This window comes from Salmonella bongori NCTC 12419 (assembly GCF_000252995.1).
Lineage (GTDB): Bacteria > Pseudomonadota > Gammaproteobacteria > Enterobacterales > Enterobacteriaceae > Salmonella > Salmonella bongori.
Window position 1 is genome coordinate 3,744,294 of record NC_015761.1, and the last position, 57,671, is coordinate 3,801,964.

49 protein-coding genes, 3 tRNA genes and 3 rRNA genes (2 of these 55 cut by a window edge) are annotated in these 57,671 nt (G+C 51.6%); 24 read left to right on the plus strand and 31 right to left on the minus strand.

The features are described from left to right. The 23 genes from pstB to asnC all read right to left on the minus strand — a co-directional run. Positions 1-76: the start of a phosphate ABC transporter ATP-binding protein PstB gene (gene pstB, locus SBG_RS17705; RefSeq protein WP_000063118.1), read on the minus strand. Its footprint begins 698 nt before the window's first position; the window shows 76 of its 774 coding nt (coding positions 1-76); the start codon lies at positions 74-76; its stop codon lies beyond the left edge, outside the window. 85 nt (positions 77-161) lie between these two features. After that, a complete protein-coding gene (gene pstA, locus SBG_RS17710) occupies positions 162-1,052 on the minus strand; it encodes a phosphate ABC transporter permease PstA (protein WP_000212194.1) in 891 nt (296 codons plus the stop codon). Next, a complete protein-coding gene (gene pstC / locus SBG_RS17715; RefSeq protein WP_000741628.1) occupies positions 1,052-2,011 on the minus strand; it encodes a phosphate ABC transporter permease PstC in 960 nt (319 codons plus the stop codon). Before pstC ends, pstA begins: the two co-directional genes overlap by 1 nt. A 135-nt stretch (positions 2,012-2,146) precedes the next feature. Then, a complete protein-coding gene (gene pstS / locus SBG_RS17720) occupies positions 2,147-3,187 on the minus strand; it encodes a phosphate ABC transporter substrate-binding protein PstS (RefSeq protein ID WP_000867122.1) in 1,041 nt (346 codons plus the stop codon). Between the two features lie 171 nt (positions 3,188-3,358). Continuing rightward, positions 3,359-4,396, minus strand: a complete 1,038-nt coding sequence (locus SBG_RS17725; RefSeq protein WP_015703069.1) for a fimbrial protein — start codon at positions 4,394-4,396, stop codon at positions 3,359-3,361. Between the two features lie 14 nt (positions 4,397-4,410). Continuing rightward, a complete protein-coding gene (locus SBG_RS17730) occupies positions 4,411-6,936 on the minus strand; it encodes a fimbria/pilus outer membrane usher protein (RefSeq protein ID WP_000620373.1) in 2,526 nt (841 codons plus the stop codon). Between the two features lie 21 nt (positions 6,937-6,957). Beyond that, a complete protein-coding gene (locus SBG_RS17735) occupies positions 6,958-7,701 on the minus strand; it encodes a fimbrial chaperone (RefSeq protein WP_024135149.1) in 744 nt (247 codons plus the stop codon). 44 nt (positions 7,702-7,745) lie between these two features. After that, entirely contained in the window at positions 7,746-8,321 is a 576-nt protein-coding gene (locus SBG_RS17740; protein ID WP_000804039.1) for a chaperone-usher fimbrial major subunit, read from the minus strand. Between the two features lie 460 nt (positions 8,322-8,781). Beyond that, entirely contained in the window at positions 8,782-10,611 is a 1,830-nt protein-coding gene (gene glmS, locus SBG_RS17745; protein ID WP_015703071.1) for a glutamine--fructose-6-phosphate transaminase (isomerizing), read from the minus strand. 240 nt (positions 10,612-10,851) lie between these two features. Continuing rightward, positions 10,852-12,222 (minus strand): bifunctional UDP-N-acetylglucosamine diphosphorylase/glucosamine-1-phosphate N-acetyltransferase GlmU, encoded by a 1,371-nt coding sequence (gene glmU / locus SBG_RS17755; RefSeq protein ID WP_000933756.1) that lies wholly within the window; start codon positions 12,220-12,222, stop codon positions 10,852-10,854. A gap of 310 nt (positions 12,223-12,532) precedes the next feature. Further along, positions 12,533-12,952: a F0F1 ATP synthase subunit epsilon gene (locus SBG_RS17760; protein WP_001251970.1), complete on the minus strand. Its 420-nt coding sequence runs from the start codon at positions 12,950-12,952 to the stop codon at positions 12,533-12,535. Positions 12,953-12,972: 20 nt separating this feature from the next. Then, positions 12,973-14,355, minus strand: a complete 1,383-nt coding sequence (gene atpD, locus SBG_RS17765; protein WP_000190499.1) for a F0F1 ATP synthase subunit beta — start codon at positions 14,353-14,355, stop codon at positions 12,973-12,975. Positions 14,356-14,381: 26 nt separating this feature from the next. After that, entirely contained in the window at positions 14,382-15,245 is an 864-nt protein-coding gene (gene atpG / locus SBG_RS17770) for a F0F1 ATP synthase subunit gamma (protein WP_000896506.1), read from the minus strand. A gap of 50 nt (positions 15,246-15,295) precedes the next feature. Further along, positions 15,296-16,837: a F0F1 ATP synthase subunit alpha gene (gene atpA / locus SBG_RS17775; RefSeq protein ID WP_001176751.1), complete on the minus strand. Its 1,542-nt coding sequence runs from the start codon at positions 16,835-16,837 to the stop codon at positions 15,296-15,298. Between the two features lie 12 nt (positions 16,838-16,849). Beyond that, positions 16,850-17,383, minus strand: a complete 534-nt coding sequence (gene atpH / locus SBG_RS17780) for a F0F1 ATP synthase subunit delta (RefSeq protein ID WP_001288956.1) — start codon at positions 17,381-17,383, stop codon at positions 16,850-16,852. A 14-nt stretch (positions 17,384-17,397) separates the two neighbouring features. Further along, entirely contained in the window at positions 17,398-17,868 is a 471-nt protein-coding gene (gene atpF, locus SBG_RS17785; RefSeq protein WP_001052212.1) for a F0F1 ATP synthase subunit B, read from the minus strand. Positions 17,869-17,927: 59 nt separating this feature from the next. Continuing rightward, positions 17,928-18,167: a F0F1 ATP synthase subunit C gene (atpE, locus tag SBG_RS17790; protein ID WP_000429386.1), complete on the minus strand. Its 240-nt coding sequence runs from the start codon at positions 18,165-18,167 to the stop codon at positions 17,928-17,930. Between the two features lie 46 nt (positions 18,168-18,213). Then, a complete protein-coding gene (atpB, locus tag SBG_RS17795; RefSeq protein ID WP_000135628.1) occupies positions 18,214-19,029 on the minus strand; it encodes a F0F1 ATP synthase subunit A in 816 nt (271 codons plus the stop codon). An 8-nt stretch (positions 19,030-19,037) separates the two neighbouring features. Then, a complete protein-coding gene (gene atpI, locus SBG_RS17800) occupies positions 19,038-19,418 on the minus strand; it encodes a F0F1 ATP synthase subunit I (protein ID WP_000116689.1) in 381 nt (126 codons plus the stop codon). Between the two features lie 615 nt (positions 19,419-20,033). Continuing rightward, positions 20,034-20,657, minus strand: a complete 624-nt coding sequence (rsmG, locus tag SBG_RS17805) for a 16S rRNA (guanine(527)-N(7))-methyltransferase RsmG (protein WP_000932850.1) — start codon at positions 20,655-20,657, stop codon at positions 20,034-20,036. 103 nt (positions 20,658-20,760) lie between these two features. Then, complete coding sequence (gene mnmG / locus SBG_RS17810; RefSeq protein ID WP_000499880.1) at positions 20,761-22,650, minus strand: tRNA uridine-5-carboxymethylaminomethyl(34) synthesis enzyme MnmG; 1,890 nt, start codon at positions 22,648-22,650, stop codon at positions 20,761-20,763. Between the two features lie 378 nt (positions 22,651-23,028). After that, entirely contained in the window at positions 23,029-23,472 is a 444-nt protein-coding gene (mioC, locus tag SBG_RS17815) for an FMN-binding protein MioC (RefSeq protein WP_000763761.1), read from the minus strand. A gap of 88 nt (positions 23,473-23,560) precedes the next feature. Next, positions 23,561-24,019, minus strand: a complete 459-nt coding sequence (asnC, locus tag SBG_RS17820) for a transcriptional regulator AsnC (protein ID WP_000433015.1) — start codon at positions 24,017-24,019, stop codon at positions 23,561-23,563. A gap of 151 nt (positions 24,020-24,170) precedes the next feature. Between asnC and asnA the strand changes: the two genes are divergently transcribed. Continuing rightward, a complete protein-coding gene (gene asnA / locus SBG_RS17825) occupies positions 24,171-25,163 on the plus strand; it encodes an aspartate--ammonia ligase (RefSeq protein WP_000845118.1) in 993 nt (330 codons plus the stop codon). 4 nt (positions 25,164-25,167) lie between these two features. Here the strand turns inward: asnA and viaA are convergent, their stop codons facing one another. Both viaA and ravA read right to left on the minus strand, forming a co-directional pair. After that, positions 25,168-26,619 (minus strand): ATPase RavA stimulator ViaA, encoded by a 1,452-nt coding sequence (viaA, locus tag SBG_RS17830; protein ID WP_000956664.1) that lies wholly within the window; start codon positions 26,617-26,619, stop codon positions 25,168-25,170. Continuing rightward, complete coding sequence (ravA, locus tag SBG_RS17835; RefSeq protein ID WP_015703073.1) at positions 26,613-28,115, minus strand: ATPase RavA; 1,503 nt, start codon at positions 28,113-28,115, stop codon at positions 26,613-26,615. The genes viaA and ravA overlap by 7 nt, the downstream gene beginning before the upstream one ends. 348 nt (positions 28,116-28,463) lie before the next feature. On the opposite strand from ravA, the gene kup reads away from it, so the two are divergent. The 7 genes from kup (at position 28,464) to rbsR (ending at position 36,408) form a co-directional block, all read left to right on the plus strand. Next, positions 28,464-30,332 carry a low affinity potassium transporter Kup gene (gene kup / locus SBG_RS17840; RefSeq protein ID WP_000102335.1) on the plus strand — a complete coding sequence of 623 codons (1,869 nt, stop codon included), beginning with the start codon at positions 28,464-28,466 and terminating at the stop codon, positions 30,330-30,332. Positions 30,333-30,525: 193 nt separating this feature from the next. Beyond that, positions 30,526-30,945, plus strand: a complete 420-nt coding sequence (rbsD, locus tag SBG_RS17845; RefSeq protein ID WP_000715938.1) for a D-ribose pyranase — start codon at positions 30,526-30,528, stop codon at positions 30,943-30,945. A gap of 7 nt (positions 30,946-30,952) precedes the next feature. Beyond that, entirely contained in the window at positions 30,953-32,458 is a 1,506-nt protein-coding gene (rbsA, locus tag SBG_RS17850) for a ribose ABC transporter ATP-binding protein RbsA (RefSeq protein ID WP_000339357.1), read from the plus strand. Positions 32,459-32,463: 5 nt separating this feature from the next. After that, positions 32,464-33,429: a ribose ABC transporter permease gene (gene rbsC, locus SBG_RS17855; RefSeq protein WP_000211347.1), complete on the plus strand. Its 966-nt coding sequence runs from the start codon at positions 32,464-32,466 to the stop codon at positions 33,427-33,429. Positions 33,430-33,453: 24 nt separating this feature from the next. After that, on the plus strand, positions 33,454-34,344 hold the full coding sequence (rbsB, locus tag SBG_RS17860) for a ribose ABC transporter substrate-binding protein RbsB (protein ID WP_001056262.1): 891 nt from the start codon (positions 33,454-33,456) through the stop codon (positions 34,342-34,344). A gap of 132 nt (positions 34,345-34,476) precedes the next feature. Beyond that, positions 34,477-35,406, plus strand: a complete 930-nt coding sequence (gene rbsK / locus SBG_RS17865) for a ribokinase (RefSeq protein WP_000844735.1) — start codon at positions 34,477-34,479, stop codon at positions 35,404-35,406. A 3-nt stretch (positions 35,407-35,409) separates the two neighbouring features. Next, entirely contained in the window at positions 35,410-36,408 is a 999-nt protein-coding gene (gene rbsR / locus SBG_RS17870) for a ribose operon transcriptional repressor RbsR (protein ID WP_000224497.1), read from the plus strand. Here the strand turns inward: rbsR and mdtD are convergent. After that, positions 36,374-37,801 (minus strand): multidrug transporter subunit MdtD, encoded by a 1,428-nt coding sequence (mdtD, locus tag SBG_RS17875; protein ID WP_000202076.1) that lies wholly within the window; start codon positions 37,799-37,801, stop codon positions 36,374-36,376. The genes rbsR and mdtD overlap by 35 nt on opposite strands. Positions 37,802-37,812: 11 nt before the next feature. Further along, a complete protein-coding gene (locus tag SBG_RS17880; protein WP_001131147.1) occupies positions 37,813-38,517 on the minus strand; it encodes a FadR/GntR family transcriptional regulator in 705 nt (234 codons plus the stop codon). A gap of 477 nt (positions 38,518-38,994) precedes the next feature. Here SBG_RS17880 and SBG_RS17885 point away from each other — a divergent pair. From SBG_RS17885 to SBG_RS17910, 6 genes are all read left to right on the plus strand, one after another. Then, positions 38,995-40,536, plus strand: a 16S ribosomal RNA gene (locus SBG_RS17885). Positions 40,537-40,621: 85 nt separating this feature from the next. Beyond that, positions 40,622-40,697: transfer RNA gene (locus SBG_RS17890), tRNA-Glu, on the plus strand. 182 nt (positions 40,698-40,879) lie between these two features. Further along, positions 40,880-43,784, plus strand: a 23S ribosomal RNA gene (locus tag SBG_RS17895). Between the two features lie 202 nt (positions 43,785-43,986). Continuing rightward, a 5S ribosomal RNA gene (rrf, locus tag SBG_RS17900) occupies positions 43,987-44,102 on the plus strand. Together the 16S, 23S and 5S rRNA genes with 3 tRNA genes alongside form the textbook arrangement of a ribosomal RNA operon. Before the next feature lie 57 nt (positions 44,103-44,159). Then, positions 44,160-44,236 (plus strand) — tRNA-Asp (locus SBG_RS17905). An 8-nt stretch (positions 44,237-44,244) separates the two neighbouring features. Beyond that, positions 44,245-44,320: transfer RNA gene (locus SBG_RS17910), tRNA-Trp, on the plus strand. 88 nt (positions 44,321-44,408) lie between these two features. Here SBG_RS17910 and hdfR read toward each other — a convergent pair. Next, positions 44,409-45,257, minus strand: a complete 849-nt coding sequence (hdfR, locus tag SBG_RS17915; RefSeq protein ID WP_079775151.1) for an HTH-type transcriptional regulator HdfR — start codon at positions 45,255-45,257, stop codon at positions 44,409-44,411. A gap of 106 nt (positions 45,258-45,363) precedes the next feature. Here hdfR and maoP point away from each other — a divergent pair, with 106 nt between their 5' ends. Then, entirely contained in the window at positions 45,364-45,702 is a 339-nt protein-coding gene (maoP, locus tag SBG_RS17920; protein ID WP_000840993.1) for a macrodomain Ori organization protein MaoP, read from the plus strand. Positions 45,703-45,726: 24 nt separating this feature from the next. Here maoP and SBG_RS17925 read toward each other — a convergent pair whose 3' ends face one another. Next, a complete protein-coding gene (locus tag SBG_RS17925; RefSeq protein ID WP_000058938.1) occupies positions 45,727-47,247 on the minus strand; it encodes a YifB family Mg chelatase-like AAA ATPase in 1,521 nt (506 codons plus the stop codon). A gap of 350 nt (positions 47,248-47,597) precedes the next feature. Between SBG_RS17925 and ilvL the strand changes: the two genes are divergently transcribed. The 7 genes from ilvL to ilvA all read left to right on the plus strand — a co-directional run bounded on the left by ilvL (position 47,598) and on the right by ilvA (position 54,247). Next, entirely contained in the window at positions 47,598-47,696 is a 99-nt protein-coding gene (gene ilvL / locus SBG_RS17930; RefSeq protein WP_001311244.1) for an ilv operon leader peptide, read from the plus strand. Between the two features lie 86 nt (positions 47,697-47,782). Continuing rightward, complete coding sequence (ilvX, locus tag SBG_RS22970; protein ID WP_193385827.1) at positions 47,783-47,833, plus strand: peptide IlvX; 51 nt, start codon at positions 47,783-47,785, stop codon at positions 47,831-47,833. Between the two features lie 2 nt (positions 47,834-47,835). After that, positions 47,836-49,482 carry an acetolactate synthase 2 catalytic subunit gene (gene ilvG, locus SBG_RS17935; protein ID WP_001012574.1) on the plus strand — a complete coding sequence of 549 codons (1,647 nt, stop codon included), beginning with the start codon at positions 47,836-47,838 and terminating at the stop codon, positions 49,480-49,482. Then, positions 49,479-49,742, plus strand: coding sequence for an acetolactate synthase 2 small subunit (gene ilvM / locus SBG_RS17940; RefSeq protein WP_000983258.1), 264 nt, complete (start codon positions 49,479-49,481; stop codon positions 49,740-49,742). The genes ilvG and ilvM overlap by 4 nt, the downstream gene beginning before the upstream one ends. 17 nt (positions 49,743-49,759) lie before the next feature. Beyond that, the gene (gene ilvE / locus SBG_RS17945) at positions 49,760-50,689 is read left to right on the plus strand and encodes a branched-chain-amino-acid transaminase (protein WP_000208525.1); all 930 of its coding nucleotides are present in this window, start codon (positions 49,760-49,762) and stop codon (positions 50,687-50,689) included. A gap of 160 nt (positions 50,690-50,849) precedes the next feature. Continuing rightward, positions 50,850-52,700, plus strand: a complete 1,851-nt coding sequence (gene ilvD / locus SBG_RS17950; RefSeq protein ID WP_001127363.1) for a dihydroxy-acid dehydratase — start codon at positions 50,850-50,852, stop codon at positions 52,698-52,700. Positions 52,701-52,702: 2 nt separating this feature from the next. Further along, positions 52,703-54,247, plus strand: a complete 1,545-nt coding sequence (gene ilvA, locus SBG_RS17955; protein ID WP_015703075.1) for a threonine ammonia-lyase, biosynthetic — start codon at positions 52,703-52,705, stop codon at positions 54,245-54,247. Positions 54,248-54,328: 81 nt separating this feature from the next. Here the strand turns inward: ilvA and ilvY are convergent, their stop codons facing one another. Next, positions 54,329-55,219, minus strand: a complete 891-nt coding sequence (gene ilvY / locus SBG_RS17960; protein ID WP_015703076.1) for an HTH-type transcriptional activator IlvY — start codon at positions 55,217-55,219, stop codon at positions 54,329-54,331. A 156-nt stretch (positions 55,220-55,375) separates the two neighbouring features. On the opposite strand from ilvY, the gene ilvC reads away from it, so the two are divergent. Further along, positions 55,376-56,851 (plus strand): ketol-acid reductoisomerase, encoded by a 1,476-nt coding sequence (ilvC, locus tag SBG_RS17965; protein ID WP_000024937.1) that lies wholly within the window; start codon positions 55,376-55,378, stop codon positions 56,849-56,851. A 166-nt stretch (positions 56,852-57,017) separates the two neighbouring features. Here the strand turns inward: ilvC and ppiC are convergent, their stop codons facing one another. Next, entirely contained in the window at positions 57,018-57,299 is a 282-nt protein-coding gene (gene ppiC, locus SBG_RS17970) for a peptidylprolyl isomerase PpiC (RefSeq protein ID WP_001140259.1), read from the minus strand. Between the two features lie 193 nt (positions 57,300-57,492). On the opposite strand from ppiC, the gene SBG_RS17975 reads away from it, so the two are divergent. Then, positions 57,493-57,671: the 5' portion of a Crp/Fnr family transcriptional regulator gene (locus tag SBG_RS17975; RefSeq protein ID WP_001024026.1), read on the plus strand. It continues 523 nt past the right edge of the window; only the first 179 of its 702 coding nucleotides appear in the window; its start codon is at positions 57,493-57,495; its stop codon lies beyond the right edge, outside the window.

Here is a 57,671-nt window from a genome sequence, read left to right on the forward strand (position 1 = left end):
GGGCATGGAATTTGCCGTAGTAGAAGTTCAAATCACGAACCTGAATCTTACTCGGGGCAGTTTCAACCATACTCATTGACTCATTTCCTCATTCGGCGCCGCATCCGCCACGCCGTAAAATAATGCCTGATGGCGCTACGCTTATCAGGCCTACAATGTCTTTAACCGTGTTTTTTCTTCGCGAAAACCACACGCGCCAGAATGTTCAGCAGCAATACACACAGGGTGATTATCAGTACCCCCGCCCAGGCCAGCTGTTGCCACTCGGCAAACGGACTCATCGCAAATTTAAAGATGGTCACTGGCAGGTTAGCGATCGGCTGCATCATATCGGTGCTCCAGAACTGGTTGGAGAGCGCGGTAAACAGCAGTGGCGCGGTTTCCCCGGCGATACGGGCCACGGCCAGCAACACACCGGTAATAATCCCGGACACTGACGCTTTCAGCGTAATCGCGGAGATCATTTTCCATTTCGGCGTCCCCAACGCGTAAGCCGCTTCGCGCAGGTTATCCGGCACCAGTTTCAACATGTTCTCAGTGGTACGAATAACAATCGGTACCTGCAACAGCGCCAGCGCAATCACGCCAGCCCAACCGGAGAAGTGCTGCATCTGCGCTACCACAATGGTGTAAACAAACAGCCCCACGACGATAGACGGCGCAGACAGCAGGATATCGTTAATGAAGCGAATGATTTCCGCCAGCCAGGACTTACGCCCGTATTCCGCCAGATAGATCCCGGCCATAATCCCCAATGGCGTGCCCAATACGGTGGCCCACAGAATCAACAATCCACTCCCCGCCAGGGCGTTCGCCAGCCCGCCGCCCGCTGTGTTCGGCGGCGGCGTCATTTCGGTAAACAGCGCCAGCGACATGCCGTCGATACCGCGCGTAATGGTGGACATCAAAATCCAGATAAGCCAGAACAGACCGAACGCCATCGTCGCCATGGAAAGCGTCAGCGCGATACGGTTTTTCATGCGCCGACGTGCCTGCATTTTACGGCGGGACTCCGCCAGCTGTGCGGTATTCTGCATATCAAGCGTAGCCATTAGCGAGCTCCCTCGTTCTTCGCAAGACGCATAATCATGAACTTAGACGCCGCCAGCACGATAAAAGTGATCACAAACAGGATCAGACCCAATTCCATCAACGCCGCAACGTGCAGCCCGGATTCAGCTTCAGCGAACTCATTCGCCAGCGCAGAGGTAATACTGTTGCCCGGCATATACAGCGAAACGCTGTCGAGCTGGTAGGTATTACCGATAATAAAGGTGACCGCCATGGTTTCACCCAGCGCGCGACCAAGTCCCAGCATGATGCCGCCAATGACCCCATTTTTGGTGAACGGCAGCACGATGCGCCAGATCACTTCCCAGGTGGTACAGCCGATACCGTAAGCCGACTCTTTCATCATCACGGGCGTTTGTTCAAACACATCACGCATAACCGCCGCAATGTAAGGAATGATCATGATAGCGAGGATCACCCCGGCCGCCAGAATACCGATACCAAACGCCGGGCCGGCAAACAGGGCGCCGACAAACGGAATATTGGAAAGGATATTACCTACTGGCTCCTGAAAGTACGTCGCGAACAACGGCGCAAAAATAAACAGGCCCCACATGCCATAAACGATACTGGGGATCGCCGCCAGCAGTTCAATCGCGATACCTAGCGGACGCTTCAGCCAGCCTGGCGCCAGCTCGGTTAAGAACAGGGCAATGCCGAAGCTCACCGGAACGGCGATCAGCAGTGCGATAAACGAGGTGACCAGAGTGCCGTAAATCGGCACCAACGCACCGTAGATATCGTTCGGCGCATCCCATTCTTTGGTCCACAGGAAGGAGAAACCAAACTTCTGGATGCTTGGCCAGGAGGAGATGATCAGGGAGACAATAATGCCGCCCAACATCAATAGCACAATCAGCGCAGCCAGTTTTACCAGCGCACTGAAAATCATGTCACCCTTTTTACCCGGCGGGTTAAAAGCAGGCTTGGTTGCAGCCATAAATCACTCTTTCCATTAAACGCGTTTTACGACGTTGCCCCTGCCGGATGGCGCTACGCTTATCCGGCCTACAACGTGGGCCTGCGGTCGAAACCGTAGGGCGGATAAGCGTAGCGCCATCCGCCAATTCGTTAATTAATACAGCGCTTTACCGCTGCTGTCCTTTATACTGGTTTTCCATGCCGCACGGACCTGCTCAACCACGTTATCCGGCAGGCTGGCGTAGTCCAGATCATTCGCCTGTTTGCCACCGTTTTTGTAGGCCCAGTCGAAGAACTTCAGCACTTCCGCGCCCTGCTCCGGTTTCTTCTGCGCTTTATGCACCAGGATGAAGGTAGTGGAGGTGATTGGCCACACATCGTCACCTTTCTGGTTAGTCAGATCCTGCGCAAAAGTTTTGCTCCAGTCTGCGCCTTTCGCCGCATTTGAGAAGCTTTCTTCCGTCGGGCTCACCGCTTTGCCATCCGCTGAGATCAGTTTGGTGTAAGCCAGGTTGTTCTGCTTCGCATAAGCGTATTCAACGTAACCGATAGCGCCAGGCAGACGCTGTACAAACGCGGCAATACCGTCATTGCCTTTACCGCCCAGACCGGTCGGCCAGTTCACGGTAGAGCCTGCGCCCACTTTCGCTTTCCATTCTTCATTCACTTTCGCCAGGTAGCTGGTAAAAACGAAGGAAGTACCGGAACCATCAGCACGACGCACCACGGCGATATTCTGTGAGGGCAGTTTCAAACCCGGATTCAGTGTGGCGATCGCCGGATCATTCCATTTTTTTATTTTGCCGAGGTAAATATCCCCCAACGTTTTACCGTCCAGCACCAGTTCGCCAGACTTCAGGCCAGGAATATTTACCGCCAGCACCACCCCGCCAATAACGGTCGGGAACTGGAACAGGCCTTCCTGATTGAGTTTTTCGTCAGACAATGGAGCGTCGGAGGCGCCGAAATCAACGGTATTCGCAGTAATTTGTTTTACGCCGCCGGAGGAGCCTATCCCCTGGTAGTTAACTTTATTGCCTGTTTCTTTGTTATAAGTATCTGCCCATTTGGCATACACCGGCGCAGGGAAGGTAGCACCTGCGCCTGTCAGGCTTGCCGCCGCGTTAACAGCGAAAGCGCTCATCGATAAGGTCGCGGCGACAACAGTTGCGACAGTGGTACGCATAACTTTCATAATGTCTCCTGCACGGTTTTCGTAAATTGTTGTTTGAGTTGCTACTGCGAGCAAAATAGGACAATTTAATGACAGTTATATGTGAGGTTTGTGACAGTTTAATGACAATGAAAAGAATAGCCGGAGGGCAGGCCCGCCAGGCGTCGGGCCCACTGATATCGGGAAGAGGGATTAGTTTTTAATTTCCATCGTAATTGTCACACTGGCGTCAAACTGGCCTGGTTTTGGTCGCGTTCCGGTTGCACTGGCCGGCGCGGCAGAAAAAATAAATTCGCCATCTTCTTCGCCTAAACGACTGCGGCTTCCCATCTCCGTTTCCATACGGCCACCGTTCACATCCACTTCATTGTTAAGCTCGTCATACATCTTAATACCAACATCGGCATTCGACGTTTCTATCACCGTAGGTAACGACCCGGCCTGAGTAGCATGTAAAGCAACCTCGACACCCTGACCAGAAGACATTCCCGTGCATTTTACCGATGCAGTTATCGGTATTTTTTTGTCGGTTAATGCGCTTCCTGGCGTTGTAGAAAACTCTGATGCCAGAATTTTACCGAAATCTACTTCGATCGTCTGACCACCATTGATGACGCACTCCTGAGGAGCGGTAATATCGCCCTGGATATAAACATCCGATAGCTTATGAGTATTTTCAGGGTTTAAAGAAGAGGTGGTTGCATATAACGATGCCAGTAAGGTCGCAGGTATCTTTACTATGCCTATAAACGGTTCTTTTACATAGAAGTAAATAATCGCATCCGAGCCACTGGTAAAATTTGTTGTATTTTTATTATTCGTACAAGTATAAGAGCCATCTGGATCGTTAGGTTTATTATTAAAAGGAACGTTCAGGTAGCCGCGCCCGAGAACCTCAATAGATATTCCAACATCAAGATACTCATCCAAATAGTAATATTGAATACTACTTCGCATACTCATTTTTTGTAAGGCGGGATTATCTTCAGCGGTAAAATAGACATAACTATAATCCCTATTACAATGGCAAACGCCTTTATATTGTTCGCCGTTATCTACATGTTGATTGATAGTCTTACCGGCTTTATTTTGCGCTGCGCTAATTTTAGTCCCCGTGAACACCAATATGCTATGGTGAACGCCACCATCTGCCTCACAGTAAGTATCCGCAGCAAAAACAGTATGATAAAAACAGACCATTAGTAGTAGAAAGTATTTTATATTATTCAATTTAGCGTCCTGTCTCACTTACAAATGACGGGGATTTGTATGAGCTCATTATCTTTCTGTTCAGCAAGATGATAATCAACAATACATGTATTTTGTCCGGAAATGATAAATTGCCCCTTTTCCGGCATTCCGGATAAATAGAGTTCGCCATTATCACCAACAATTCCGGTGACGGTTCCAGAATCCAGCTCCGCCGTCGCCATCGCCCCAAAGGGGACTGGCTTACCGTTGCCTTGATTAACGTTAAACAGCACGCGATAGCCCACATGGGTAACAAACGCCGCTTTGACGACCGCGCCGCGTGTTGGCACCAGATTCACTACCGTGTTATCCAGTTCAATATTGGCTTTGGCAAAATAATTACTGTTTATTGCCACCCGGTTCTCATCATACGGGTTAAGCTGGGTTTTTACCGTGTATCCGCGCCAGTCGGTGGAAACCCCGGTGGCGTTCTCTACCGATAAACCGCCAGCGCCCGGCGCTTCGACTAACGCCACGGTTTCGCCCAGTTCCTGCGAGAAGGTAATGCCGCCGCTATGCACCAGGATGCCGCCGCGTGCGCCGTAGTTCAGGCGTTGCGAATCGCGGCTCCAGGCATAGCTGCCGTTCACCGCACCATAGGTGCCGTTGTATTCCATACTGGCGTTGCCGCTATAGACATCTTCTGGCGAGCTATCCCACGATTCCTGGACGTTATAAGAAAGATTGTGTCCTTCCAGCAACGTACCGCCGATTCCCGCCTGCATTGAGCTTTCATTATGGTTATTTTGCGTCATCGAATAGTTGACGTAGCTATTATCCAGCCAGCCGGAAAGCGGTATAGAGACCGAAAGCATGAAGATATGTTCGTGGTTGTTATCATCGTCATTATCATCGTTATAGTACTTATTACCGGAATAACGATTGATGGAATCGGTGTAGTTCCACGATACGTTCCATGATACTTGCCGCCAGGTATTGCTATAACCCAGCTGTACCAGGCGTTCCACTTCATCTGTCTGCCAGTATTGCTGACGGCTGATGGTCAGATAAATATTCCCCCAGTCGCGGCCAAATGACTGCGTCCAGGTGCCTTCAACGCGGCTACGCCGGTTGCCCTTCACCCAGAAGTCAGAACCATTATCCTGGCGCGATGCCCACTCACTGAGAGAGTAGAACCCTTCAGTTGAATAACGGTATCCCACGAGGCGAAAATTGGTATCGGTATCATCAAAACGTTTGGAATAGAGAAAACGCCAGGACTGGCCGTTTTCATCATCGCCATCGTTAAAATGCGAACGCGCATGAGTCACATCCAGCGACATCGCCCCGAATGACCCCATATCTTTGCCCATACCGAAGGCGGCGGCGGCATAATCCTCCGCAATCTGCGTTCCGCCATACAGCGTTAATCCCCACGGCAAACCGTGTAATACCTGCGCCTGAACAACATTAGGGGTGAAGCTGTTTTCATCCCGCAGCTCGCCGACACTCATATCAAGGTCAGTCTGTCCCTCACGTTTCAGAATCGCCAGCGACGCATACGGCTGAGTAAAGTGCTGCTCGCTACCGTCTTCTTCTTTAATGGTGACATCGAGATCGCCACCACCGCTTACCGTATTCAGGTCGGTGATTTCAAACGCGCCCTGCGGCACAGCAGATTGATAAATCACGTATTTATTTTGCCGGATGATTACTGTTGCGTTACTCTTCGCCACCCCGCGCACTATCGGGGCAAAGCCATTCAGGCTTGACGGCAACATATCGTCGTCGGTATACAGCCTGACGCCACGGATCTGAGTACTATCGAACACATCGCTCGCCGTCCAGGTATCGCCAACCATGATCTGGCTACGTAATGCGGCAATGTCTCGCTGGATATAGCTACTGATAGAGTGATATTCCGTATCGCTGCCCGTCGCGTTCAGCGTACTGTAGTTACGCACTCGCCAGGCCCCCAGATTAATCCCGTTACGCAAGTTCAGATAATACGTATCATCTTCCCCGACATCGTGATTCGATTTAACCGTATGCGTCCCGGAAAAATCATAGTTGACCATCATCGCGTTAATGCCCTCATCCCAACGCGACGGGCTGATATAGCCATAGGCTGCCGTATCCAAATAAATCTGCGGAATCGAAATATTGAGCACAAATTTATTCGAATCAAATGTCCAGATTGAACCATCGATAAATGGCGCAGGATTCAGACAGGCCTGACTATCCACATTCTGTAATGCTTTTAAGGCATCAACCTTGACACCATACGAAGATAAAACCTCTTTAACCGCAACAAAGCAGGGGTGTAGTTCCGCATCCGGTTTATCCTGGACAAACTTAACGTCCCGCTTCTCAAAGAATTTGTCGTTAATAATAATATCGACTTTATAATCACCTGGCGGCAACATATTCGCACGGTTAAACTGATGAATATCCACATCGACAGGATGGTCAATTTCCAGAAGACTGGGGTTAAACAGGCTATCTCTGGCCATCGTTTGAGTCGCGAAACCCAACAGGGCCCCCGAAGCCAGCGCGAGATAAAAACGCAAGCGAATCATTAAAGTATCCTTACAGGAAGATTAGAGTGCCACTTTCACTGGTTCACTAATCGCGCCATAGTCATTAATAAAGCGCCAGACCAGCGAGTGGCCACCAACACCCTCAGGCATATTCAGCGTTAATGTCTCAAACGGACGAATCATATTGAGCGGAACATCTTTCCCATCCACCGAAACGCTCATCACGTTAATATGAATTGGATTCGGGTTTTCCATCACCAGTTGCTTACCCTGCCGACGCCACTTCACATTCGCGAAGGCTTTTTCTGGCGTCAGTTTTATTGATGCCGGACGCCAGAACAGTTTAATTCTTGTTTTAATTGCTATTTCCAGAGTGCTGGTATCTTTTTTGTTACTTGATGGCGGGATGTTCTTAATATTCAACCAGAAAACGGATTCGCGGTCTTTCGGTAACTCACCGGCGACTTTGACAATGCGTAGCGTTTTTTCCTGTCCTGGCTCAAGACGGGAGACGGGGGGAATAGCGGTAAAAGGCGGCTTGTTCTTATCCTCTTTATTAAAAGGATCGACCCAGACCTGAATAAGATAAGGTAATGTCGTTTCTTTATTAAATATAGAAATTGTGGCATCCGGCGCATCACCTGGGAAAATGACACGAGTACCACCGACCACTATCCCGGCATAAGATTGAGCGGCGAACAAAAACAACACCACAGTAAGAATAAATTGACTCATTCTTGTCATCATACAGACACTCATCCCAGTAAAAAAACGCCTGAAATTAAGACAATAACGTTCCGTCATGACAGGCGTCATTTAATTATTAAATAATAAATACGAAGCTTATATTATTTTTCGTAGACGATCGTGAACTGAGAATCTGCGTTAGCGGTACCCGGCGTAACTGCATTGTTTATTGCAATATAACGTGCGATGAACTTCATTGAAGCCGTACCTGCGGTGGCGTCAATGTCGGTAGGAGTGGAATCTTCGTACAGTTTGAGCTGGGAGTTATCGGCACGGTTATAAAGACGAATCGCAACGCCAGTTGCCGTTGTCGCATCGCCAGTACCCGTATAATCGCCTGGGGTAGACGCTTTTACCGGATCGCCAATAGCCAAATCACCATTGCCATCAGATGCCTCTACACCGTCAAAACGAACGGCTGCTTTAGTATAGGTTGCCGGACATTTAATCAAATCGATCTGAAATGCAGTCGGTGCTGCGACATCTCCAGCATTTATAAATGAGGAACGGTTAACTTTGCCCAGATCAACGTTCTGCTCGGCAGTATCAGCGGTGACTTCACAGGCGCTATCAATCACTTCACCACGGAAATGAACGGTACCATCCGATGCCATAGCCTGCCCCACCAGCATACTCGTAGACAGGACAAGCGCACTGACAATTAAATTCGGTTTCATAACAACTCCAGATAAATATATTATCTATTAATTTTTAAATAAAAGGTCATTAATAAAAACACCATCTTTACGGCGGCGAGATATTACACCGACGTAATAATATGGCAATAAATAAATTTAAAGAGTGTTTTAATAAAAAATGAATAAATAGAAAAATAAAATATAAGCTGTATGAAATATTACTTTTCAGGATAGGCAAAAATGGCTATTTATCAATAAAATCGCTGATTTTTAAGAAAATATTTATAGCATAATCGAAATAAAATATATATAGCTCAGTTTATGATCAAACATCGTATAGTAGGCTATCACCGCAACAAGTGTAATTAATTGTAAAACCAGGTGATAAAATAGATTTTTTGTACGTAAAAAAGAGTCAATTTGCCTCAACAGGTTACAGAACTGGAGAACAAACAAAATAAAAAGCTGCCATTTTCACAGCAGCTTTTCAGGGTAAACATTATTCTACGGTAACCGATTTTGCCAGGTTACGCGGCTGGTCAACGTCGGTACCTTTGATCAGCGCAACGTGGTAGGCCAGTAGCTGTAGCGGAACGGTGTAGAAGATAGGTGCGATAACGTCTTCTACATGCGGCATCTCAATAATGTGCATATTATCGCTGCTGGTGAAACCCGCATCCTGGTCAGCAAAGACATACAACTGACCGCCGCGAGCGCGCACTTCCTCAATGTTGGATTTCAATTTTTCCAGCAGTTCGTTGTTCGGCGCCACCACAATAACCGGCATATCCGCATCAATCAGCGCCAGCGGACCGTGTTTCAATTCACCCGCCGCATACGCTTCAGCATGAATATACGAAATCTCTTTCAGCTTCAGCGCGCCTTCCAGCGCGATCGGATACTGGTCGCCACGGCCAAGGAACAGCGCGTGATGCTTGTCAGAGAAATCTTCGGCCAGCGCTTCAATGCGTTTATCCTGAGACAACATCTGTTCAATACGGCTCGGCAGTGCCTGCAGACCGTGAACAATATCGTGCTCAATAGACGCATCCAGACCTTTCAGACGCGCCAGTTTTGCCACCAGCATCAGCAGAACAGTAAGTTGAGTGGTAAAGGCTTTGGTGGACGCCACGCCGATTTCAGTCCCCGCGTTGGTCATCATCGCCAGGTCTGACTCACGCACCAAAGAAGAGCCCGGAACGTTACAAATTGCCAGCGAACCCAGATAACCCAGCTCTTTGGACAGACGAAGACCCGCCAGGGTATCCGCCGTTTCACCGGACTGAGACAGGGTGATCATCAGGCTGTTACGGCGCACCGCCGATTTGCGGTAGCGGAATTCAGAAGCGATCTCAACGTCACACGGAATGCCCGCCAGCGATTCAAACCAATAACGAGAAACCATCCCGGAGTTATAGGACGTGCCACAGGCGATGATCTGAATATGTTCCACCTGAGACAGCAGCTCGTTGGCTTTCGGCCCCAGCTCGCTTAAATCCACCTCACCGTGGCTGATACGCCCGGTCAGGGTGTTTTTAATCGCGTTCGGCTGTTCGTAGATCTCTTTCTGCATGTAATGGCGGTAAATACCTTTATCGCCAGCATCATATTGCAGATTAGACTCGATATCCTGACGAACAACGTCCGCACCAGTCTTATCAAAAATAGAGACCGAACGACGGGTCACTTCCGCAATGTCGCCTTCTTCAAGGAAGATGAAGCGACGGGTCACCGGTAGCAGCGCCAGCTGATCGGAAGCGATAAAGTTTTCGCCCATACCCAGACCGATCACCAGCGGGCTACCCGAACGTGCAGCCAGCAGGGTATCCGGCTGGCGAGTATCCATGATCACCGTACCGTACGCGCCGCGCAATTGCGGAATAGCGCGCAGCACCGCGTCACGCAGTGTGCCGCCCTGTTCCAGCTCCCAATGCACTAAGTGAGCAATCACTTCGGTGTCGGTTTCAGAAACGAAGGTATAACCCCGCGCTTTCAACTCTTCGCGCAGCGGTTCATGGTTTTCAATGATGCCGTTATGCACCACGACAATGTGGTCAGAAACATGGGGATGCGCATTCGCTTCTGAAGGTTCGCCATGCGTCGCCCAACGAGTATGAGCAATACCTGTACCGCCATGCAGCGGATGCTCTTCCGCGGCCTGCGCCAGCATCTGCACTTTGCCGAGACGGCGCAAACGGGTCATATGACCTTGCGTATCTACCACGGCCAGCCCAGCAGAGTCATAACCACGATATTCCAGACGACGTAAACCTTCGAGAAGGATTTCAGCTACATCACGCTGCGCGATAGCGCCAACAATTCCACACATAGTTTTATTTCCAAATTTAGGCATTATGCCTGTCGTTGTCGCTGACCTGTTAATACCCGTCTTTTCGGGCGCCCCGAGCCTTGTAGAGAGTGGGGTTATTGTTATAAATACTGCTAATTGAGCGGAGGATTATTTTATCCTCTCATCTCTGGTCTGCCGGATGGTGCTGACGCTTATCCGGCCTACAAAAACATGCTGAAGATAGAGCAGGCAAGCCAGGCGCCCCTCCATGATCGTAAATTACTTTTTCTTCGCCGGACGCTGCCAGCCTTGCTTATGCACCTGCGGCACGCGGCTTAATACCAGTTCATTATCGGCAATATCACGAGTAACGGTTGTGCCTGCGGCAATGGTCGCCCCTTTACCGACGCTGACTGGCGCTACGAGTTGAGTATCGGAACCAACGAAAACATCATCGCCAATAATGGTCTTGAATTTGTTCGCCCCATCGTAGTTACAGGTAATAGTACCGGCACCGATATTGACGTTGTCGCCAATTTCCGCATCACCCAGATAGGTCAGATGCCCGGCTTTTGAGCCTTTCCCCAGGCGCGCTTTTTTCATCTCAACGAAGTTGCCAACGTGAGCGCCTGCTAACAATTCCGCACCAGGACGTAAGCGAGCGAACGGGCCGATGGTGCAAGCGGTGTCTAAGTGCGCATCTTCCACCACGCTGTAAGGACTGATTTCGCAGTCATCGCCAATCACGCTGTTTTTAATCACGCAGCCTGCACCAATCTTTACGCGATCACCAAGCGTGACATGGCCTTCGATGATCACGTTAGTATCAATTTCGACATCGCGCCCATGCGTCAGCGTTCCACGCAGATCAAAACGCGCCGGGTCACGCAGCATCACGCCGGCTAACAACAGTTTCTCGGCCTGTTCAGCCTGGTAAATACGCTCCAGACGGGAAAGCTGCAGACGGTTATTGACACCGTCCGTTTCACTGATGCGCGCCGGATGCACGGCAACGATTTCCCGTCCTTCCTGATACGCCAGCGCAATAATGTCGGTAATGTAATATTCACCCTGGGCATTGTTGTTGGTCAGCTTAGCTAACCAACGTTTCATATCTGCGCCATTTGCAATCAGTATCCCGGTGTTAATTTCCTGGATCAATCGCTGTTCATCAGTGGCGTCTTTATGTTCAACGATGCCGGTCACTTTACCGTTTTCACGCGTAATACGCCCATAGCCGCTCGGATCGTCCAGCTTCACGGTTAATAACCCAATACCGCCCTGGGGTTTCGCATCGCGCAGGCGCTGTAGAGTTTCAACAGAGATCAACGGCACATCGCCGTAAAGCATTAAAATGTCTTCATCATCGCTAAAGAAGGGAGCGGCCTGCTGCATAGCATGACCAGTACCCAATTGCTCAGCCTGTAAAACCCAGTTCAGGTTGTCTTCTTTGAGTGTGTTTTTAAGCAGATCGCCACCGTGACCATACACCAGATGAACCTGAGTTGCTCCTAATTCATTAGCAGCATCAATAACATGCTGTACCATTGCTTTGCCCGCAAGGGTATGCAGCACCTTAGGTAAATCGGAATACATGCGCGTGCCTTTGCCAGCGGCAAGGATCACGACACTCATTGCATTATTCAACATACGTGTCCTGACTGTGATTTGTGAACGAATTTATACCGTTTCATGTTGAAAATACTACATTTTTTTCATCGTGAAATGTAGGGAGGATAAAACGCTCGATCGCGGGGTTCCTCCAACGGCGATGGTGACATTTTCGACCATTGATGCGGTATTTGTCTTGCGAAAAGTCGCGTTATACTTTGATTAAAGCGTTAGGGTGATGTTTTTGCTATTTTTTTGAGCCATGAAGTAAGATTCAGCATTGGTCATCATTCACAGGCAAAAAAAAACCAGCCTGTTGCCAGACTGGTTTTATGCTTTCAAGCCGGTGTTACATCGCTTTTTTGGTCAGCTCGATAACGCGCAGTTTAGCGATCGCTTTGGCCAGTTCCGCAGACGCCTGAGCGTAATCCACGTCACCATGAGAGCTCTTAATGTGCTCTTCAGCCTTACGTTTCGCTTCCAGAGCTCGCGCTTCGTCGAGATCCTGGCCACGAATAGCCGTATCAGCCAGAACGGTCGTGCTACCCGGTTGCACTTCAAGAATGCCGCCGGACAGGTAGATAAACTCTTCATGACCGTGCTGCTTAACGATGCGAATCATACCAGGCTTAATGGCGGTGAGCAGCGGGGCGTGACCCGGGTAAATCCCCAGTTCACCTTCGCTACCCGTTACCTGGATTTTCTCGACCAGACCAGAGAACATTTGTTGCTCTGCGCTGACGACGTCCAGGTGGTAAGTCATTGCCATATCACCCTCCGATTAAGGCGTTAAAGTTTTTTGGCTTTTTCCACGGCTTCGTCGATGGAACCGACCATATAGAACGCCTGCTCCGGCAGGTGATCGTATTCGCCTTCCATGATGCCTTTGAAGCCACGGATGGTGTCTTTCAGGGAGACATATTTGCCCGGAGAACCGGTAAATACTTCTGCCACGAAGAAAGGCTGGGACAGGAAGCGCTGGATCTTACGAGCACGCGCTACCACCAGTTTATCTTCTTCAGACAGTTCATCCATACCCAGGATGGCGATGATGTCTTTCAGTTCCTGATAACGTTGCAGGATGGACTGTACGCCACGCGCGGTGTCGTAGTGTTCCTGACCTACCACCAGCGGATCCAACTGACGGCTGGTGGAGTCCAGCGGATCAACGGCCGGGTAGATACCCAGGGACGCGATCTGACGGCTCAGTACTACGGTAGCGTCAAGGTGCGCAAAGGTCGTTGCCGGAGACGGGTCAGTCAGGTCATCCGCAGGTACGTATACCGCCTGAACGGAAGTGATAGAACCGGTTTTGGTGGAGGTGATACGTTCTTGCAGAACCCCCATCTCTTCTGCCAGAGTCGGCTGATAACCTACCGCGGAAGGCATACGCCCCAACAGTGCGGATACTTCCGTACCGGCAAGGGTGTAACGATAGATGTTATCGACGAACAGCAGAACGTCACGACCTTCATCACGGAATTTCTCCGCCATGGTCAGGCCGGTCAGTGCTACGCGCAGACGGTTTCCCGGCGGCTCGTTCATCTGGCCGTACACCAGGGATACTTTATCGATAACGTTGGAGTCGGTCATTTCGTGGTAGAAGTCGTTACCCTCACGAGTACGTTCACCTACGCCCGCAAACACAGAGTAACCGGAGTGCTCGATCGCGATGTTACGAATAAGCTCCATCATGTTTACGGTTTTACCTACACCCGCACCACCGAACAGACCGACTTTACCGCCCTTCGCGAACGGACACATCAGGTCGATAACTTTGATACCGGTTTCCAGCAGTTCCTGAGAGTTTGACAACTCTTCGTAGGACGGCGCAGCACGGTGAATAGCCCAACGCTCTTCTTCACCAATCTCGCCTTTCATGTCGACCGGTTCGCCCAGTACGTTCATGATACGGCCCAGCGTTGCTTTACCTACCGGGACTTCGATCGGGTGTTCGAGATCTTTTACATCCAGACCACGACGCAGACCGTCGGAAGACCCCATTGCGATGGTACGCACGATACCGCCGCCAAGCTGCTGCTGAACTTCCAGCACCAGCTTCTCATTACCATTCTGCACCTCAAGGGCATCGTACACGCGTGGTACGGCATCCTGAGGGAACTCGACGTCGACCACGGCGCCGATTACCTGGACAATCTTTCCAGTAGCCATCTTAAATCCTCTACGAAATAACCTGGTTAAACCGCGGCGGCCCCCGAGACGATCTCGGTGAGTTCCTGAGTAATGCTGGCCTGACGAGCTTTGTTGTATACCAACTGCAGCTCTTTAATCAGGCTGCCGCCATTGTCGGTCGCGGCTTTCATCGCCACCATACGGGCGGCCTGCTCGCTGGCCAGGTTTTCTACCACGCCCTGATAAACCTGAGACTCTACGTAGCGACGCAGGAGGGTATCCAACAGCGCTTTCGGATCGGGCTCATACAGGTAATCCCAGGCTTTACGCTTCAGATCATCATCTTCTGATGCCGGCAGCGGCAGCAGTTGAGTGATCGTCGGTACCTGAGACATGGTGTTAATAAATTTGTTGCTGACAATGTAAAGCTTGTCCAGACGGCCTTCGTCATAGGCCTGCAACATCACTTTAACCGGACCGATCAATTCGGACAGCGAAGGGTTATCCCCCATGCCGGTCACCTGAGCGACAACATTGCCGCCTACGGAATTGAAGAATGACACGCCCTTAGAGCCGATCATTGCGAGTTCGCACTGAACGCCTTTATCAGACCATGCTTTCATATCCGCCAACAGCTTTTTGAACAGGTTAATGTTCAAGCCGCCGCACAAACCACGGTCGGTCGACACTACCAGGTAGCCCACGCGTTTAACGTCGCGCTCTTCCAGGTAGGGGTGCTTATATTCCAGATTACCGTTCGCAAGGTGACCAATCACTTTGCGCATGGTCTCTGCATAAGGACGGCTGGCCGCCATGCGATCCTGCGATTTACGCATTTTGGAAGCGGCGACCATCTCCATCGCTTTAGTGATCTTTTGCGTGTTCTGGACGCTTGCGATCTTACTACGTATCTCTTTTGCGCCGGCCATGAGCTTCTCCTCAATGCCTTGCGGCCTGCCCTAAGGCAAGCCGCCAGACGTTACCAGGACTGGGTTGCTTTGAAGGAATCGAGGATGCCTTTCAGCTTGCCTTCGATTTCGTCGTTATAGCCACCGGACTGGTTGATCTCTTGCATCAGCGGAGCGTGATCACGGTCGACGTAAGCCAGCAGTGCGGCTTCGAAGCTACCGATTTTCGCCAGTTCGACATCCGCCAGATAACCACGTTCTGCCGCGAACAGAACCAGAGACTGCTGCGCAACGGACATCGGCGCATACTGTTTCTGTTTCAGCAGTTCAGTTACTTTCTGACCGTGGTCCAGCTGCTTACGGGTCGCATCGTCAAGGTCGGAGGCAAACTGAGAAAACGCCGCCAGTTCACGATACTGCGCCAGCGCGGTACGAATACCACCGGACAGTTTTTTCATGATCTTGGTCTGAGCAGCACCACCTACACGGGATACGGAGATACCCGGGTTAACCGCAGGACGAATACCGGCGTTAAACAGGTTGGATTCCAGGAAGATCTGACCATCGGTAATGGAAATTACGTTGGTCGGAACGAACGCGGAAACGTCACCCGCCTGTGTTTCGATAATCGGCAGCGCGGTCAGAGAACCGGTTTTCCCTTTCACTTCACCTTTGGTGAAAGCTTCAACGTAGTCGGCGTTAACACGCGCGGCACGCTCCAGCAGACGAGAGTGGAGGTAGAATACGTCGCCCGGGAATGCTTCACGTCCAGGCGGACGACGGAGCAGCAAGGAGATCTGACGATAAGCAACAGCCTGTTTAGACAGGTCATCGTAAATGATCAGCGCATCTTCACCGCGGTCACGGAAGTATTCGCCCATTGCGCAACCCGCATACGGCGCCAGGTATTGCAGCGCTGCGGATTCAGACGCAGTTGCCACCACAACAATGGTGTTGGCCAACGCGCCATGTTCTTCCAGTTTACGTACCACGTTAGAGATGGTGGATGCTTTCTGGCCGATAGCGACATAAATACATTTGATGCCGGAGTCGCGCTGGTTGATGATGGCGTCGATAGCCAGCGCGGTTTTACCGGTCTGACGGTCACCGATGATCAGTTCACGCTGACCACGACCGATTGGGATCATGGAGTCAACGGCTTTATAACCGGTCTGCACCGGCTGATCAACGGACTGACGGTCGATTACGCCCGGCGCAATCGCTTCAACGGCAGAGAAGCCGTCGTTATCAACCGGACCTTTACCGTCGATTGGCGCACCCAGGGTGTTTACCACACGTCCCAGCAGGCCGCGGCCAACCGGAACTTCCAGGATACGACCCGTACATTTAACCTTCATACCTTCGGCAAGGTCAGCGTACGGGCCCATGACTACCGCACCCACAGAGTCGCGCTCCAGGTTCAGTGCGATAGCGTAACGGTTCCCCGGCAGGGAGATCATTTCACCCTGCATACAATCGGCCAGGCCGTGAATGCGGATAACACCGTCACTTACAGAAACAATAGTACCTTCGTTGTGAGCTTCACTCACAACATTGAACTGAGCAATGCGCTGCTTGATCAGTTCGCTGATTTCGGTGGAATTCAGTTGCATGCTCCAGTCCCCTTAAGACTGCAAGACGTCTGCAAGGCGCTCAAGACGGCCGCGTACGCTGCCATCAATGACCATATCACCCGCCCGGATGATAACGCCTGCCATTACAGACTTATCGATTTTGCAATTCAGCTTCACTTTGCGTGACAGACGTTTTTCCATCGCGGCGCTGATTTTCGAAAGCTGCTCTTCACTCAATGCGGTTGCAGACGTAACTTCTACCTCGGAGGTAGCTTCACTGGCTGCACGCAGGTGAATAAACTGCTCCAGAACATCCGGGAGCGCGATCAAACGATTATTTTCAGCCATTACCCGAATCAGGTTCTGGCCGTTTTCGTCTAACTGCTCACCGCAGACTGCGATAAACGACTCAGCGAGCGTTTCCGGCGCCAGCGCGCCAGAGAGAAGCTCTGCCATTTGTTCGTTCTTGGTTACCTCGGCGGCAAACGCCAGCATGTCCTGCCAGCGTTCAACGCTTTGGTGTTCGACGGCAAAGTCAAAAGCTGCTTTGGCGTAGGGGCGAGCTACCGTAACAAATTCAGACATCAGCCCCTCCCTCCTTACAGTTCAGCGACAAGTTTGTCCACGATGTCGCTGTTAGCAGCTTCATCCACGGAACGTTCGATGATCTTCTCGGCGCCAGCAACAGCCAGGATAGCAACTTGCTTACGCAGCTCTTCACGGGCACGTTTACGCTCGGCTTCAATTTCCGCCTGCGCCTGAGCCACGATTTTAGTACGTTCCTGCTCTGCTTCAGTTTTGGCTTCGTCCAGGATCTGAGCGCGACGTTTGTTCGCCTGCTCGATGATTACCTGAGCTTCCGCTTTCGCTTTTTTCAGCTGGTCGGTCGCGCTGGCCTTTGCAAGGTCAAGATCCTTATGTGCGCGTTCTGCAGAAGCCAGACCGTCAGCAATTTCTTTCTGACGTTTCTCGATGGCAGCCATTAACGGCGGCCATACATACTTCATGCAAAACCAGACAAAGAGAATAAACGCGATGGCCTGGCCGAGGATTGTTGCGTTAAGATTCACAGCACAATGCCTCTATCTAGTTAACCTTCTGATATTGCTCTTAATTCAAGCAACGCTTACTACGCGACAGCGAACATCACGTACAGACCCAGACCTACAGCGATCATCGGGATAGCATCCACCAGACCCATAACGATAAAGAACTGAGTACGCAGCAGAGGAATCAGATCAGGTTGACGCGCCGCGCCTTCCAGGAATTTACCCCCGAGGATGCCGATACCGATCGCAGCACCGATTGCCGCCAGACCCATCATCACAGCGGCAGCCATGTACAGCAGATCCATATTCAGGTTTTCCATGACAGTCTCCAGTTTGTTTCAGTTAAAACGTAGTAGTGTTGGTAAATTAATGCTCTTCGGACGCCATCGACAGATAGACAATCGTCAGAACCATGAAAATGAAGGCTTGCAGCGTAATAATCAGGATGTGGAAAATGGCCCACGGCACATTCAGAATCCACTGTGACCACCACGGCAACAGACCAGCAATCAGAATGAAAATCAGCTCACCGGCATACATGTTGCCGAACAGTCGCAGACCGAGAGAAACCGGTTTGGACAGCAGACTTACCCCTTCAAGGATTAAGTTGACAGGAATGAACGCCCAGTGATTGAACGGCTGCAGCGTCAACTCTTTTGCGAAGCCGCCGATGCCTTTCATTTTGATGCTGTAGTACAGAATAAGGATAAATACGCCCAGCGCCATCGACAGGGTGATGTTGACGTCAGCAGACGGCACCACGCGCGTTGCCGGCAGACCCAGCCAGTGTTCAGCGATATATGGCAGCAGGTCGATAGGCAGTAAGTCCATCAGGTTCATCAGGAATACCCAGACGAAAATTGTCAGGGCCAGCGGCGCAATTAGCTTACTTTTGCCATGGTACATATCTTTCACGCTACCATGCACAAAGCCGACTATCAGCTCTATCGCGGTCTGAAACTTGCCTGGCACGCCGCTGGTCGCTTTTTTAGCAACACTACGGAACATCACCAGAAACAACAGACCCAGCACCACCGAGAAGAACATGGAGTCAATATTGAGCGTCCAGAAGGTGGCTGGGGGGTTCTGCGGATCCACCAGCGAGAATGTACGCAGGTCCAGCTGAAGGTTATTCAGGTGGTGTCCTATGTAATCCTGCGGCGTCATATTTTCTGAAGCCATGATGCCTTTTACCCTTTGTTGTTAATTACAGCCGGCGCCAGTATCTGAACCACCAGCACCAAAACCCACGTAACGATCAGCGGCAAAAACACCGCCTTTAAAACCGCCAGCGCCACCACCAGTAAAACCAGCATCGCTAACACCTTGAAAGCTTCGCCGAAGGCGAAAGTCCAGGACACGCGGCCCTTAGCAGGTGTATGCGCCTGGTGACGCCAGGCAAATATCATAAACAACATATTAGGCAGTGCCACTGCCAATCCCCCGCATAACGCGGAGATGCCCCAGAAGGGGTCTTTGAGGCAAAACAGCAATCCACTTGCCATTACCGCCAGAAACTGAATGAGCAGAAGCTTACGAGCAACGTTTCGACTCACGAGCGACACAGACATCACGTATTTACTCCTGCTCCCTTCGGGGTATGCCGCGTGTCGTATAAAACGTTCTTTAAGACCTGGAGTCAAGCATCAAAAAGCGGTCAAATTATACGGTGCGCCCCCGTGATTTCAAACAATAAGTAGCCAAAAGGTGAATAAATGTTTAAATATTTTTCTCTGGCCCGCATTTTTAACTTTTAGCCAAAGTGTGAACGATCGTGCAAAACTGCAAATAGCGCGAAAACACTGACTATAAAGCGTGCACCAGATCACATATTAAACATATTCACGCTCGCGCCATTAATTTACGTGACAATTCATGCTTTTTCATCCTTTTGATATTTAAGCGTAAAAGCAGGCACTGTTTTAAAAATACCGGGTTACACGCTTAAAACGCCCCATTGACATTTATAATAAATATTTAACAAGCAAAACTGGTTTTTCGTTTCGATTTTTAGCAGGCTGATATTTACAATGTTGATTACTCTCTGTTTTAACAAAAACAGCGACGTTGTAATGTTGAAACGAAACCGTAAATTCAGAGTTAAATGTAACAGCGCTAAAATGCGTTACGCCTGTCGATTTTTAACACAAGCCGCGTCGTTTTTTTTCTATTTTTTTTGATAAAAATTAAACTTTGTTTGACTTAATAATCACCAGGTGCCGCTCCCCTTCTAACTGCGGAACGAGCAATTTTTCAACGGATTCGACGCTAAAATCGTCAGGTAGAGAGGCAATTTCATCCCCTGGCAATTGCCCTTTTAAGGCATAAAAACGCCCTTTCTCTCCCGGCAGATGGTGACACCAGCTCACCATATCATTCAACGATGCGAAAGCGCGGCTGATAACGCCATCAAACGGCGGTTCGGAGGGATACGCTTCAACGCGACTTTGAACCGGCGTGATGTTTTCCAGCTTAAGTTCGTGCTGAACCTGACGCAGAAAACGAACCCGCTTACCCAGACTGTCGAGTAAAGTGAAATGCGCACCAGGAAGAACGATAGCAAGCGGAATGCCTGGCAGACCCGGTCCTGTTCCCACATCGATAAAACGCAGCCCCTGAAGATACGGCGCAACGACAATACTGTCGAGGATATGACGAACCAGCATCTCGTCAGGGTCACGTACAGAGGTCAGGTTGTAGGCTTTGTTCCATTTATGCAGCATATCAACATAGGCCACCAGTTGGTTTTTCTGGTGATCGGTAAGCGAAATACTGGCTTCATTCAGCAGGCGAGAAAGTTTGTTGAGCACGTAGAATACCTGTTAGCAATAATTTGCCGGAGGGCGGTTTCGCCTTATCCGGCCTACATTCCAGGCCCGATAAGCGCAGCGCCACCGGGCATTCTTCGATGAATTAAGCGCTGCGACGCAGCATTCCCTGCTTTTTCAACCATACCAACAGAATTGAAATAGCCGCAGGAGTAACGCCAGATATACGCGACGCCTGCCCGATAGAAACCGGTTTGTGATCGTTCAGTTTGGCGATGACTTCGTTCGACAGACCAGAAACCTGACGATAATCCAGCGTGGCAGGCAACAGGGTGTTTTCATTACGCTGCTGTTTTTCAATCTCATCCTGCTGGCGAGCGATATACCCTTCGTATTTCACCTGGATTTCCACCTGCTCAGCGGCTTGCTCATCTTCAAGCGCAGGCGAGAATGCGGCAAGCGAAGTGAGCTGCGCGTAGGTCATTTCCGGACGACGCAGGAGATCTTCGCCGCTGGCTTCACGGGAGAGAGGCGTAGACAGATGCGCATTCACATCTTCGGCAGATTCCGCAGATGGCGTTACCCAGGTTGACTTCAGCCGCTGGCGCTCGCGTTCGATGTTTTCTAACTTCTCGTTAAAGCGCGCCCAGCGTTCATCGTCCACCAGACCCAGCTCGCGGCCCATTTCAGTCAGGCGCAGATCGGCGTTGTCTTCGCGCAACATCAGGCGGTATTCCGCACGGGAAGTGAACATACGATACGGTTCTTTGGTACCCAGCGTACACAGATCGTCTACCAGCACGCCCAGGTAGGCCTGAGAACGTGCAGGTGCCCAACCCTCTTTGTCAGCGGAAAGACGCGCCGCGTTCAGACCGGCGAGCAAGCCCTGGGCAGCCGCTTCTTCATAGCCAGTAGTACCGTTGATTTGACCAGCAAAGAATAGACCGTGGATAAATTTACTTTCCAAGGTTGGTTTCAGATCGCGCGGGTCGAAGAAATCATATTCGATGGCGTAGCCAGGGCGAACGATCTTCGCGTTTTCCATCCCCTGCATAGAGCGAACGATTTGCATTTGAACGTCAAACGGCAAACTGGTGGAGATACCATTCGGATAAATTTCGTTCGACGTCAGGCCTTCCGGCTCGAGGAAGATCTGATGCTGGTTGCGATCGGCAAAGCGCATGACTTTGTCTTCGATCGACGGACAATAGCGTGGACCGATCCCTTCGATCACCCCGGCATACATTGGACTACGATCGAGGTTGTTGCGGATCACGTCATGGGTTTTCTCGTTGGTATACGTGATATAACACGGAACCTGTTGCGGATGCTGCGCGGCATTGCCCATGAATGAGAACACCGGCATCGGGTTATCACCATGCTGCTGCGCCAGCACGCTGAAATCAATCGTGCGCGCATCGATACGCGGTGGAGTACCCGTTTTAAGACGACTGACGCGTAATGGCAGCTCACGCAGACGACGAGACAACGGGATAGACGGCGGATCGCCAGCACGGCCCCCGCTGTAGTTATCCAGACCAATGTGGATTTTACCGTCAAGGAACGTGCCCACGGTCAGTACCACCGCTTTAGCGCGGAATTTGAGCCCCATTTGGGTTACCGCGCCCACCACGCGATCATTTTCGACAATCAGATCTTCAACCGCCTGTTGGAAGATCATCAGGTTGGGCTGATTCTCCAGGGCAGTACGTACCGCCTGACGATACAGCACGCGATCTGCCTGAGCGCGGGTGGCGCGAACCGCCGGACCTTTACTTGCGTTTAGTATCCTAAACTGGATGCCTGCCCGATCGATTGCTTTGGCCATCAGACCACCGAGCGCATCCACTTCTTTTACCAGATGTCCCTTGCCAATACCGCCAATTGCCGGGTTGCAACTCATTTGCCCCAACGTATCGATATTGTGTGTCAAAAGCAGAGTCTGTTGACCCATACGCGCTGCGGCCATCGCGGCCTCAGTGCCTGCATGACCCCCGCCAATGATAATGACGTCAAAAGGATCCTGATAAAACATGGTAATTGCCTCGCATAACGCGGTGTGAAAATGGATTGAAGCCCGGGCGGTGGATTCTACTCAACTTTAGCCGATGGAGAAAGCCCCGGGATCCTGGCTATTAAAAAGAAGATCTTTTTATTTAGAGATCTGTTCTATTGTGATCTCTTATTAGGATCGCAGAGGGCTGTGGATAACCCGGATCCTGCAATTAAGATCAAGACGTTGGAAAGGATCACTAGCTGTGAATGATCGGTGATCGTGGCCCGTATAAGCTGGGATCAAAACAGGGAGTTATGCACAACTCAAAAAGTGATCTCGGGTTATTCTTTGGATAACTACCGGTTGATCCAAGCTTTCTACCAGATTTATCCACAACTGATTGCGCGATCTTTACACTTATTTGAGTAAATTAATCCAGTCGTCGAGCCAGATCTCCGCAGGATCTTCCGGAATTTCATGTTCAAGAATGTTGATCTTCAGGGTTTCCCCAAGCTGTTTTGCCCCGATGCCTTTCAGTTCGGTTTCTATTTTCTCAATAGCGCCGCAAAACGTGTCGTATTCGCGACTGCCAATACCAATAGCGCCAAAACGAACCTGTGAAAGGTCTGGTTTTTGCGTTTGAAGATCTTCACAAAAGGGGGCCAGGTTGTCCGGAATATCCCCCGCGCCATGCGTGGAGCTGATCACCAGCCAGATTCCGGAGGTAGACAGATCTTCTAACAGCGGTCCGTGCAGCGTTTCGGTTGAAAAACCGGCATTCTCCAGCTTTTCAGCCAGATGTTCTGCCACATATTCGGCTCCGCCGAGGGTGCTGCCGCTGATAAGAGTTATGTCCGCCATGTGAGCCCTTCCTGAAAAAGAAGGGCTATTGTACGCTGTGAACGGGCTGGGATCTACCTGTGGAAAAATGTGGGATTAAAAAAATTGATCATGGCTTAATCGTACGCATAATCGGGTTCTGCAGGACGATCAGGGTTTCAGTGGACTGAATTTCATCAATTGTTTGGATCTTGTTGATAAGTACATGCTGGAGCGCGTCGATCGACTTACACATAACCTTGATAAAGATGCTGTAATGGCCCGTGGTGTAATACGCTTCGGTTACTTCATCCAGGCTTTCCAGGCGGGCCAGCGCAGCGGGATAATCTTTCGCGCTTTTCAGAATAATGCCAATAAAGCAGCCGACGTCATAACCCAATTGCTTCGGGCTGACATCAATTCGCGCGCCGGTAATGATCCCCGCCTGCTTCATTTTTTCTACGCGCACGTGAATAGTGCCTGGACTGACGCCAAATTGTTTCGCCAGTTCAGCGTAAGCGGTGCGCGCATTTTCCATTAATGCGTCGAGAATGCCGCGGTCCAGATTGTCGATCTGATAATTTTCCATTGTTTTTTCTTATGCAGATTAATGATTCCTTTTATTTTAGCCTTATATTTTATTGAATCAAAACCGTAACCGGCTTTTTGTTTGTTGAATATTGAATAGTGCCCACGTTTTGTTGCTTAATCATAGGCAACAGGACGCAGGAGTATAAAAGATGAAAACCGCTTACATTGCCAAACAACGCCAAATTAGCTTCGTGAAATCTCACTTTTCTCGCCAACTGGAAGAGCGTCTGGGTCTGATTGAAGTCCAGGCGCCGATCTTAAGCCGCGTAGGAGATGGCACGCAGGATAACTTGTCTGGCTGTGAAAAAGCGGTACAGGTAAAAGTGAAAGCGTTGCCTGACGCCCAGTTCGAAGTGGTACATTCACTGGCGAAGTGGAAACGCCAAACCCTGGGGCAGCATGACTTCAGCGCCGGAGAAGGGCTGTACACGCACATGAAAGCCCTTCGCCCCGATGAAGACCGTCTCTCCCCGCTCCACTCGGTCTATGTGGATCAGTGGGACTGGGAGCGTGTGATGGGCGATGGCGAGCGCCAATTTTCCACCCTGAAAAGCACAGTAGAGGCTATATGGGCAGGAATTAAGGCGACGGAAGCGGAAGTGCATAAACAGTTTGGTCTGGCACCGTTCCTGCCGGATCAGATCCATTTCGTTCACAGTCAGGAACTGCTGGCGCGTTTCCCGGATCTGGATGCGAAAGGGCGCGAACGCGCGATCGCCAAAGAACTTGGTGCCGTTTTCCTGGTGGGGATAGGCGGTAAACTAAGCGATGGCCACCGCCATGATGTACGCGCGCCGGATTATGATGACTGGAGCTCCGCATCTGAGCTGGGCTACGCCGGTCTGAACGGCGATATCCTGGTGTGGAACCCGGTGCTGGAAGATGCGTTTGAGCTTTCCTCTATGGGTATCCGCGTAGATGCCGATACGCTGATGCGCCAGCTGGCGTTGACCGGTGATGAAGATCGCCTGCAACTGGAGTGGCATCAGGCGCTGCTGCGCGGCGAAATGCCGCAGACCATCGGCGGCGGGATTGGGCAGTCGCGTCTGACGATGTTGCTGCTGCAATTGCCGCACATTGGCCAGGTGCAGTGTGGCGTATGGCCTGCGCAGGTGCGTGAAAGCATTCCTGCTATTTTATAAGCGGTCAGCGCCGCCAGCGTCGCAGCAGGCGGCTTCGCATCCCGGTATCAAAGCGCCAGATATGATCGAAAATGCGCATGATGCCGGGTTTGCCGTGGGCTGACATCGCCACTGCATGGAATCGGTGCTGGTGAAGGCGCTGCAACTCTTCCACCTTACTTACGACATCGTCCGGCAAGCGCTGGGCGATAAAATCCGAAATGACCACCGTATCGGCATCAAACCATTCTCTTTCCTGCATACGCTCAATAATGGCGCGAAAACAGCTGGCAATATCGGTTCCGCCGCGAAAACGTTGGCTTAAAAAGCGGATGGCCTGTTCAATACCCTCCGGGCCGGATAGCTCGTAGCGCACCACTTCACTGGAAAACAGCATAATAAAACAGCGGCGGTTATCCGCCAGCGCAACGCGCATCAACGCCAGGCAGAACGCTTTTGCGCACTGCTCGTTAAATCCGCCCATTGAACCTGAGGTGTCCACGCAGACAATAAACGGCCCGCGTGGCTGCTCGTCGACGTCCTGGTGAACCACGGGGCGCTCGGTGACTTTTTCTCGCCAGGCCTCGCCGTGCAGACGATAGGTGAGAAGTTGTTTTTCCACCAGCCGGCGGTAGAACTCATATTCCAGTTCGGTGATACCGAGCGTTGCCAGTTCCGGCGGTAACAGGCGCAGGATATCGTTGCTTTGCTGAATACCGTCGACCTGCTCAGGCACTGTAGCGGGTTCGCGTACCAGAGTACGAAAGGTTTCCATCGGCGCGTCTTTTTTCGGCACCGATTTGGCCTCCCGGGAGCGCCCCAGTTGTTCCGCCAGCTGCTTTAATTCCGGCTGGTCAGCAAGAAATTCGCCGTATTTTACGATCAGTTGATAATCGCCGCGTTTAAGCTGGCCCGCACTCATATCCCACAGGCGGCCAGCGGCATTATCATTTTCCGCCAGTGCTGGTTCCAGTTGCCCGCTCAGCGTCATACGTTCCTGAACTTCACTGAGCAATTGCTCACGTTCTTCTTCCAGTAAGTGCTGGTTTAAGGTAGTGGCCTGCACGACCAGACTTAATCGCCAGCGTTGTAAAAAAAGCGTGTGCAGCGCGGGGGTAAAGGCACTGTTGCTTTCTACTAATTGCTGCGCCTGTACAGCGTAAGGTGACTGTAGACGATGGAGTAACGCCAGTATTTGCGGTAATTGCACGATGAGCTGTGGCGTGGAGAGGAGTTGGCTTTGTTGATAGCACATGACCTCTTTCGTCAGTTCCGGTGGAACGCGCGCACCTTTAAGTCGACTGCGTAGCGCTTCTCGCCAGCGTGGGATGTCGGCAGTAATGGCGTTTTTTAAGCGCGGGAACTTTTCAAAGAAAACGGCCAGTTGCGGGGAAGCCAATAGCGTAAGGATGACCTCTTCGACCATCCCCTCTTCGCTGACGGCCAGCATGACGTTTAACGTATCCAGCGTCAGCATTGTTGTGCCTGGCGGATCTGTTCTCCTACGTCCTGCAGGCTGGCCTCAATGCGCCCTAACCAGTCGCTGTGAATAAACAGACAATGCTGCTGTTCGCTGAAGCGGGTATGCTGCTGCCGCCAGTCGCTTTCTAACGCTTCCAGCTGCTGTTTAATTTCTGCAGGCATACTGTCTTCAGCTGATCCTGACAACGCCAGGCGAGTACCTTGTAAACTGATGTCGCGCACCATCAGATGTTGGGCGTTATCGACTTCCATGTTCAGCGTTTGGGCAAAGCCGATCCCATTCAGTTTGCCGCGGATCTCGCCCTCGCCGCCTTTGGTCAGCCAAATTTCCAGCGCGCTGCGTTCAAAAGTAATATGGATCACTTCCATATCGTGCAGTTTTAGCGGTTTTTGCAGCAGTAACGTCAACGTTGGCGCATTGGCTTCCGGTGGTAAAGCGTAATGCGGGCGACGACTGAACATTCCGCCTTGCTTAATGACGGTGAACGCGCTTTTATCGCTTTGCTGTTGTTGCAACTGGAGGCGACGCTGGACGATACCGCCGAGGCGAGTCAGCATGGCCTGCTGCTGCCAGGCGTGTCCGGTCATCAATATTTCCAGTTGCTGTTGCATGAGATTCAGACTCTGCGCGTCATACCACAGGCAATCTTTTAGCAGGATAAGGTCAATCGGCGCAACCGCGTCGCGTCCGCTAAAGAAGGCGCTGGCCTGTAACAGGCGGATGGCTTTCTTCCAGCGACGGTCGGAGACATAAGGCGCATTCGGCAAATTATCCAGCTGTTGGCGCAGAGTAAATATCAGCTCAAAGACCGGATCAGGGAGTGAAATCGCGCCGATATCCTTTTGCCACTGTTGATATTCTTCGTCGCTAACCTGTAACGAGGCGGGGACCGGGTTATCGCTCTCATCCTGTTGACTAACCAGCATGGAGCGGAAATTGGCTTTATCCTGAACTTTATCCAGCCACAGGCGAATCAGCATTCGGTCATATAATGCTTCCAGACTACTGTCTGCTTCCGGCAATTCGTTAGAGGCGGCTACCAGTAGACGCATCGGAATTTTTTCTTCATACGCGCCATTACGAAAATGGCGTTCATTGATGGCAGTCAGTAGGGTGTTCAAAATCGCCGGACCCGCTTTCCAGATCTCATCGAGAAAGACGATTTCGGCCTCCGGAAGATAGCCTGCGGTCAGGCGCTCGTAGCGGCCTTCATCTTTCAGCGCCTGGATAGAGAGCGGCCCAAAGACCTCTTCTGGCGTGGAAAAGCGCGTCATGAGATATTCAAAAGCACGGGCGCGCTGGAAAGCAAACTTCAGGCGGCGGGCTATCAGACTCTTGGCGATACCGGGCGGGCCCAGCAAAAAGACGCTTTCACCGCTTAGCGCCGCCAGCAGACAAAGGCGTATGGCGTGACTACGTTCATACAGCCCCTTTTCCAGGGCGCTGCTCAGGCGGGAAATTCTTTCCGCTAATAAATGTGGGTGAGCCATAATAAAGAGGCGTCCTTTCGTCAAATGGATCATGCTAATTGCGAGTATAGACGTTTCACCACCTGGGCTGTAATCGTCTGAAACGCTGTTTATTTTTCTTTGAGCCAGGTTAATCTGGCTTCATTTAGGGGTACGATTTTATGATTAATCGTGCATACTGTGCGCTTTTTTGTGGGCCAAGGGACTAAGCACACATTTCATATCTATACACTAACTCATTCAAACTACATCAAGGCGGCAAAGGAGTGAATCCCCTGGCACTGACATTAATAAGGTGACTGGGGTAAACGAATGCAGCCGACAAGGAGGTAGCGAGAAGGGTGAGTTGTATAAACGAAAGATGAGTCTATGAGCACTGATAATAAGCAATCGTTGCCTGCGATTACCCTCGCAGCTATTGGGGTTGTCTACGGTGATATTGGTACCAGCCCACTTTATACGCTTCGTGAATGTTTGTCCGGCCAGTTTGGTTTTGGCGTTGAACGGGATGCCGTGTTTGGTTTCCTGTCGCTAATCTTCTGGCTACTCATCTTTGTGGTTTCTATCAAATATCTCACCTTCGTTATGCGCGCCGATAACGCGGGAGAAGGCGGGATTTTAACGTTGATGTCGCTTGCCGGACGGAATACCTCGGCACGCACTACATCTATGTTAGTTATCATGGGATTGATAGGCGGCAGCTTCTTCTATGGCGAAGTGGTCATTACACCGGCGATTTCGGTGATGTCGGCTATTGAAGGTCTGGAGATTGTCGCGCCGCAGTTAGATACCTGGATTGTTCCACTCTCTATTATTGTGTTGACGCTGCTGTTTATGATTCAGAAACACGGTACGGGGATGGTGGGGAAACTCTTCGCGCCGATCATGCTGGCCTGGTTTTTAATCCTGGCGGTACTTGGTTTACGCAGTATTATCGCCAATCCTGAAGTGTTACATGCGCTTAATCCTGTCTGGGCGGTACATTTTTTCCTTGAATACAAGACCGTGTCGTTTATCGCCCTGGGGGCGGTTGTGCTGTCGATTACCGGCGTGGAGGCGCTATACGCCGATATGGGACACTTCGGTAAATTCCCGATCCGTCTGGCGTGGTTTACTGTGGTATTGCCGTCGTTAGTGCTTAATTACTTTGGTCAGGGCGCATTGCTATTAAAGCATCCGGAAGCGATTAAAAATCCTTTCTTTCTGCTGGCGCCGGACTGGGCATTAATTCCGTTGCTAATTCTGGCCGCGCTGGCGACCGTTATCGCCTCTCAGGCGGTCATTTCCGGCGTCTTTTCGCTGACGCGTCAGGCCGTACGCCTTGGTTATTTGTCGCCGATGCGCATTATTCATACCTCCGAGATGGAGTCTGGTCAGATCTATATTCCTTTCGTCAACTGGTTGCTTTATTTCGCGGTAGTGGTTGTCATTGTCAGCTTTGAACATTCCAGTAACCTGGCTGCCGCCTATGGTATTGCTGTGACGGGGACGATGGTGTTGACATCCATTCTCTCTACAACCGTGGCGCGTAAGAACTGGCACTGGAATAAATATTTTGTCGCGCTGATCCTGGTCGCATTCCTGTGTGTGGATATTCCGCTGTTTTCGGCTAACCTCGATAAATTGTTATCCGGTGGTTGGCTACCGCTGAGTCTGGGCCTGATCATGTTCACGATCATGACGACCTGGAAGAGCGAGCGTTTCCGTCTGTTGCGCCGTATGCATGAACATGGTAATTCGCTGGAAGCGATGATTGCCTCTCTGGAGAAATCACCACCGGTCCGGGTGCCGGGCACTGCTGTATACATGTCGCGCGCGCTCAATGTGATCCCCTTTGCTTTACTGCATAACCTGAAGCACAACAAAGTGTTGCATGAGCGCGTAATTTTACTGACGTTACGTACGGAAGATGCGCCTTATGTACATAATGTTCGCCGGGTACAGATTGAGCAACTGTCTCCAACCTTCTGGCGCGTGGTGGCCAGTTACGGCTGGCGTGAAACGCCAAATGTGGAGGAGGTGTTCCACCGCTGTGGTCTGGAAGGACTTAGCTGCCGGATGATGGAAACGTCATTCTTTATGTCGCACGAGTCGTTGATCGTCGGCAAACGGCCGTGGTATTTGCGTTTGCGCGGCAAGCTGTATTTGTTGTTGCAACGCAACGCCCTACGCGCGCCGGATCAGTTTGAGATCCCGCCTAACCGCGTGATTGAATTAGGAACGCAGGTCGAGATTTAATCCCTCATCACTATGCCGGGTAGCGCTTCGGCTCGCCCGGCTCATCCAATCGCCATCTGGCGATTACTTCACTTTATCTCACGTAGCGAAACGTTTCGACGCCGATCACAATTCTGTTACGCCATGATGGTTTTATGAACACGTTCGGGATTACACTGCGGCCAGCGAAACGTTTCGCTAGTGGAGCAAAAAAATGAAGAAAGGCACCGTACTCAACTCTGAAATTTCGTCGGTCATTTCCCGTCTGGGGCATACCGATACTCTGGTGATCTGTGATGCGGGTTTACCCATTCCGCATAGCACCACGCGTATCGATATGGCATTAACCCAGGGCGTACCTTCTTTTATGCAGGTGGTGGATGTTGTGACCCGGGAAATGCAGGTTGAGGCGGCGATTATCGCAGCGGAAATCAAACAACATAATCCGCAGCTCCATGAAACGTTGCTCACTCATATTGAGCAACTGCAGCAACACCAGGGAAATACCATTAAAATTAGTTATACGACACACGAACAATTTAAAAAATTGACCGCAGACAGTCAGGCGGTAATTCGCAGCGGGGAGTGTTCCCCGTTTGCGAATGTCATTCTTTGCGCAGGCGTCACCTTCTGAGGTCGTTATGGACGCATTATTGCAACTCAAAGGGATCGATAAAGCGTTCCCCGGTGTGAAAGCACTCTCCGGCGCCGCGTTAAACGTTTACCCTGGCCGCGTCATGGCGCTGGTGGGAGAAAACGGCGCGGGTAAATCCACCATGATGAAAGTGTTAACCGGCATCTATACGCGAGATGCGGGATCTTTGTTGTGGTTGGGGAAAGAGACTACCTTTAACGGGCCGAAATCATCTCAGGAAGCCGGAATCGGCATCATCCACCAGGAACTAAACCTAATCCCACAGTTGACCATTGCGGAAAATATCTTTCTCGGGCGCGAGTTTGTTAATCGTTTTGGCAAAATTGACTGGAAAATAATGTATGCCGAAGCGGACAAACTGCTGGCGAAGCTGAATCTGCGCTTTAAGAGTGATCGTCTGGTGGGCGAGTTATCGATTGGCGATCAGCAGATGGTGGAAATCGCCAAGGTGCTGAGCTTTGAATCCAAAGTCATCATTATGGACGAACCGACCGATGCACTGACCGATACCGAAACCGAGTCGCTGTTCCATGTGATCCGTGAGCTCAAGTCGCAGGGGCGCGGCATTGTCTATATCTCCCACCGTATGAAAGAGATTTTCGAAATCTGTGATGACGTGACAGTCTTTCGTGATGGGCAGTTTATCGCCGAGCGTGAAGTGGCCACGTTAACCGAAGATTCTCTTATCGAAATGATGGTGGGACGTAAGCTGGAAGATCAGTACCCGCATCTGGATAAAGCGCCTGGCGATATTCGCCTGAAGGTCGATAACCTGTGTGGGCCGGGCGTGAATGATGTTTCCTTTGTATTGCGCAAAGGTGAGATTCTGGGCGTTTCCGGTCTGATGGGGGCCGGGCGTACCGAGCTCATGAAAGTATTGTACGGTGCGATGCCTCGGACCAGTGGTTACGTGACGCTCGATGGACATGAGGTAGTGACGCGTTCTCCGCAGGACGGGTTGGCCAACGGCATCGTTTATATCTCTGAAGACCGTAAACGCGACGGACTGGTACTCGGCATGTCGGTCAAAGAGAATATGTCGTTGACTGCGCTGCGCTATTTCAGTCGCGCTGGCGGAAGCCTGAAACACAAAGATGAGCAGCAGGCGGTGGGGGATTTTATCCGTTTGTTCAACGTCAAAACGCCGTCAATGGAGCAGGCGATAGGCCTGCTTTCCGGCGGTAATCAGCAAAAAGTAGCGATTGCCCGCGGTTTGATGACGCGCCCGAAAGTGCTCATTCTCGACGAGCCGACCCGCGGCGTGGACGTAGGCGCCAAGAAAGAGATTTACCAGCTTATCAACCAGTTTAAGGCCGACGGCCTGAGCATCATTCTGGTCTCATCTGAGATGCCAGAAGTATTAGGCATGAGCGATCGCATCATCGTCATGCATGAAGGGCATCTCAGCGGTGAATTTACTCGCGAGCAGGCCACCCAGGAAGTGTTAATGGCTGCCGCTGTGGGCAAGCTTAATCGCGTGAATCAGGAGTAAAAAAGATGACAACTCAGGCTGTTTCTGGTCGCCGTTATTTCACTAAAGCATGGCTGATGGAGCAAAAATCGCTTATTGCCCTGCTGGTGCTGATCGCGATTGTTTCGACGTTGAGCCCCAACTTTTTTACCGTTAATAACTTATTTAACATTCTCCAGCAAACCTCCGTTAACGCCATTATGGCGGTCGGGATGACGTTGGTGATTCTGACCTCTGGGATCGATCTGTCCGTCGGTTCCCTGCTGGCGCTCACCGGCGCGGTTGCTGCTTCAATTGTTGGCATTGAGGTTAATGCGCTGGTGGCGGTTGCCGCCGCGCTGGCGCTGGGTGCCGCGATTGGCGCCGTCACTGGCGTTATCGTCGCGAAAGGCCGCGTGCAGGCGTTTATCGCTACGTTGGTGATGATGTTGTTACTGCGCGGCGTGACGATGGTCTATACCAACGGTAGCCCGGTGAATACCGGCTTTACCGATAACGCCGATCTGTTTGGCTGGTTCGGTATCGGTCGTCCGTTGGGCGTTCCTACGCCGGTCTGGATCATGGCTATCGTCTTTATTGCCGCCTGGTATATGCTGCATCACACCCGGCTGGGGCGCTACATCTATGCACTGGGCGGTAACGAAGCGGCAACGCGTCTGTCTGGAATTAGCGTGAGCAAAGTAAAAATTATCGTTTACGCGCTTAGTGGGTTGACGGCGTCTCTGGCAGGCATCATTGAAGTGGCGCGCCTTTCTTCTGCGCAACCGACAGCCGGCACCGGCTATGAGCTGGATGCTATTGCTGCCGTTGTGCTGGGTGGTACCAGCCTGGCGGGCGGCAAAGGACGCATTGTTGGGACATTGATCGGCGCATTGATTCTCGGTTTCCTTAATAATGGTTTGAATTTGTTAGGTGTTTCCTCCTATTACCAGATGATCGTTAAAGCGGTGGTGATTTTGCTGGCGGTACTGGTAGACAACAAAAAGCAGTAACAACGACTACAGGACATCTTAAATATGAACATGAAAAAACTGGCTACCCTGGTTTCTGCTGTTGCGCTGAGCGCCACCGTGAGCGCGAATGCAATGGCGAAAGATACCATTGCGCTGGTGATCTCTACCCTCAATAACCCCTTTTTCGTTTCGTTAAAAGACGGGGCGCAAAAAGAGGCGGATAAACTGGGTTATAACCTGGTGGTGCTGGACTCCCAGAATAACCCTGCCAAAGAGCTGGCGAACGTTCAGGATTTAACCGTGCGCGGTACCAAAATTCTGCTGATCAACCCGACCGACTCCGATGCGGTGGGTAACGCCGTGAAGATGGCGAACCAGGCGAAGATCCCGGTTATCACGCTTGACCGCCAGGCAACGAAAGGCGATGTCGTCAGCCATATCGCGTCTGATAACGTGCTTGGCGGTAAAATTGCCGGGGACTATATCGCGAAGAAAGCTGGTGAGGGCGCGAAGGTTATCGAGTTGCAAGGTATTGCAGGAACATCGGCGGCGCGTGAGCGTGGTGAAGGCTTCCAGCAGGCGGTGGCTGCACACAAATTTAACGTTCTGGCCAGCCAACCGGCTGATTTCGATCGCACTAAAGGTCTGAATGTCATGCAGAATCTGTTGACCGCGCATCCGGATGTTCAGGCCGTCTTTGCCCAGAACGATGAAATGGCGTTGGGCGCTTTGCGCGCACTGCAAACTGCCGGTAAAGCAGATGTGATGGTGGTTGGATTTGACGGCACGCCAGATGGCGAAAAAGCGGTAAATGATGGCAAACTGGCTGCGACTATCGCTCAGTTACCGGATCAAATCGGCGCTAAAGGCGTTGAAGTGGCGGATAAGGTGCTGAAAGGCGAAAAAGTTCAGGCCAAATACCCGGTTGACCTGAAATTGGTCATCAAGCAGTAATAAACGACATAGGCCAGCAATGGTCTGATGGCGACATAAATACGCGATCCTCCGCTGAGGTAAGCGTAAAAAAGAAAAGCAGGGCACGCGCCACCCTAACCCGGTGGCGCACTTTGACTTGGAACCCCGAATATGAAAACCGCAGGCAATCTCATTGTTCTTGGCAGCATTAATGCCGATCATATCCTTAATCTTGAATCCTTCCCTACACCGGGTGAAACGGTAACCGGTAGCCATTATCAGGTTGCATTTGGCGGGAAAGGTGCGAATCAGGCGGTTGCTGCGGGACGTAGCGGGGCAAATATTGCGTTTATCGCCTGCACAGGCGATGACGATATTGGCGACAGTATTCGTAAACAATTAGTCAGTGATCGTGTTGATATCGCGCCGATTAGCGTCATTAAAGGCGAGTCTACCGGAGTGGCACTGATTTTTGTTAACGGCGAAGGTGAGAACGTCATCGGTATTCATGCCGGGGCAAATGCCGCTTTATCGCCCGCACTGGTTGATGCGCAACATGAGCGAATCGCGCAGGCGGATGCGTTATTGATGCAACTGGAATCGCCGTTGGAAAGCGTACTGGCTGCGGCGAAAATTGCCCATCAACATCATACTATGGTGGCGCTTAACCCGGCGCCTGCCCGTGAGCTGTCGGACGAACTGTTGGCGTTGGTGGATATCATTACACCAAATGAAACAGAAGCGGAAAAACTGACGGGCGTGCGCGTGGAAAATGACGAAGATGCCGCTAAAGCTGCGCAGGTCTTGCATGATAAGGGCATTCAAACCGTATTAATTACGTTAGGAAGCCGCGGCGTCTGGGCTAGCGTAAATGGCGAGGGCCGCCGTGTCCCTGGATTTAGAGTCGAGGCTGTCGATACCATTGCCGCCGGGGATACGTTTAACGGCGCATTTATTACCGCGATGCTGGAGGACACGCCGTTGCCTGAGGCGATTCGTTTTGCCCACGCCGCCGCAGCGATTGCCGTGACGCGTAAAGGTGCGCAACCTTCCGTTCCGTGGCGCGAAGAGATAGAAGCATTTTTACGTCAGCAGGGGTAATGCTTGGCTACTATGAAGGATGTTGCCCGCCTGGCGGGAGTCTCTACATCGACGGTCTCTCATGTTATTAACAAAGATCGCTTTGTGAGTGAGACGATCACTGAAAAAGTTGAAGCGGCGATTAAATCACTTAACTATGCCCCTTCGGCGCTGGCGCGAAGTCTCAAGTTAAACCAGACCCGTACGATTGGTATGTTGATTACCGCCAGTACCAACCCTTTTTATTCTGAACTGGTGCGCGGGGTTGAGCGAAGCTGTTTTGAGCGCGGTTACAGTCTGGTGCTGTGCAATACCGAAGGCGATGAGCAACGAATGAACCGCAATCTGGAAACGCTGATGCAAAAAAGGGTGGATGGTTTATTACTGCTTTGCACCGAAACGCACCAGCCTTCCCGTGAAATTATGCAACGTTATCCCTCCATTCCTACCGTCATGATGGACTGGTCGCCGTTTGATGGCGAGGGCGATAGTGATCTCATTCAGGATAATTCGTTGTTGGGGGGGGACCTGGCGACGCAATACCTTATCGATAAAGGATTTACTCGTATTGCCTGTATTACCGGTCCGCTGGACAAAACGCCGGCGCGTCTGCGTCTGGAAGGATATCGGGCGGCGATGAAACGAGCAGGTCTGATTATCCCGCAAGGTTATGAGATCACCGGGGATTTTGAATTTGGCGGCGGTTTTGACGCCATGCAAGCGTTACTCGCCCATCAACAGCGACCGCAAGCGGTTTTTACCGGAAACGATGCGATGGCTGTTGGCGCCTATCAGGCGTTATATCAGGCGGGGCTACGCATTCCGCAAGATATGGCGGTCATTGGTTATGACGATATTGAACTGGCGCGCTATATGACGCCGCCGCTGACGACCATCCATCAACCGAAAGATGAACTGGGCGAGCTGGCTATTGATGTGTTGATCCATCGGATGGCGCAGCCCGCCTTGCAACAGCAACGACTTCAGCTTACTCCGGTTTTGACGGTGCGTGGGTCGGTTTAGATTTATGCCGTTCTTTAATCAGATTGTTGCCGTCTTTGGCTTTTAGCAGCATGAACATCAGCGCGGACACGATAGTGATACCCCCCATCGTGATAAAGGTATAGTGGAATTGTTCCACGGTACTGGTGCCTGAAAATCCTTCATAGATACGTAACACCGCCGCGCTGATCGCCACGCCTAAACTGATAGACAATTGTTGCGTGACGGCCAGCACGCTATTGCCGCTGCTGGCATTATCATCTGTCAGATCGGCAAGAGTAATGGTATTCATTGCCGTAAATTGGGTGGACATCGCCATTCCAAGAATGAACAGCGGCAGAATCAGCATCCAGACTGGCATAGCAGAAGATTGAAATGAAAACTGGGCGATCATCAGGCCGATAAATACCGTAATGCCGACCAGCGTCTTTCTATATCCCAGGCGTCGTAAGACTTGCGTTACGGTCGACTTCGCGATAATAGAACCCAACGCCGTTGGCGCCATCATACAGCCAGCAATCAGGGCCGGGTAACCAAAACCAACCTGTAGCATTAACGGCATCAGAAAAGGTACGCACCCTGTCCCCAGACGAGTGGCGAGGTTGCCGGCAATACCAACGGAAAAGGTGCGAGTCTTAAATAACGACAATGAAATTAACGGCGTCGGATGGCGACGGGCATGGCGGATATAGGCCCATAATAGAACAAGACTGCAAAAAATAATGGCGGATGCGATCCAGGTCGCCACAATCTTCTCGCCAAACAGTTCCATTCCACTGGAAAATAGCACCAGACTTAACCCAAAGAGAAAGAAGCCCACCATGTCAAACTTGCGACGCGGCGTGGTGAAGTTTGGCATATATTTTCGGGCGTACAGAATGCCGGCAACACCAATCGGGATATTAATCAGGAATATCCAGTGCCAGCTCGCCCATGTCACCAGAACGCCGCCCAGTACCGGGCCCAAAATCGGGCCGACCAGCCCTGGCATGGTGACAAAATTAAGAACGGGCAGTAATTCACTACGTGGATAGGCTCGCAGTAACGCCAGGCGGGCCACTGGCATCATCATCGCCCCGCCGACGCCTTGCACGACGCGAAAAATAACCAATTCAGATAGCGAACTGGAGAGCGCACAGGCTAGCGAGCCTAATGTAAACAGACTTACGGCCACCATGAAAACGCGACGCGTACCGAAGCGGTCGGCCAGCCAGCCGCTTACCGGAATTAACATGGCCACTGTCAGGGTGTAACTAATAATGGCAGACTGCATAGCAAGTGGCGAACGATTGAGGCTATGCGCAATAGCCGGTAAGGCGGTATTCAAAATGGTGGCGTCTAGCGCCTGCATAAAGAAAGCCATTGCCGCTATCCACGGCAGGCCAGCCATACTTCGCGCTTTTTTGCTGGTCATTCAATATCCTGTTAGTTATCGGGTCTCTCATTTGGCGCTATTAACAGCGCCTGGCAGGACTGGAAAGCGCGTTCGCCGTCGCTATCTGCGATTGCATCAACAATGGCCTGGTGCAAATCCAGCTTTACCACTTCGTTGTAGGTTATTGAGGTAAAGTAAGTGCGATAAACCGAATGAAATAGCGTAGCAAAAGAGATCAAAAAGGGATTGGCGCTCATTTCATAGATATGCTCATGCCACGCCATATCGACTTCAATCCAGCGTTCACGCTTAAAATGCTTTTTCAGCGCGACCATCTCTTCCATTAAGGTATTCAGTCTCGCTTTCTGCTCAGGTGTGCCGAGAGTCGCTGCCAGCAGGCAAGCCTGTGGCTCCAGACTAATACGCATCACCAGAAAATGATCCACCACCTGATGGAAGTTTTCTTCCGTCATCCACCAGGTCAGCAACTCTTGATCCAGGAAGTTCCAGTTTCCCTGGGGCATCACGCGTGTTCCAATGCGAGGGCGAGGTAGTACCATACCTTTAGCCGTCAAGGTTTTTACCGCTTCACGAACCGCCGTTCGACTTACGCCATACTGTTCACCCAGTTCTATTTCGCCGGGAAGAATCGTACCGGGGGCGTAATCACCCTTTAATATTCGCTGCGCCAGCTTCTCAGCCAGAACATAGGATAGATTTTTCTGTGCGGCTAATTGTTGTGCGCTTAACGGCATGAATGTCCTTCCTTTCTTTTTCGTTTGGTCATTAGTATGCCACCTGGAAATGTGATTGCGGTTGCAATAACCGCAATTTGCTTATTTTATGGCACGTTAAGCCCGTCTTTGGTGAAAAAAGAGACATTCGGAAAATTATTTTAAATTTCCTCTTGTCAGGCGGAAATAACTCCCTATAATGCGCCACCACTGACACGGAACAACGGCACACAGGCCGCCGGGCCAGCGGGGTTCAGACCAGAACCTCACGGAGAAAAGCGAAAACAAACGCTTGACTCTGAAGCGGGAAAGCGTAATATGCACACCCCGCGCCGCTGAGAAAAGCGCAGCGGCACTGCTCTTTAACAATTTATCAGACAATCTGTGTGGGCACTCGAAGATACGGATTCTTAACGTCGCAAGACGAAAAATGAATACCAAGTCTCTGAGTGAACACGTAATTCATTACGAAGTTTAATTCACGAGCATCAAACTTTTAAATTGAAGAGTTTGATCATGGCTCAGATTGAACGCTGGCGGCAGGCCTAACACATGCAAGTCGAACGGTAACAGGAAGCAGCTTGCTGCTTCGCTGACGAGTGGCGGACGGGTGAGTAATGTCTGGGAAACTGCCTGGTGGAGGGGGATAACTACTGGAAACGGTGGCTAATACCGCATAACGTCGCAAGACCAAAGAGGGGGACCTTCGGGCCTCTTGCCATCAGATGTGCCCAGATGGGATTAGCTTGTTGGTGGGGTAACGGCCCACCAAGGCGACGATCCCTAGCTGGTCTGAGAGGATGACCAGCCACACTGGAACTGAGACACGGTCCAGACTCCTACGGGAGGCAGCAGTGGGGAATATTGCACAATGGGCGCAAGCCTGATGCAGCCATGCCGCGTGTATGAAGAAGGCCTTCGGGTTGTAAAGTACTTTCAGCGGGGAGGAAGGCGACAAGGTTAATAACCTTGTTGATTGACGTTACCCGCAGAAGAAGCACCGGCTAACTCCGTGCCAGCAGCCGCGGTAATACGGAGGGTGCAAGCGTTAATCGGAATTACTGGGCGTAAAGCGCACGCAGGCGGTCTGTCAAGTCGGATGTGAAATCCCCGGGCTCAACCTGGGAACTGCATCCGAAACTGGCAGGCTTGAGTCTCGTAGAGGGGGGTAGAATTCCAGGTGTAGCGGTGAAATGCGTAGAGATCTGGAGGAATACCGGTGGCGAAGGCGGCCCCCTGGACGAAGACTGACGCTCAGGTGCGAAAGCGTGGGGAGCAAACAGGATTAGATACCCTGGTAGTCCACGCCGTAAACGATGTCGACTTGGAGGTTGTGCCCTTGAGGCGTGGCTTCCGGAGCTAACGCGTTAAGTCGACCGCCTGGGGAGTACGGCCGCAAGGTTAAAACTCAAATGAATTGACGGGGGCCCGCACAAGCGGTGGAGCATGTGGTTTAATTCGATGCAACGCGAAGAACCTTACCTGGTCTTGACATCCACAGAACCTTGTAGAGATACGAGGGTGCCTTCGGGAACTGTGAGACAGGTGCTGCATGGCTGTCGTCAGCTCGTGTTGTGAAATGTTGGGTTAAGTCCCGCAACGAGCGCAACCCTTATCCTTTGTTGCCAGCGATTAGGTCGGGAACTCAAAGGAGACTGCCAGTGATAAACTGGAGGAAGGTGGGGATGACGTCAAGTCATCATGGCCCTTACGACCAGGGCTACACACGTGCTACAATGGCGCATACAAAGAGAAGCGACCTCGCGAGAGCAAGCGGACCTCATAAAGTGCGTCGTAGTCCGGATTGGAGTCTGCAACTCGACTCCATGAAGTCGGAATCGCTAGTAATCGTGGATCAGAATGCCACGGTGAATACGTTCCCGGGCCTTGTACACACCGCCCGTCACACCATGGGAGTGGGTTGCAAAAGAAGTAGGTAGCTTAACCTCCGGGAGGGCGCTTACCACTTTGTGATTCATGACTGGGGTGAAGTCGTAACAAGGTAACCGTAGGGGAACCTGCGGTTGGATCACCTCCTTACCTGAAAGAAACGGTCTTTGCAGTGCTCACACAGATTGTCTGATGAAAAGTAAAAAGCAAGGCGTCTTGCGATTGAGACTTCAGTGTCCCCTTCGTCTAGAGGCCCAGGACACCGCCCTTTCACGGCGGTAACAGGGGTTCGAATCCCCTAGGGGACGCCACTTGCTGGTTTGTGAGTGAAAGTCACCGGCCTTAATATCTCAAAACTGACTTACGAGTCACGTTTGAGATATTTGCTCTTTAAAAATCTGGATCAAGCTGAAAATTGAAACACAGAACAACGAAAGTTGTTCGTGAGTCTCTCAATTATCGCAATCTGAAGAGAAACATCTTCGGGTTGTGAGGTTAAGCGACCAAGCGTACACGGTGGATGCCCTGGCAGTCAGAGGCGATGAAGGACGTGCTAATCTGCGAAAAGCGCCGGCGAGGTGATATGAACCCTTGACCCGGCGATGTCCGAATGGGGAAACCCAGTGTGACTCGTCACACTATCATTAACTGAATCCATAGGTTAATGAGGCGAACCGGGGGAACTGAAACATCTAAGTACCCCGAGGAAAAGAAATCAACCGAGATTCCCCCAGTAGCGGCGAGCGAACGGGGAGGAGCCCAGAGCCTGAATCAGCAGGTGTGTTAGTGGAAGCGTCTGGAAAGGCACGCGATACAGGGTGAGAGCCCCGTACACGAAAATGCACCTGCTGTGAGCTCGATGAGTAGGGCGGGACACGTGGTATCCTGTCTGAATATGGGGGGACCATCCTCCAAGGCTAAATACTCCTGACTGACCGATAGTGAACCAGTACCGTGAGGGAAAGGCGAAAAGAACCCCGGCGAGGGGAGTGAAAAAGAACCTGAAACCGTGTACGTACAAGCAGTGGGAGCACAGGTTTACCTGTGTGACTGCGTACCTTTTGTATAATGGGTCAGCGACTTATATTCTGTAGCAAGGTTAACCGAATAGGGGAGCCGGAGGGAAACCGAGTCTTAACCGGGCGTTAAGTTGCAGGGTATAGACCCGAAACCCGGTGATCTAGCCATGGGCAGGTTGAAGGTTGGGTAACACTAACTGGAGGACCGAACCGACTAATGTTGAAAAATTAGCGGATGACCTGTGGCTGGGGGTGAAAGGCCAATCAAACCGGGAGATAGCTGGTTCTCCCCGAAAGCTATTTAGGTAGCGCCTCGTGAACTCATCTCCGGGGGTAGAGCACTGTTTCGGCTAGGGGGCCATCCCGGCTTACCAACCCGATGCAAACTGCGAATACCGGAGAATGTTATCACGGGAGACACACGGCGGGTGCTAACGTCCGTCGTGAAGAGGGAAACAACCCAGACCGCCAGCTAAGGTCCCAAAGTCATGGTTAAGTGGGAAACGATGTGGGAAGGCCCAGACAGCCAGGATGTTGGCTTAGAAGCAGCCATCATTTAAAGAAAGCGTAATAGCTCACTGGTCGAGTCGGCCTGCGCGGAAGATGTAACGGGGCTAAACCATGCACCGAAGCTGCGGCAGCGGCACGCAAGTGTTGTTGGGTAGGGGAGCGTTCTGTAAGCCGTTGAAGGTGTGCTGTGAGGCATGCTGGAGGTATCAGAAGTGCGAATGCTGACATAAGTAACGATAAAGCGGGTGAAAAGCCCGCTCGCCGGAAGACCAAGGGTTCCTGTCCAACGTTAATCGGGGCAGGGTGAGTCGACCCCTAAGGCGAGGCCGAAAGGCGTAGTCGATGGGAAACGGGTTAATATTCCCGTACTTGGTGTTACTGCGAAGGGGGGACGGAGAAGGCTATGTTGGCCGGGCGACGGTTGTCCCGGTTTAAGCGTGTAGGCTGGTTTTCCAGGCAAATCCGGAAAATCAAGGCTGAGGCGTGACGACGAGGCACCACGGTGCTGAAGCAACAAATGCCCTGCTTCCAGGAAAAGCCTCTAAGCGTCAGGTAACATCAAATCGTACCCCAAACCGACACAGGTGGTCAGGTAGAGAATACCAAGGCGCTTGAGAGAACTCGGGTGAAGGAACTAGGCAAAATGGTGCCGTAACTTCGGGAGAAGGCACGCTGACATGTAGGTGAAGCGGTTTACCCGTGGAGCTGAAGTCAGTCGAAGATACCAGCTGGCTGCAACTGTTTATTAAAAACACAGCACTGTGCAAACACGAAAGTGGACGTATACGGTGTGACGCCTGCCCGGTGCCGGAAGGTTAATTGATGGGGTCAGCGCAAGCGAAGCTCCTGATCGAAGCCCCGGTAAACGGCGGCCGTAACTATAACGGTCCTAAGGTAGCGAAATTCCTTGTCGGGTAAGTTCCGACCTGCACGAATGGCGTAATGATGGCCAGGCTGTCTCCACCCGAGACTCAGTGAAATTGAACTCGCTGTGAAGATGCAGTGTACCCGCGGCAAGACGGAAAGACCCCGTGAACCTTTACTATAGCTTGACACTGAACACTGGTCCTTGATGTGCAGGATAGGTGGGAGGCTTTGAAGCGTGGACGCCAGTCTGCGTGGAGCCGTCCTTGAAATACCACCCTTTAATGGCTGGTGTTCTAACGTGGGCCCCTGACCGGGGTTGCGGACAGTGTCTGGTGGGTAGTTTGACTGGGGCGGTCTCCTCCCAAAGAGTAACGGAGGAGCACGAAGGTTGGCTAATCCTGGTCGGACATCAGGAGGTTAGTGCAATGGCATAAGCCAGCTTGACTGCGAGCGTGACGGCGCGAGCAGGTGCGAAAGCAGGTCATAGTGATCCGGTGGTTCTGAATGGAAGGGCCATCGCTCAACGGATAAAAGGTACTCCGGGGATAACAGGCTGATACCGCCCAAGAGTTCATATCGACGGCGGTGTTTGGCACCTCGATGTCGGCTCATCACATCCTGGGGCTGAAGTAGGTCCCAAGGGTATGGCTGTTCGCCATTTAAAGTGGTACGCGAGCTGGGTTTAGAACGTCGTGAGACAGTTCGGTCCCTATCTGCCGTGGGCGCTGGAAGATTGAGGGGGGCTGCTCCTAGTACGAGAGGACCGGAGTGGACGCATCACTGGTGTTCGGGTTGTCATGCCAATGGCACTGCCCGGTAGCTAAATGCGGAAGAGATAAGTGCTGAAAGCATCTAAGCACGAAACTTGCCCCGAGATGAATCTTCCCTGAGACTTTAAGTCTCCTGAAGGAACGTTGAAGACGACGACGTTGATAGGCCGGGTGTGTAAGCGCAGCGATGCGTTGAGCTAACCGGTACTAATGAACCGTGAGGCTTAACCTTACAACGCCGAAGATGTTTTGGCGGATTGAGAAGACGAACAATTTTCAGCTCAGATTCCGGATTGTAGTACGCAATAATTTGCGCAGCAGCAAGGCGGCAAGCGAAGGAAAGGAAGGAGCATACTGAAGTATGTGACTGGCTTTACGAGTGCAGCCAACGCCGCTGATGCGATAAAGTATTGCGTACCGAGCACAAGAATTTGCCTGGCGGCACTAGCGCGGTGGTCCCACCTGACCCCATGCCGAACTCAGAAGTGAAACGCCGTAGCGCCGATGGTAGTGTGGGGTCTCCCCATGCGAGAGTAGGGAACTGCCAGGCATCAAATTGCAGTAACCCGGGGTGACAACCGGCGGTAGTAAAGTAAAAGAATTCGGTGGAGCGGTAGTTCAGTTGGTTAGAATACCTGCCTGTCACGCAGGGGGTCGCGGGTTCGAGTCCCGTCCGTTCCGCCACCCTAATTAGGGGCGTAGTTCAATTGGTAGAGCACCGGTCTCCAAAACCGGGTGTTGGGAGTTCGAGTCTCTCCGCCCCTGCCAGAAATAATCCTTAGCAGATGCTAAGGATTTTTTTTTATCTAAAAAACTCCTCGTTACGCAATCATCACCTCCTCTCCTTTTGACATTTTCATTCCTTATCCAGAACCTCTGTTTTTAACAGATCGCGGATAAGTGAATATTTATCACTGTTTTGCAGCCAAATGGCGTACAGCGGCCGTGAAAGTGTTGCACTATCAGCGACGGTATGTAACCCACCCTTTTCGGTTGCCCAGTTTACCGGAAGCCAGCTACAGCCATTCAATGCGCTAAGCTGCTGCCGGGCGAGCTCGGCGGAACTGGTCGTTAGTATCGGCACTTCATCTGCTGCAATCAGGCCGGTTTCATGCTGTTGGAAGTCTGGTCCCCACTCCAGCCGTAGATAATTAAGCTCTGATTTCATACGGGCAGGGCTACTACAATATAGCGCCAGAGTGAACTGTCCTAATAGTTGGCTGCTGAACTCATCCATTTTGGGCGCTTCGGTGGTGATGAGAAGATCAAGCTGGCGTTCGTGGAGCTGCTTCACCAGCGACTGTCGTTGAGCAATTCTGGCCTCGAATTGCAGGCTGCTTTGCGGTTCCTGGCGTTGGTATAGCCGACCCAACCAGTCATTAAGCATACACTCCCATAAAGACGCGCTGGCACCGATGGAGAACTCATTATGTCGCGAGGTATGCGCCACCTCTTTACGTGCCGCCTGCCACGTATTCATCAGTGTTTCTGCATACGGTAACAGTTTTTCTCCAGCTGCGGTTAAACGGATATTGTTTCTGTGCCGCGTAAAGAGGTTTACGCCCAGCTGATTTTCCAACTGTCTGATACGAAAGCTCACCGCAGATTGCGTCAGATAAAGTGCTTCTGCGGCCCGACCGAAATGTCGTGTCCGGCTAACTTCCAGGAAAGTTTTTAACAATTCCGTATCCACTGTGCTCTCCACAAAATTATTTGTCGTTATGATTTAAATGTTTTGTTTTACACTCTGTCAAGCGTAACTAATACTCCGCGCCATAAATAGCTCAGACAAAGAATTAGGAGCGTGCAGGATGGCGGAAAGCTTTACGACGACTAATCGATATTTTGACAATAAACATTATCCACGTGGATTCTCTCGTCATGGTGATTTCACGATTAAAGAGGCACAACTGCTTGAGCTTCATGGTCATGCCTTTAATGATCTGGATCTTGGTAAGCGTGAGCCTGTTACCGAAGAAGAGAAGCTGTTTGTAGCGGTATGTCGCGGTGAACGCGAGCCAGTAACGGATGCAGAACGTGTCTGGTCTAAGTATATGACGCGTATCAAACGTCCAAAACGCTTCCATACCTTGTCCGGTGGCAAGCCGCAGGTTGAAGGCGCAGAAGATTACACTGAAGCTGATGATTAATAAAAAGGGCGTAATGCCCTTTTTTTACGCCAGCAATTTTTGTAGGTGAATTAATAGTCTGTCTATCGCTCGATAACTCACCGCTTCCTGTAAATGTTGACGTGTGATCTCGTCTGCCTGCTCTATATCGGCAATCGTTCTGGCTACCTTTAACAGGCGCTGCCAGGCTCGAATTGATAATCCAAGATGTATCAGCGTATCTTCAAGCCAGCGAGCATCATCGTGATGTAACGTGCAGTATTTGTGGATCTCTCCACTTTCCAGACGTGCGTTTAACTTATTCTGGCGTTGGTACTGTCGTTCACGAGCGGCAATGACCCGCGTTTTTACCGTAGCGCTGTTCTCACCTTTTATAGCGTGCTGGCTAAGAATGCCAGGTGGGGGAAGTGGTATTTCAAGAGACAAATCAAACCGATCAAGAAACGGACCTGACAGCTTGTTAAGGTAACGTAGCGTCTGTTCCGGCGAGCAACGATTATGATTTCCCTGATAATGCCCCGTTGGGCTGGGGTTCATTGCAGCGATTAACTGAAATCTGGCAGGGTACGTAATTTTCGCTCTGGTACGGGACAGGTGAATTTGGCCGGATTCAATCGGTTCACGTAGTGCATCCAGCGTGCGTCGCTCAAACTCAGGCAATTCATCAAGGAATAAAATTCCGTTGTGCGCCAGCGATATCTCTCCTGGTGCGGGAATTGCGCCGCCGCCAACCATTGCAGTGAGTGAGGCGCTATGATGGGGTGAGCGAAAAGGTCGCTGTTGCCACTGTTTTTGTAGTGTATTGCAATTAACCAGACTAAGGATCGCGGCGCTTTCTAACGCCTCTTCATTGCTTAATGGTGGAAGAATACCGCTTAGTCGGCTGGCTAGCATGGTTTTACCCGTGCCTGGAGGGCCTATCAATAACAAATTATGTTCGCCTGCCGCAGCGATTTCCAGACCGCGTTTACCCTGTTCCTGGCCTATCACATCACTAAGGTCGGCGATTGCCATAGGTGATGCCATATCCGGGGCTAATGGTCTATCCAGAGGACATTTTCCTTCAAGAAAGGCGCAGACGGTCTGGAGATGATCGGCAATAAAACATCCTTCTTTGCCGATGAGACCAACTTCTGCCGCGTTTTCTGTTGCGACAATAATATTTCTGCCGGCTCTGATAGCTTCAGTTGCGCTTGATATCGCGCCAGGAACGCCGCGTAACGCGCCTGTAAGCGCTAATTCACCTACTAACTCGTAATCCTCAAGATGTGACGCTGTAAGCTGCTCAGAGGCAGCCAGAAGCGCAATTGCAATAGGAAGATCGTACCTTCCGCCTTCTTTCGGCAGATCAGCCGGCGCAAGGTTAATGGTTATCTTTTTAGCCGGAAATTCATATCCGCTATTAATGATTGCGCTGCGTACCCGGTCCCGCGCCTCTTTTACCGTGGTTTCTGGTAGACCAACCATGGTTAACCCCGGTAGCCCATTGCTGATATGCACCTCTATAGTGATAGGCGGCGCATTGACACCAAGTGCGGCGCGGGTATGAACAATCGACAATGACATAATTCCTCCTGTTGCGTGAATTATGCAGAATGCAAGGAGAAATTGGGTTGCTTGTTTTGGTGTTTTAGATGCTGATTCCTGAATTTTGGCGGCATTTTCATGTAATAAACAGAAATCTGGAAAGGCGCTCGCAGAAGCGAAAAGTAAGAAAGCAGAGAGTAAAATGCGCCAAAAGGGGAGGCAAAACGTGAATTTTTTTCAGTTTCTGATTTTTCTTATAAAAAACAAAGCAGTTCAAGCAGTTTATCCGTAATGGCATTAATCATGGGTAAAAAATATCTTGTGCTATTAGTGAAATCTATGGTAACTCTTTAGGTATTCCTTCGAACAAGATGCAAGAATAGACAAAAATGACAGCCCTTCTACGAGTGATTAGCCTTGTTGTGATTAGCGTGGTGGTGATTATTATCCCACCGTGCGGGGCTGCACTTGGAAGAGGAAAGGCTTAGAGATCAAGCCTTAACGAACTAAGACCCCCGCACCGAAAGGTCCGGGGGTTTTTTTTGGCCTGAAAAACTTAAACAAGGAGCAGATCGTGAATAACAGCATAAAATTCTGTTTCTCCAGATTTAGGACGGGGATGTAACTATGAATGGGGCACAGTGGGTGGTACATGCTTTGCGAGCGCAGGGGGTTAAAACCGTGTTTGGTTATCCTGGCGGCGCAATTATGCCGGTTTACGATGCGTTGTATGACGGTGGCGTGGAGCATCTGTTGTGCCGGCATGAACAGGGCGCCGTGATAGCGGCGATCGGTTATGCCCGTTCCACCGGTAAAACTGGTGTTTGTATCGCAACCTCCGGCCCCGGCGCCACTAATCTCATCACCGGTCTGGCAGATGCGTTGTTAGATTCTGTGCCCGTTGTCGCGATCACCGGCCAGGTTTCCGCTCCGTTCATCGGCACCGATGCGTTTCAGGAAGTGGATGTGTTAGGACTGTCATTGGCATGTACTAAACACAGCTTTCTGGTGCAGTCGCTGGCAGATCTGCCCCGCATCATGGCTGAGGCTTTTGAAATCGCCAACTCTGGTCGTCCCGGACCGGTTCTGGTTGATATCCCTAAAGATATCCAGCTAGCCAGCGGCGATCTGGAGCCATATTTCACGATGGTAGCTAACGAAGCGACCTTTCCCTGTGCCGCAGTTGAGCAGGCGCGTAATCTGCTGGCGCAGGCGCAGAAACCGATGCTGTATGTCGGCGGTGGGGTCGGTATGGCGCAGGCGGTTCCGGCGTTGCGTGAATTTATCGCAGTAACGCAAATATCCGTCACCTGCACGCTAAAAGGACTGGGTGCTGTTGAAACTGCTTATCCGTATTATCTGGGAATGCTGGGAATGCACGGTACCAAAGCCGCAAATTACGCGGTACAGGAATGCGATTTACTGATCGCCGTTGGTGCGCGTTTTGATGATAGGGTGACCGGTAAGCTGAATACGTTTGCGCCGAACGCCAGTGTAATTCATATGGATATTGACCCAGCCGAGCTGAACAAATTGCGTCAGACGCATGTAGCCTTACAGGGCGATCTGAATACGCTGCTGCCCGCTTTGCAGCAACCCTTAGCTATCGATGAATGGCGGCAGCATAATGCTGCAATGCGTGCTGAACACGCCTGGCGCTATGATCATCCCGGCGAAGCTATCTATGCGCCTTTGCTATTAAAACAATTATCGGATCGTAAACCGGCGAATAGCGTGGTAACCACGGACGTCGGCCAGCATCAGATGTGGTCAGCCCAGCATATGACTTATACCCGTCCGGAGAATTTCATCACCTCCAGCGGATTAGGTACCATGGGCTTTGGTTTACCCGCGGCGGTAGGAGCGCAGGTGGCGCGACCGAATGATACCGTTATCTGTATCTCCGGTGACGGCTCCTTCATGATGAATGTTCAGGAGTTAGGTACCATAAAACGCAAGCAGTTACCGCTGAAAATAGTTTTACTTGATAACCAGCGTTTAGGCATGGTTCGACAATGGCAGCAACTGTTTTTCCAGCAACGTTATAGCGAAACCACCCTCACCGATAATCCCGATTTCCTCATGTTAGCCAGCGCCTTTGGCATTCCTGGCCAACACATTACCCGTAAAGACCAGGTTGAAACGGCACTCGACGCTCTGCTGAACAGTGAGGGCCCCTACCTGCTTCACGTCTCAATCGACGAACTTGAGAATGTCTGGCCGCTGGTGCCGCCTGGCGCCAGTAACTCTGAAATGCTGGAGAAATTATCATGATGCAACATCAGGTCAATGTATCGGCGCGCTTTAATCCAGAAACCTTAGAACGTGTTTTACGCGTGGTGCGCCATCGTGGTTTTCAGGTGTGCGCTATGAATATGGAAACTGCGACCGATGCTCAAAACATAAATATTGAATTGACCGTTGCCAGTCCCCGGTCGGTCGACTTACTGTTTAGTCAGTTAAGTAAACTGGTAGACGTTGCGCATGTCGCGATCTGCCAAAGCGCTGCCACATCACAACAAATCCGCGCCTGAGCGCAAAAGGAAGAAAAATGACGACGAAAAAAGCTGATTACATTTGGTTCAATGGCGAGATGGTGCGCTGGGAGGACGCGAAGGTTCACGTAATGTCTCATGCGCTGCACTACGGTACGTCAGTCTTTGAAGGGATTCGTTGTTACGACTCTCATAAAGGCCCGGTGGTGTTTCGCCATCGTGAGCATATGCAACGCCTGCACGACTCCGCCAAAATTTATCGTTTCCCGGTATCGCAGAGTATTGATGAGTTGATGGAAGCGTGTCGTGAGGTGATCCGTAAAAATAATCTGACCAGTGCCTACATCCGCCCGCTGGTGTTTGTGGGTGATGTCGGTATGGGGGTTAATCCGCCTCCGGGATATACCACTGACGTCATTATCGCCGCATTCCCATGGGGCGCTTACCTGGGCGCCGAAGCGCTGGAACAAGGGATTGATGCAATGGTTTCTTCCTGGAATCGTGCCGCGCCAAACACTATTCCAACCGCCGCCAAAGCGGGCGGTAACTATCTTTCTTCCCTGCTGGTGGGCAGCGAAGCGCGCCGTCACGGCTATCAGGAAGGTATCGCGCTGGATGTGAATGGTTATATCTCTGAAGGCGCAGGCGAAAACCTGTTTGAAGTAAAAGATGGTGTGCTGTTTACGCCGCCGTTTACCTCTTCCGCGCTGCCGGGAATTACTCGCGATGCGATCATCAAACTGGCGAAGGCGTTGGGAATCGAAGTACGCGAGCAGGTGCTGTCCCGTGAATCGCTGTATCTGGCTGATGAAGTGTTTATGTCCGGTACGGCGGCGGAAATCACCCCGGTACGTAGCGTTGATGGTATCCAGGTGGGTGAAGGCCGTTGTGGTCCTGTTACCAAGCGCATTCAACAAGCCTTCTTTGGTCTCTTCACTGGAGAAACCGAGGATAAATGGGGCTGGTTGGATCCGGTAAATTCATAATAAATAAAATTAATATTTTCCTAAAATAATTTGCGTCACAGCAAGGCGGCAACGCAGCGAATCCCCAGGAGCTTACTGTAGTAAGTGACTGGGGTGAGTGAGGCAGCCAACGCACCTGTGGCGTGAAGTATGAAGGGAAAAGATGGGGAGTAAATAAAGCATGCCTAAATACCGTTCCGCCACCACCACTCATGGCCGCAATATGGCGGGCGCCCGCGCGCTGTGGCGCGCCACAGGAATGACCGATGCTGATTTTGGCAAACCGATTATCGCCGTGGTGAACTCGTTCACGCAGTTTGTTCCGGGCCACGTTCACCTGCGCGATCTTGGCAAGCTGGTGGCTGAACAGATTGAAGCCGCAGGCGGGGTCGCCAAAGAGTTCAATACGATTGCGGTGGATGACGGCATCGCGATGGGGCATGGTGGGATGCTTTATTCACTGCCGTCTCGCGAACTGATTGCCGACTCGGTTGAGTACATGGTGAATGCCCACTGCGCCGACGCGATGGTGTGTATCTCCAACTGCGACAAAATCACCCCAGGAATGTTGATGGCTTCCCTGCGTCTGAATATTCCGGTGATTTTTGTCTCCGGCGGGCCGATGGAAGCCGGGAAAACCAAACTCTCCGACAAAATCATTAAACTGGATTTGGTTGATGCGATGATTCAGGGGGCGGATCCGACGGTTTCTGACGATCAAAGTCATCAGGTAGAACGTTCTGCCTGTCCGACCTGCGGCTCATGCTCGGGGATGTTTACTGCCAACTCAATGAACTGTTTAACCGAAGCGCTGGGTTTGTCACAGCCGGGCAACGGCTCGCTGCTGGCCACACACGCCGATCGCAAACAACTGTTCCTTAACGCTGGTAAGCGCATCGTTGAACTGACTAAACGCTACTACGAGCAGGACGATGAAAGCGCACTGCCGCGCAGTATTGCCAGTAAAGCCGCCTTTGAAAACGCCATGACGCTGGATATCGCCATGGGCGGTTCCACTAACACCGTTCTGCACCTGCTGGCAGCAGCGCAGGAAGCGGAGATCGATTTCACGATGAGTGATATCGACAGACTCTCCCGTAAAGTACCGCAGTTATGCAAAGTGGCACCGAGTACGCAGAAATACCATATGGAAGACGTCCACCGTGCGGGCGGCGTACTGGGCATTCTGGGGGAACTGGATCGTGCCGGGTTATTGAACCGCGACGTCAAAAATGTGCTGGGTTTGACGTTGCCGCAGACGCTGGAGCAATACGATATCACCGTTACACAGAATGAAGCGGTTAAGAACATGTTCCGCGCGGGCCCGGCAGGTATACGTACGACCCAGGCGTTCTCGCAGGACTGCCGCTGGGATTCGCTGGATGACGATCGCAGTGAAGGCTGCATTCGTTCGCTGGAACACGCTTACAGCAAAGATGGTGGACTGGCGGTACTGTATGGCAACTTCGCCGAAAACGGCTGTATTGTAAAAACCGCAGGGGTGGATGACAGCATCCTCATATTCACCGGTCCGGCAAAAGTGTATGAAAGCCAGGATGAGGCGGTAGAAGCCATTCTCGGCGGTAAAGTCGTGGCGGGCGATGTGGTTGTTATTCGCTACGAAGGGCCAAAAGGCGGACCAGGGATGCAGGAGATGCTCTATCCCACTACCTTCCTGAAATCTATGGGCCTTGGCAAAGCCTGCGCGCTGATAACAGACGGTCGATTCTCCGGCGGTACATCCGGCCTCTCCATTGGTCACGTTTCGCCGGAAGCCGCCAGCGGCGGCAATATCGCGATTATCGAGGATGGCGACATGATTGCAATCGACATTCCGAAGCGCAGTATTCAACTGAAGCTGAGTGATCAAGAAATTGCGGCGCGCCGCGAAGCGCAGGAGGCGCGTGGCGACAAAGCCTGGACGCCGAAAGATCGCCAGCGGCAGGTGTCGTTTGCCCTGCGCGCCTACGCCAGTCTGGCGACCAGTGCTGATAAAGGCGCGGTGCGCGATAAATCGAAACTGGGAGGCTGATGATGGCGGAATCTCAACCTCTATCCGCCGCGCCGGAGGGCGCGGAGTATCTGCGCGCGGTGTTACGCGCACCGGTCTATGAAGCAGCGCAGGTAACGCCGCTACAAAAAATGGAAAAACTCTCGTCGCGCCTCGACAACGTCATTCTCGTTAAACGCGAGGACAGGCAACCGGTTCACAGCTTTAAGCTCCGTGGCGCTTACGCCATGATGGCGGGCTTAACTGAAGAACAAAAAGCCCACGGCGTGATTACCGCCTCAGCGGGGAATCATGCGCAGGGCGTGGCGTTCTCGTCGGCAAGGCTGGGCGTTAAATCGCTGATTGTAATGCCAAAGGCAACGGCAGATATCAAAGTTGATGCAGTTCGCGGCTTTGGTGGTGAAGTGCTGTTACACGGCGCTAACTTTGATGAAGCGAAAGCGAAAGCCATTGAGCTGGCGCAACAGCAAGGCTTTACCTGGGTTCCGCCGTTTGATCACCCCATGGTAATTGCCGGACAAGGTACGCTCGCGCTGGAACTGCTTCAGCAGGATTCACATCTCGATCGTGTTTTTGTGCCAGTCGGCGGCGGTGGGCTGGCGGCGGGCGTGGCGGTGCTGATCAAACAATTAATGCCACAAATTAAAGTGATCGCCGTCGAAGCGGAAGATTCCGCCTGTCTGAAAGCCGCGCTGGTCGCTGGTCATCCGGTGGATCTGCCGCGTGTAGGACTGTTTGCTGAGGGCGTAGCGGTAAAACGCATTGGCGATGAAACGTTCCGGCTGTGTCAGGAATATCTTGACGATATTGTCACTGTTGATAGCGACGCTATCTGTGCGGCAATGAAAGATCTGTTCGAAGATGTGCGCGCTGTGGCGGAACCTTCCGGCGCGTTGGCGTTGGCGGGGATGAAAAAATACATCGCCCAGCACAACCTGCGTGGCGAACGGCTGGCGCATGTGCTTTCCGGAGCCAATGTTAACTTTCATGGTTTGCGCTATGTGTCTGAACGCTGTGAACTGGGGGAACAGCGTGAAGCTCTGCTGGCTGTAACCATTCCGGAAGAAAAGGGCAGCTTCCTGAAGTTCTGTCAGCTGCTCGGCGGGCGTATGGTCACGGAGTTTAACTACCGTTTTGCTGACGCGAAAAATGCCTGTATTTTTGTCGGCGTTCGCGTCAGTCAGGGGCTGGAGGAGCGAAAAGAGATCATTACCCAACTGCGCGACGGGGGATATAGTGTAGTGGATCTTTCTGATGACGAAATGGCGAAGTTACATGTGCGCTATATGGTTGGCGGGCGTCCCTCCAAGCCGCTTCAGGAACGTCTCTATAGCTTTGAGTTTCCGGAGTCTCCGGGCGCCTTGCTGAAATTTTTGCATACGCTTGGCACGCGCTGGAATATTTCTTTGTTCCACTATCGCAGCCACGGTACCGACTATGGCCGCGTGCTGGCAGCATTTGAGTTGGGCGATCATGAACCGGATTTCGAAACCCGACTGCATGAACTGGGTTATGAATGCCATAATGAAAGTAATAACCCGGCATTCCGGTTTTTCCTCGCGGGCTAAGGAAAGGTGCCAGATGGCGCTTCGCTTATCAGGCCTACTCGTCTCGTTGGCTGGATAAGGCATTCACGCCGCCATCCGGCGTTAGTGGCCGGGCAGTAAGTTCCAGAACGCATCGATCAGCGGCTCATGCAGCCGCTTTTTTTGTGCGCACACGCCCAGTTCAAACGGCGTTTTCTCATCACTACGCTCTAAAATCATCACGCGATTACGTACTGGCTCCGGACTGTTTTCCAGTACAACCTCCGGAATTAAAGCCACACCACAGCCCAATGCGACCATTGATACCATCGCCTCATGACCGCCCACCGTGGCGTAAATCGATGGATTACTGATTTTATGGCGGCGGAACCACAGCTCGATGCGGCGGCGCACTGGCCCCTGATCGGCCATGATAAACGGCACCGCTGACCAGTCAGGTTTCTCCTCCGACACCTGGCTACGCACCGGACAGGGCAGGGCCGGGGCGATCAGCACAACAGCCAGATTTTCCAGCATCGAAAACGCCACTGCGCCCGGCAGCGTTTCTGGTTTGCCGGCGATTGCCAGGTCCGCTTCTCCCGTCACCACCTTTTCCATCGCATCGGCAGCGTCTCCGGTCGTCAATTTGATCTCAACGGAAGGGTGTTCAGCGCGAAAGCGGTCGAGGATCGGCGGCAAATGGCTGTAAGCCGCCGTCACCGAACAAAAAATATGTAGTTCACCGGAGAGCGACGGTCCCTGCTGGTCGAGCGTATGGCGCAACTGTTGGTACTGCAATAACGTCTGCTGAGCAAACACCCGCAGTTCCTCTCCAGCCTCCGTTAACGTTACGGTACGGTTATCGCGCACAAACAGCGGCTGACCGAGATCTTCTTCCAGGCGCTGAATCTGCCGGGAGAGCGTAGAGGGACTGACATGCATCGCTCGCGCGCTGCGGCCAAAATGTCGGCTTTCCGCCAGATGCAGGAAGGTTTTCAGATCGCGTAAATCCACAGACAGGCCTCCGTTTTTTAATGTTGCATAAACCGCAACGTAACGTTGTGAATATATCAATTTCCGCAATAAATTTCCTGCTGTAATGTGGGTTCATTCTCGCTCAACAGCGAACCATACAATAAGCAACACAACATCACGGTTACGGAGTTCACTATGGCTAACTACTTCAACACACTGAACTTGCGCCAGCAGCTGGCACAGTTGGGGAAATGTCGCTTTATGGGGCGCGACGAATTCGCCGATGGTGCAAGCTACCTGCAGGGTAAAAAAGTCGTCATCGTTGGCTGTGGTGCGCAGGGGCTGAACCAGGGGCTGAATATGCGTGACTCCGGTCTGGATATCTCTTACGCCCTGCGTAAAGAGGCTATTGCCGAGAAGCGCGCCTCCTGGCGTAAAGCGACCGAAAACGGCTTTAAAGTAGGCGCTTATGAGGAGCTGATCCCGCAGGCGGACCTGGTGGTTAACCTGACGCCGGACAAACAACACTCTGACGTAGTGCGTGCTGTACAGCCACTGATGAAAGACGGCGCGGCGCTGGGCTACTCCCACGGCTTTAATATTGTGGAAGTGGGTGAGCAGATCCGTAAAGACATCACCGTGGTGATGGTAGCGCCGAAGTGCCCGGGTACCGAAGTGCGTGAAGAGTACAAGCGCGGTTTCGGCGTACCGACGCTGATCGCCGTTCACCCGGAAAACGATCCGAAAGGCGAAGGCATGGCCATTGCCAAAGCCTGGGCGGCGGCGACTGGCGGTCATCGTGCGGGCGTGCTGGAGTCCTCTTTCGTGGCGGAGGTAAAATCCGACCTGATGGGCGAGCAGACCATTCTGTGCGGCATGTTGCAGGCGGGTTCTCTGCTGTGCTTCGACAAGCTGGTAGAAGAAGGTACTGACCCGGCTTACGCGGAAAAACTGATTCAGTTCGGCTGGGAAACCATCACCGAAGCGCTGAAACAGGGCGGCATTACCCTGATGATGGACCGTTTGTCCAACCCGGCGAAACTGCGCGCTTACGCGTTGTCCGAGCAGTTGAAAGCGATCATGGCACCGTTGTTCCAGAAACATATGGACGACATCATCTCCGGCGAGTTCTCCTCCGGTATGATGGCGGACTGGGCGAACGATGATAAGAAACTGCTGACCTGGCGTGAAGAAACAGGTAAAACCGCGTTCGAAACCGCGCCGCAGTATGAAGGTAAAATCGGCGAGCAGGAGTATTTCGATAAAGGCGTGCTGATGATCGCGATGGTAAAAGCGGGCGTTGAGCTGGCGTTCGAAACGATGGTCGATTCCGGCATCATCGAAGAGTCTGCCTATTACGAATCATTGCACGAGCTGCCGCTGATCGCCAACACCATTGCCCGTAAGCGTTTGTACGAAATGAACGTGGTGATCTCCGATACCGCAGAATACGGTAACTATCTGTTCTCTTATGCCTGTGTTCCGCTGTTAAAACCGTTTATGGCGGAGCTTCAGCCTGGCGATCTGGGTAAAGCGATTCCGGAAGGCGCGGTCGACAACGCGCAGTTACGCGACGTGAACGATGCGATTCGCGGTCACGCGATTGAACAAGTAGGTAAGAAACTGCGCGGGTATATGACGGATATGAAGCGTATTGCCGTCGCTGGCTAATTCCCCGTCGTCTTTCAACTTGCAGATGCGTTGGCTACGTTCGTACACCCCAGTCACATCGTTATCTATGTTCCTGGGGCTGTACTCACTTGCCGCCTTCCTGCAAGCTGAAATCCTTAAGGGAAGGCTTGAGATAAAAAAACCAGTGCAATGAGACACCGTTTTTTTAATTTCGGTACAACACCTTAATAATGTGGTAACCGAACTGGGTATGCAGCGGGCCGGTTGGCTCCAGTACCGGGCAAGAGAAGACCACTTTATCGAATGCCGGAACCATCTGGCCCTGACGAAACTCACCTAAATGACCGCCTTTTTTACCGGACGGGCAGATAGAGTGCTTCTTCGCCAGCTTCTCAAAATCGCCGCCGTTCTTAATTTGTTCCAGAAGCTCTAAAGCCAGTTTCTCTTCTTTTACAAGGATATGCAGTGCTGCTGCCGTTTTTGCCATTATTTCGTTCTCACTTCGCAAAGATTGGCCGTCACTTTATCACTCCTTGAGCCGTCAGACATATACTCTTCGCCATTACAGGACAGATGTCTCGCCTGATTTAACGAACCGGGAGATAAGCAGCATATTTACCGGGCGTATTTCGGTTATGCGGGACGGCGGTCCTGTCCTTTCTGATAAGGGACGAGATACCATGAATATACTGAGAAACGCAGAATTTCCAGACGACTGGCTTTTAGGGCTACGCCAGGTAGTCCGGGACCCCGCGCTGTATGAATTACTTAAATACTGTCCGCTGGAAATCATGCAGTGCTGGCGATTTGACAATATTCCCCGCAGCACTCTTATCTGCCGGCAAGGGGAAATATGTCA

Excerpts from the sequence above, each read along its gene's own strand:
- ilvE (WP_000208525.1), top strand. The coding sequence starts at position 49,760 with ATGACGACGAAAAAAGCTGATTACATTTGGTTCAATGGCGAGATGGTG.
- mioC (WP_000763761.1), bottom strand. The coding sequence starts at position 23,472 with ATGGCGGACATAACTCTTATCAGCGGCAGCACCCTCGGCGGAGCCGAA.
- atpE (WP_000429386.1), bottom strand. The coding sequence starts at position 18,167 with ATGGAAAACCTGAATATGGATCTGCTGTACATGGCTGCCGCTGTGATG.
- viaA (WP_000956664.1), bottom strand. The coding sequence starts at position 26,619 with ATGCTGACGCTGGATACGTTAAACGTCATGCTGGCCGTCAGCGAAGAG.
- pstA (WP_000212194.1), bottom strand. The coding sequence starts at position 1,052 with ATGGCTACGCTTGATATGCAGAATACCGCACAGCTGGCGGAGTCCCGC.
- kup (WP_000102335.1), top strand. The coding sequence starts at position 28,464 with ATGAGCACTGATAATAAGCAATCGTTGCCTGCGATTACCCTCGCAGCT.
- SBG_RS17740 (WP_000804039.1), bottom strand. The coding sequence starts at position 8,321 with ATGAAACCGAATTTAATTGTCAGTGCGCTTGTCCTGTCTACGAGTATG.
- pstS (WP_000867122.1), bottom strand. The coding sequence starts at position 3,187 with ATGAAAGTTATGCGTACCACTGTCGCAACTGTTGTCGCCGCGACCTTA.
- ravA (WP_015703073.1), bottom strand. The coding sequence starts at position 28,115 with ATGGCTCACCCACATTTATTAGCGGAAAGAATTTCCCGCCTGAGCAGC.
- ilvA (WP_015703075.1), top strand. The coding sequence starts at position 52,703 with ATGGCGGAATCTCAACCTCTATCCGCCGCGCCGGAGGGCGCGGAGTAT.
- rbsC (WP_000211347.1), top strand. The coding sequence starts at position 32,464 with ATGACAACTCAGGCTGTTTCTGGTCGCCGTTATTTCACTAAAGCATGG.
- ilvD (WP_001127363.1), top strand. The coding sequence starts at position 50,850 with ATGCCTAAATACCGTTCCGCCACCACCACTCATGGCCGCAATATGGCG.
- SBG_RS17760 (WP_001251970.1), bottom strand. The coding sequence starts at position 12,952 with ATGGCAATGACTTACCACCTGGACGTCGTCAGCGCAGAGCAACAAATG.
- ilvM (WP_000983258.1), top strand. The coding sequence starts at position 49,479 with ATGATGCAACATCAGGTCAATGTATCGGCGCGCTTTAATCCAGAAACC.
- pstC (WP_000741628.1), bottom strand. The coding sequence starts at position 2,011 with ATGGCTGCAACCAAGCCTGCTTTTAACCCGCCGGGTAAAAAGGGTGAC.
- atpI (WP_000116689.1), bottom strand. The coding sequence starts at position 19,418 with ATGTCTGTGTCGCTCGTGAGTCGAAACGTTGCTCGTAAGCTTCTGCTC.
- rbsA (WP_000339357.1), top strand. The coding sequence starts at position 30,953 with ATGGACGCATTATTGCAACTCAAAGGGATCGATAAAGCGTTCCCCGGT.
- glmS (WP_015703071.1), bottom strand. The coding sequence starts at position 10,611 with ATGTGTGGAATTGTTGGCGCTATCGCGCAGCGTGATGTAGCTGAAATC.
- SBG_RS17880 (WP_001131147.1), bottom strand. The coding sequence starts at position 38,517 with ATGCCGTTAAGCGCACAACAATTAGCCGCACAGAAAAATCTATCCTAT.
- ppiC (WP_001140259.1), bottom strand. The coding sequence starts at position 57,299 with ATGGCAAAAACGGCAGCAGCACTGCATATCCTTGTAAAAGAAGAGAAA.
- ilvC (WP_000024937.1), top strand. The coding sequence starts at position 55,376 with ATGGCTAACTACTTCAACACACTGAACTTGCGCCAGCAGCTGGCACAG.
- glmU (WP_000933756.1), bottom strand. The coding sequence starts at position 12,222 with ATGTTGAATAATGCAATGAGTGTCGTGATCCTTGCCGCTGGCAAAGGC.
- rbsK (WP_000844735.1), top strand. The coding sequence starts at position 34,477 with ATGAAAACCGCAGGCAATCTCATTGTTCTTGGCAGCATTAATGCCGAT.
- asnC (WP_000433015.1), bottom strand. The coding sequence starts at position 24,019 with ATGGAAAATTATCAGATCGACAATCTGGACCGCGGCATTCTCGACGCA.
- atpD (WP_000190499.1), bottom strand. The coding sequence starts at position 14,355 with ATGGCTACTGGAAAGATTGTCCAGGTAATCGGCGCCGTGGTCGACGTC.
- rbsB (WP_001056262.1), top strand. The coding sequence starts at position 33,454 with ATGAACATGAAAAAACTGGCTACCCTGGTTTCTGCTGTTGCGCTGAGC.
- SBG_RS17735 (WP_024135149.1), bottom strand. The coding sequence starts at position 7,701 with ATGACGGAACGTTATTGTCTTAATTTCAGGCGTTTTTTTACTGGGATG.
- mnmG (WP_000499880.1), bottom strand. The coding sequence starts at position 22,650 with ATGTTTTATCAGGATCCTTTTGACGTCATTATCATTGGCGGGGGTCAT.
- SBG_RS17730 (WP_000620373.1), bottom strand. The coding sequence starts at position 6,936 with ATGATTCGCTTGCGTTTTTATCTCGCGCTGGCTTCGGGGGCCCTGTTG.
- atpA (WP_001176751.1), bottom strand. The coding sequence starts at position 16,837 with ATGCAACTGAATTCCACCGAAATCAGCGAACTGATCAAGCAGCGCATT.
- SBG_RS17925 (WP_000058938.1), bottom strand. The coding sequence starts at position 47,247 with ATGTCATTGTCGATTGTTCATACCCGCGCCGCACTTGGTGTCAATGCG.
- mdtD (WP_000202076.1), bottom strand. The coding sequence starts at position 37,801 with ATGACCAGCAAAAAAGCGCGAAGTATGGCTGGCCTGCCGTGGATAGCG.
- maoP (WP_000840993.1), top strand. The coding sequence starts at position 45,364 with ATGGCGGAAAGCTTTACGACGACTAATCGATATTTTGACAATAAACAT.
- rbsD (WP_000715938.1), top strand. The coding sequence starts at position 30,526 with ATGAAGAAAGGCACCGTACTCAACTCTGAAATTTCGTCGGTCATTTCC.
- atpH (WP_001288956.1), bottom strand. The coding sequence starts at position 17,383 with ATGTCTGAATTTGTTACGGTAGCTCGCCCCTACGCCAAAGCAGCTTTT.
- ilvG (WP_001012574.1), top strand. The coding sequence starts at position 47,836 with ATGAATGGGGCACAGTGGGTGGTACATGCTTTGCGAGCGCAGGGGGTT.
- ilvL (WP_001311244.1), top strand. The coding sequence starts at position 47,598 with ATGACAGCCCTTCTACGAGTGATTAGCCTTGTTGTGATTAGCGTGGTG.
- asnA (WP_000845118.1), top strand. The coding sequence starts at position 24,171 with ATGAAAACCGCTTACATTGCCAAACAACGCCAAATTAGCTTCGTGAAA.
- atpG (WP_000896506.1), bottom strand. The coding sequence starts at position 15,245 with ATGGCCGGCGCAAAAGAGATACGTAGTAAGATCGCAAGCGTCCAGAAC.
- atpB (WP_000135628.1), bottom strand. The coding sequence starts at position 19,029 with ATGGCTTCAGAAAATATGACGCCGCAGGATTACATAGGACACCACCTG.